Here is a 56,267-nt window from a genome sequence, read left to right as displayed (position 1 = left end):
CCTTCAGACCGAGGAGCCGCGCGCCGGCCATCCGCGCCGCGACGCCGCCCATATTGGCGCCGACCCGCGCGTAGCGGGCGGCGCGGGCGGAGAAGCGGTTGGCCTCGGTGTCGGACGCGGACATGCGGGGGATCTCGCGGGGGAACTCGGAAGGCGTTGCCACGCGCTGAGATAAGCCGCCGGCGCCGCCGCGCTAGGGCGGCGGGCGGGAAGGTCGCACCGCGGCCCTCAGGATTGGCGGAGCGCCGCGCGCAGGACGCGGATCATCTCCTCGACCGCCCCGTCGCGGTCGTCGCTGCGCACCGCGTAGTTCACGGAGGCGTCCAGATGGTCGCTGATGAGCTGGAGCGCGGCCTCGCGCACGGCGGCCGTGATGGCGTTCATCTGCTGGACCTCGTCCAGGCAGTAGCGGTCCTCCTGGACCATCGCCTGCAGGCCGCGGACTTGGCCCTCGATGCGCTTCAGCCGCTGGAGGACCGGACGCTTCTCCTCGTCGGTCCGGCGGATCTGGAGGCGTCCGTCCTGATAGGTGTAGTCCATGACGATCTGACCCGGTTCGTCCCCATGCCCGCTCGCGAGGGAAGCGCGGCAAGGCCGATCACATGTCGCAAGGACGACCGCCGTTCCATCTCAACGAGAAATCGGATTGGACAGCCGTGTCCACCCGGTCAAGGACTTTCGGAGGCGCTGCCCAAGTATTTGCGCCGCCGTGCCCCACCGGAGACGGCCCGGCCGAGCCGTTCCGCCTAATCCGAACGGCCCCGTCGGGCCGGCCGTTCACGAACCGCGCGCGCCGTATCCCGCCGGATCGGCGGGACGTCTCGCGCGCGGCGCTGCGGTCGGGCGCCGCGACATCCGGAAGCTTGAACGCCCGCTCAGGCCTCCATCCCTTCGAGCTCGGCGATCATGCCCTCGATCATCGAGAGGCCGATCTGCCAGAAGGCGGGATCGCGCGCATCGAGGCCGAACGGGGCCAGGAGCTCGCCGTAGGGCTTCGTCCCGCCCGCCGACAGGAGGGCGAAGTAGCGCTCGACGAAGCCGGTCTCGGCGCGCTGGTAGACCCCGTAGAGCGAGTTCACCAGGCAGTCGCCGAACGCGTAGGCGTAGACGTAGAACGGCGAGTGGATGAAGTGGGGGATGTAGGCCCAGAACGGCTCGTAGCCCTCGTCGAGACGGATCGCCGGGCCCAGGCTCTCGGCCTGGACCGACATCCACAGCCCGCAGATCTGCTCGCTCGTCAACTCGCCCTCGCGGCGGGCGAGGTGAAGCCGCCGCTCGAAGACGTAGAAGGCGACTTGGCGGACCACCGTGTTGATCATGTCCTCGACCTTGGCGGCCAGCAGCGCCCGGCGCTGGGCCGGCTCGGTGGTGGCGTCGAGGACGCGCCGGAAGGTCAGCATCTCGCCGAAGACGCTCGCCGTCTCGGCGAGCGTCAGGGGCGTCGGCGCCATCAGCGCGCCGTTTCCCGCCGCCAGGACCTGGTGCACGCCGTGCCCGAGTTCGTGGGCCAGCGTCATCACGTCCCGCGGCTTGCCCTGGTAGTTCACCAGCACGTAGGGATGCGCGGAGGGGACCGTCGGATGCGCGAACGCCCCGGGCGCCTTGCCGGGCCGCACCGGCGCGTCGATCCAGCCGCCGTCGAAGAAGCCGCGGGCGATCTCCGCCATGCGCGGCGAGAAGGCGCGATAGGCCGACAGGACAGTCTCGCGGGCCTCCGCCCACGGGATGGTGCGCTGCTCGACCCGGGGCAGCGGCGCGTTGCGGTCCCAGTAGGCGAGGCTGTCGCGGTCGAACCAGCGCGCCTTCAGGCGGTAGTAGCGGTGCGACAGCCGCGGATAGGCCGCCGTCACCGCCTCGACCAGGGCGGCCACGACCTCGGGCTCGACCCGGTTGGCGAGGTGGCGCGAATCCGCCACGTCGCCGAAGCGCCGCCAGCGGTCGGAGATCTCCTTGTCCTTCGCCAGCGTGTTGGTGATCAGGGTGAAGACCCGCAGATTCGCCCGGAAGACGCCGCTCAGCGCCTCGGCCGCGTCCCGCCGCACGGTCTCGTCCGCGTCCTGAAGGCGGTTCAGGGTCGGTTCGAGGGTCAGGCTCTCGCCGCGCAGCGGGAAGCGCAGCGACGCGATGGTCTCGTCGAACAGGCGGTTCCAGGCGGCCCGCCCGGTGACCGATTTCTCCAGCAGGAGCTTCTCGAGGTCGTCGGCGAGCTGGTGGGGCTTCTCGCGCCGGATGTCCTCCAGCCAGGGCCGGTAGCGCGCCAGCGGCGGCACGGCGGCGGCCGCATCGATGGCGGCATCGTCCGCCCGGTTGATCTCGAGGGTGAAGAACAGGAGGTCGCTCGACGCCGCCGTCAGGCGCTCCTGGGTGTCCCCGTAGAACTTGGCGCGGGCCGGATCCGTCGTGTCGCCCGAATAGACGAGGCCGGCATAGGACATCAGCCGGCCCATCAGGTCCTCGATGGCCTCGTAGGCGGCGACCGCCGTGCCGAGGCGGTCCGAGGCGCCCTCGCCCGCGGCGATCTCGGCGATGCGCCCGCGATAGGTCTCGGCGAAGCTCCGGCACTCGGCCTCGGCGCGGGCGAGGTCGGCCGCGAAGGCCGGGTCGTCGATTCCGGCGTAGAGGTCGGTCAGGTCCCACTCGGGCAGGGGACCGAGATCGACGGCGCGGGCCGTGGCCTGGGCCGTGCTCGATGATCCGTCCGACGGCGCCGCGGCTCGGGTCGACATGGAATCGCGTCCTTCCGGGAATGGCAATCGGGCGAGATATCGGCAGGGAGGCCGCCGCGATCAACCGAGGCGGCGCGGCGCGGCCGGAATCGCCGTCCCGCGCCGCCGGGCGTGTCGCCGCGGCAACGGCGTGGGGCCGCCGCCGCTTGGCGTTAAGCGCGACTTTACAGTTGTGGGCAACGATCCGCCTCGAAACGACACAGCCACGCGATTCGAGGACGCGGGCCCGGGGGCGAGCGTCCGGCTCACCCACGGCGCCGTTCGCCCTCGCCCGCCGAAAGGACCCGGATGCCCACCACGGTGCTCATCGTCGACGACGATCCGGTCCAGCGGCGCCTCGCGGAGGCGATGGTGCGCCGCCTCGGATTCGAGCCGGTGATGGCGGAGGGGGGCGAGGCCGCCCTGGCGGCCCTGCGCAACCCGGATCGCGAGATCGACGTGGTGCTCCTCGACCTCGTGATGCCGGGCGGCCTCGACGGGCTCGGCGTCCTGGCCGAGATGCGCAAGGCGGGCGTCGACGTGCCGGTGATCGTGCAGACCGCCAACGGCTCGATCGACGCCGTGGTCACGGCGATGCGGGCGGGCGCGATCGACTTCGTGGTCAAGCCCGCGGGCGCCGAGCGCCTGCAGGTCTCGATCAAGAACGCCCTGCAGGTCGACCAGCTCCAGGACGAGATCCGGCGCATGCGCCGGAGGGCCTCCGGCGCGCTGACCTTCAAGGACCTCTCCTCCAAGAGCCCCGACATGGGCCGCGTCATCCGGCTGGCGGAGCGGGCGGCGAAATCGACCATTCCGGTGCTGATCGAGGGCGAGTCCGGCGTCGGCAAGGAGGTGCTGGCCCGCGCCATCCAGGGCTCGGGCGAGCGGCGCGGCAAGCCGTTCGTGACCGTGAATTGCGGCGCGATCCCCGACAACCTGGTCGAATCGACCCTGTTCGGGCACGAGAAGGGCTCGTTCACGGGCGCCACGGAGCGGCACGTCGGCAAGTTCGTCGAGGCCTCGGGCGGCACGCTGTTCCTCGACGAGATCGGGGAACTGCCCCTCGACGCGCAGGTGAAGCTGCTGCGGGCCCTGCAGGAGGGCGAGGTCGATCCGGTGGGCGGGCGCAAGAGCGTGCGCGTCGACATCCGGCTCGTCTCCGCGACGAACCGCTCGCTCCTCGACCTCGTGAAGCAGGGCCGCTTCCGCGAGGACCTCTACTACCGCCTCAACGTCTTCCCGATGACCCTGCCGCCGCTGCGGGCGCGGCGCGAGGACATCCCCGACCTCGCCCGCTCCTTCTGCGCGCGCTTCGCGGCCGAGGAGGGCAAGCGGGTCCGCAGCATCACCGCGGAGGCGATGGCGCTGCTCACGCGCTACGAGTGGCCGGGGAACGTCCGCCAGCTCGAGAACGCCCTGTTCCGCGCCGTGGTGCTGGCGGACGGCGACGAACTCACCGTGGCGGAGTTCCCCCAGATCGCCGCGCAGGTCGAGGGCTTCGACGTGCGCATCCCCGCCGCCCCGAGCCTGCCCGAAGGGGTCGCCGCGGTGCCGGCGCTGCGCGAGATCGTCCGGGTGGAGGTGCGCGACCCCCACGCCATCTCGCTCGTCGCGGAGGAGACCGGCGAGATGAAGACCATGGACGGGCTCGAAGGCGAGATCATCCGCTACGCGCTGCAATTCTATCGCGGCCGGATGTCGGAAGTGTCGCGCCGCCTCGGCATCGGCCGCTCCACCCTCTACCGCAAGCTCAAGGACCTCGGGATCGACGAGGACAAGTCCGAGGACGCCGCCTGAGGGGCCCGGTTCGCGCCGGGATGCGCCCTTCGCCCGGCCGGATTATGATCCAGGGCGAGCCATCCTGCGGCCCGGATTGTTCCATATCCGGAGCGAGTGGCATGTGTGCGATGGCACGCCCTGTCCAGGTCCGTGCGTTAGCTTAAGTGTCGGTTGAGTGACGTCGCGCGCGGCCATGGGTCGGTGCGATCCAGGAGATGACCATGCTCCCCAGGCGCAAGGCCGCCGCGGTCGTCGCGGTGCTGATGGCAGGCGCCGCGAGCCTCGCGGGCGCGCGGGCGCAGGACGTCCATGCCCCCGTCGCCGCGCCGGCCGAGACGCCGGCAGCGCCCGAGGGCCCCGGCCCGGACGCCCCGCGCGCGGCCGTGCCCGAGGCGACGACTCCGCCCTCGGCGCCCGCACCCGTGGCGGAAGCCCCGAAACCTCCGCCGCCCGAGGACCCGGTGGCGGCGGCGATCGCCGCCAAGCTCGCGGATCCCGCCCTCGGGCTGCCGCGCCGGTTCGGCCGCAAGGAGCGGGAGGCGCTGCAGGCCTTCTACGCGCTCGGCGCCTTCAAGCCGGTCTGGATCGCGGACGGCGCCTGGACCGAGGCGGCGAGAGCCGTCGCGGCCCGCCTCGGCGCCGCCGGCGAGGACGGCCTCGATCCCGTCGATTACCCGGTCCCGGTGCTCGGCGCCCCGACCCGCGCACCGGCCGACCTCGCGGATGCGGAGCTGCGGCTCTCGGCCGCCGCGGCGCTCTACGCCCGCGACGCGCGCGGGGGGCGCATCGACCTCTCGCACATCTCGCGGCTGATCACGCCCAAGCTCGACCTGCCCTCGGCCGACGCGGTGCTGCCCCGGCTGGCGGCGGCGGGATCGGGCGCGAACCCGCTGCTGCAGGGCTACAATCCGGGCCAGCCGGGCTACCTCGCGCTCAAGGCCGCCCTCGCGGCGATCCGGGCGCGGGAGCCCGCGGGCGCGCCGATGGTGCGCCTGCCCAAGGGCCCGGTGCTGAAGCCGGGGATGCACGACGCCCGCGTGCCGCTGATCCGCGCCCGCTTCGGCCTCGCCGCGGCGGACGATGCCAACGCCTACGACGCCTCGGTGGCGGGGGCGGTCGAGCGGTTCCAGCGCGAGCGTGGCCTCGCGGCGACCGGCATCCTCGATCCGCGCACCGTGGCGGCCCTCGCCGGCCCCGGCCCCGGGCGCCAGGAGGCCGACATCCTGGCCAATATGGAGCGGTGGCGCTGGCTCCCGGCCGATCTCGGCCGCAAGTACGTCTGGGTGAACATCCCCGAGCTGAAGGTCCGGGTGGTGGAGGGGACGCGGGTCGTCCACGAGGCGCGGGTGATCGTGGGCAAGCCCGACTCGCCGACGCCGATCTTCTCCGGCGAGATGACCTACGCGGTGGTCAATCCGTCCTGGAACGTGCCGCCCTCCATCCTCAAGAACGAGTTCCTGCCCCGCCTCGCCCGCGACCCGAACTACGCGGCGCGCCTCGGCTACGAGGTCGTGCGGCGCGGCAACAGCATCGCGGTCCGCCAGCCGCCGGGCGAGCGCAACGCGCTGGGCTTCATCAAGTTCATGTTCCCCAACAACCACGCGGTCTACCTGCACGACACGCCCAACCGCACCCTCTTCGCCCGCAGCAGCCGGGCGCTGAGCCATGGCTGCGTGCGCGTCGACGACCCGTTCCGCTTCGCCGAGGACGTGCTCGGCCCCGCCTGGCCCACCGAGCGCCTGAAGAAGCTGATCGGCAAGGGCGAGCGCACCGTGATGCTGCCCGAGAAGCTGCCGGTCCACCTCGCCTACCTGACGCTCGTCGCCGACGGATCGGGCGGCCTGCGCTCGCTCGACGACCTCTACGGCATCAACGCCCGCGTGAAGGTGGCGCTCGGCCTCTCGTCGGAGGCGCTGCCGCCGGTCCCGGAGGCCTCCGGGCGGGCGAAGGAGCGGGCCCGCGGGCCGGCCCCGGCCCGGGAGCCGCGCCCGCTGCAGGAGACGCGCCCGGTCCGCGAGGCGCGCCCGGCGCGGCCGGCGCCCCACCTCGCCGCCCCGGCGCCGCGGCGCCCCCGCCCCTACGCCACGGTGGCTCCCGTGCAGCCGCTCCCGGACGCGTTCGACGCGCCGCCCCCGCCGATGCGCACGGGCTGGTGGTAGACGGCCGCGGCCTCGCGTCGCGCACGGCAGAATTTCGCCACGGTTAAGCCTTACCGGTTCCGGCCCAATCGCGCAGCGCGCCGGTAACCGTCCGTTGACGGTTCTCGGTAACGCTGCGTTCACCATGGCGGCCGCGGCGCGGCCAGGGCGGGGGCGGAGACGAACGTGCGAGCGCTGCTGCGCAAGGGCCGCCGGATCGCGGCTTTTCTCCGTCCCGTCGGGTCCGGCCGCGCCGCGTCCGCCCACCCGGGTCCCTGCCGCACCGCCTGCGTGGCGGCCACCGTGCTCCTCGGCCTCATCGCGGAGACCCGCGGCACCCAGGACGCGGCGGCGAACGGGGATACCCGCACGCTCACCATCCTGCACGAGCACACCAAGGAGAGCGCGACCATCACCTTCAAGCGGGATGGGCGCTACGACCGCGCGGCCCTGGAGCAGCTGAACTGGCTTCTGCGCGACTGGCGCATCGACCAGCCGACCCGGATGGACCCGCGCCTGTTCGACGTGGTCTGGGAGGCGCACCGCGCCGTCGGCTCGCAGGACGCCATTCACGTGGTCTCGGCCTACCGCTCGCCGCAGACCAACGCGGCTCTGCGCCGCCGCTCCCGCGCCGTCGCCGAGCACAGCCAGCACATGCTCGGCAAGGCGATGGACTTCTTCCTCACCGACGTCACCGTGGATCAGGTCCGCGAGATCGGCATGCAGATGCAGCGGGGCGGCGTCGGCTGGTACCCGCACGCCTTCACGCCCTTCGTGCATCTCGACGTCGGCTCCGTGCGCGCCTGGCCGCGCATGCCCTACGAGCAGCTCGCCCGCCTGTTCCCAGACGGCCGCACCGTCCACCTCTCCCGCGAGGGACGGCAGCTCGCGGGCTACGAGGAGGCGAAGAGCGAGATCCTGGCCCGCGGCGGCTCCGTCCTGGGCTACAGCCAAGCGGTCGCGGCGGTCGACGAGGAGGACAGCCCGAGCCTCATCGGACAGTTCTTCGGCATGCTGTTCGGGGGAGCGAAGCCCGACCCCACTCCCGCCGCGAAGTCCGCCGCTCCCCCGCCGGCCCCGGCGCGGATGCGTCCGGTGGCGCTCGCCGCCGCGGGCGGGGACGATGCCGGGACCCGCGCGGCCCTCGCCTACGCGCCGACGCCCGATCCACGCGCCGCGCTGCTGCGCGACCCCGCGCCGGCCCCGGCCGTGCCCGCGCCGTCGCCCGTGGCGGAGGCGCCCGTTCGGGCCGCCGAGGCCGCGGCCCCGCTGCCTCCCCGCCGGCCGGTCGAGTTCGCCGCCCTGGCGGAGGCGCTGGTCGCGGTGCCGCTGCCGCCCGCCCGGCCGGCCTCGATCCAGGTCGCCTCGGCGGATCCGGCGGCGCTGCCCCCCCTGTTCCCGGCCGCGCGGCCCGCCCGCTCGCCCGCCGCCGAGGCAGCCTTCGGCGATGGCCGGGCGCAGCTGCGCGCCCTGTTCACCGCCGTCGCCGACCCGGCCGCGCCGGCCCGCGGCGCGCGGGTGACCGAGGCACGCGCCGCCCGCGGCCTCGCGCCGCCCGCCGGCCTGGTCGGTGCGCCTCCGGCGCCCGCCATCGCCACCCGCTTCCAGTCCTCCGGACCGGAGGCCGGCGCCGCCGGCCGGTTCTCGGGCTCGGCGCTCCCGCCGGGCTCGCGCTGAGGCCCGATGCGCGCGCCAGACCGCCGACAGAGCCGCGGCGCGCCCCTCCGGTGACCGCCGCCTCCACCCTCCCCGCCGCGACCGCCCGGAACGTCACCCTCGCGTATCGGGGCCAGCCGGTCCTCGACGGGCTCGACCTGAGCCTCGCGCCCAGCGAGATCCTCGCCCTGCTCGGACCGAACGGCGCCGGCAAGACCAGCCTGATGCGGCTCCTCGCCGGCCGGCTGGCGCCGGGCCGGGGCAGCGTGCGGGTGCTGGGCGGCGACCCGGCCGGCGACCGCGCGGTGCGCCGGGCGATCGGCTGGGTACCGCAGGAGATCGCCCTTTATCCCCGGCTCAGCGTGCGGGAGAACCTCGACGTCTTCGCGCGGCTCGCGGGACTCGGGCGGACGGCGCGCGCCCGGGCGGTCGCCGGCGCGATCGACCAGACCGGCCTCGCCGAGGTGGCGGGGCGCCTCGTCGGCCTACTCTCGGGCGGCTACCAGCGCCGGACCAACATCGCGGCGGCCCTCCTCGGCGGGCCGAGGCTGATCCTCCTCGACGAGCCGACCCAGGGCGTCGACCGGGTCGCCCGCGCGGCGATCCACGGCGTGCTGGACCGGCTGCGCCGCGACGGGGCCGCGATCCTGATCGCCACGCATGATTTCGCCGAGGCCGAGCGGCTCGCGGACCGGGTCGCCTTCCTGCGCGACGGGCGCATCCGCCTGGAGGGCCGGCTCGACGCCCTGCTCGCCACCCTGCGCGCAGGCCCGCCGGAGCACGAGGCCCTGCTCGCCGATCCCGCCGGACCGGCCGCCGCGGCGGCCCTGCGGGCGGCGGGCTTCCATCCGGCCGGGGCGCTCACCTGGCGGGCCGCCGACGCGGTGGCGGGCGGGCGGGAGGGCGCGGCCCTCCTCGCCTATCTGCGCCGCAAGGGCGCCCCCGTGCGGGAGATCCGGGTGCGGGAACCCGGCCTCGAAGCGCTCTACCTCGACGTGGTCGGCGGGCTGCCCGCCGGGCCGGAGGGCTGAGGATGATCACCGCCGCCTTCCGGGTGATGCTGCTCACGCTCCTGCGCGACCGCGCCGCCCTGGTCATGGCCTTCCTGCTGCCGACCGTGATCTTCTGCGTCTTCGCGGCGATCTTCTCGGGCGCGGTCGGGGACCGGGTGCGCATCCATCTCGGCCTCGCCGACCACGCGCGCACGCCCACCACGGAGCGCCTCGTCGCCGCGCTCGGCGCCGACCCAGCGCTGCGGGTGAGCCTCGTCCCCGGGGATGCGGTTGCGGCGGTGCGCCGGGGCGAGGTCGACGTGGCCCTGGTGCTGCGCGGCGACCTCGCGGCGGGCGCGTCCGGCACCGCGACGCCGGCACCGCTCCTCCTCGTCGAGAACCCGGCCCGGGCGCTGGCGACCCCGATCGCCCTCGGACAGGTCCAGCGCGTGCTCAACGAGGCGCTGCCCGACGTGGTGCTGTCGCGGGTGGTCGCGGACGTGGAGCGCACGGGCAAGATCGGCCCGGACGAGCGGGCCTTTCTCGACCAGACCTTCGCGGAGAGCCGGGAGAAGCGCGAGGCCTTCTCCTTCGCCGCCCTGATCGAGCGGGCCTCGACGGCGACCGGGAGCGGCAACGAGCGGGTCGGCTACTACGCGGGGGCGATCGCCGCCGTGTTCCTGCTCTTCGCGGCGATGCAGGGGGCGCTCTCCCTCTTGGACGAGCGTCAGTCGGGGATCGCCGACCGGCTCGCCGCGGGCCCCGGCGGCCTGCCGGTGGTGGTCCTGGGCAAGTTCCTGTTCCTGGTGGCGCAGGGTCTCGGCCAGGGCGCGCTGATCTTCGGCGCGGCCTCGCTCCTCTACGGAGTGTCGATCGGGCCGCGCTTCCTGCCCTGGCTCGTCACGGGGCTGCTCGTCTCCGGCATGGCGGCGGGCCTCGGTCTCGCGGCCTGCGCGGCGGCGCGCACGCGCCAGCAGGCGCACCTCGTCTCGACCTTCGGGGTGCTGCTGCTGTCGGCGGTCGGGGGCAGCATGGTGCCGCGCTTCCTGATGCCGCCCTGGCTCCAGGCGCTCGGCTGGTTCACCCCCAATGCCTGGGCCATCGAGGCCTACCAGACCGCCCTGTCGGAGGGCGCCGCGGCGGCCTGGCCCGCCTGGGGCGTGCTCGCCGCGATCGGGACGGCGGGGCTCGGGGCGGCGGTGGCGCTGGTGGCGCGGCGAATGGCGTGAGGGCCGCGGCCGCTTTCGGCCACGCGCGCCCGCGCGCTATTGCGGCCTCTGGATGTGCCAGAGCAGGATCTGGCAGACGTTCTTCCACGCGTCCGACGACCCTTTCCAATCCTGTTCGTTCTCGTACTTGATCGCCATGGACCGCCATTGCGTGACGTCCGTCGGACGGTGCTTCAGCGTCTCATAATCATGCCCGGTCAGCCGCGCGTACTCGTCCCAGAGCCTGATCAGTCGGCTCGCCGACCAGTCCATCCAGGGCTTGTCCGGGCCGCTGAAGTGAAAGATCGCATTCCTGTCGAGCCGCGCCACCGTGTCCGCGACGTGATGCAGTTCGATGTCGTTGAACTGCACGTTCCAGCGTTCATCGATGATGAGTTTTCGGCCTTCGGCGAATTTATTGATCAGACATTGGTCGACCCAGGTCACGGATTTTTCGTAACGCTGGTAGTACTCGATGATCGTCGCCGTCGGACGGTGCTGGCGAAGGCTCTCGAGATCCAACAGCATCACGCCGCTGTTCACGTAGGGCTCGCCCGGGGCCAAGCTCATCTGCGTCGTGTGGGCGCCCTTCCGGTCGACACAGGCGCCCACCCACTTTCCTTCGAGATCCGTGCCGTACAAATCGGCCAAGCCGCACGTCACGACCAAATCACAGTCCAGATAGATCAGCTTTTTCTCGGGAATGAGCTCCGGAATCAGAAGTCTGTAGTAATTTGCTGGCGAAAAATGCATGTACTCATCGATACGCCAGTTGGAAAAACTGTCCGGATTAATGATAACAGGCACAATTTCGCAGTTGAAACGCCGATCAAGATTCAATATCTCTGCAGGAAAATGCTCGATCCCGGCCGGAAAAAGGCAGTAGATGCGGTAGCGGGCATCGGCATGGCAGAGTGCCGAGGTGATCGCCACCGCGGCGTAGGCTGCGAACTTCTGATCGAAGCAGAACGCGATCGGCACCACCGCCGGATCCGACGCCGTCCCGGCGGATCTGCTCATGGTCGAGAGGCCCGAGGGCCACGACGGGGATGAACCCGAATCCATGGGAGAAAACCTTTCAGAAACCATGGGCCGCGGGTGCCATCGGCGCCCGCAGCGGCCGCTCGTGCGGCGCTTCCCCGGAGATCCGTCGGGCCATCGCGCTGACCACCCGCCCACCCGTCGCGCCGCATCAGCGCGTAGGACCCCAATCCGGGGCCTGCCGGCTCAGGCCTCCGGCCGCTTGACCCACCAGAACGTGCCGACCACCTGCAACTCGCCGTTCCAGCGCGCAGCGAGGCTCTCGGCCTCCTTCATCACGTCCGGCCATTGCGGTGTGTAATCGTGGCCGCAGACGTAGCCGCCGGGAACCACGAACTGGCTCCAAAAGTCGATGTTCTGCCGCAAGATCGGATTCTCGTGAACCGCGTCGTCGAAGAAGATCCTGATCGGCAGCGTCCATCTCGCGAACACGTCCGGGCTGTACCCTCTGATACCGATCACATTCTTGCAATCGGCCGTATGCTTGTCGAAGATATGCTTCCCGAATTCGCCGATCCCAAATGGCTTTTCCACGAGATTGACGATCCAAGGCTGCCGCTCCCAGGGATCGATACAGAAGACCTGAACCGTCTCCTTCGCGTTGTGTGACCAGTGCCAGGCCGAGAGCCCGCAGAGGCTCCCGACCTCGACGATGATGCCGTGATCCGGGACCTCCTGCGCGAGGGCGCAGAGCGCCTCGAGCTCCGCCCTCTCCATCTGCCCGGGGATGGTCGGATTGAGCTTGATCGGAGCGAGGCCGCGGGAGGCGTCGGCGGCGTCCGCCCGGTGCGCGGCAACATCTCGAGGCGCCGACCACTGGCACGCCAGGTATTCGAACATGCTCGCGAGCCGCCCTGCCTGTTCACCCGTGATCTGGTGCGCGCTCCCGACCTCTGCGGAATTTCCGAAGTCCGAGGACAGCGAGCGAGCGATATCGACGGCGTCTTGACGGGTCGCCAGCATTTCCTTGACCTTCCGAACAAACGGTGAATGACGATCGTGTCTGACTGGTGAAATCGTTCACTGAGTGCCGCGCGTTGTCGGGGCGTCCACCTGGCGATCATGCCGGCCTTGCGGGCGGGTGGATCGGCCGGTCTGGACGGGACCGCCTTCCGTGACGGTCCGGAACCGAGACGAGGGCCGGCCGCGGGGTCGCGCCCGGCCCGGGCGGCGGGATGACCGGCGACACCGGACGGGACGGGGACCGCGCCGCCGATCCGAGGACATCCGAGACGTGGTCGCTCACTTGGCTGCGATGAGGGAATCCCCGTGTCACCGTGCTGGACGGCGGCTCAATGGTGGCTGAGGAGACTGTGACGCAGCGTGGTTAACAGGACGTGACTGACCGAGAGATGCGCCGCCGCGCCCGGATCGCGGTAATTCTCCCGATCCGGATATCACCCGATCCGACTGAAGCTCTGCCCCTCCTCGGCCATCATCGACAGTCGACGTCGTCGTGCGGACGCCTTCGGATCAACGGAGTGGGGTGAGCTGGTGCCCGGAGATCTATACGGCCTGCGTCCGGTTCGCGCGGCCGGCGCGCTGGCGAGGCGGGGCGGACCGACCGCCCGCGCGGGTCCGCCAGCGGCACCCCGGCCCTGCTGGCTCCGCGCAGCGCCGGAGCGCGAAGCCCTCGCCGGGGCAGAGAGCGATCTCCGAAGGCCCCGTCGGCGATCCGAGGCCCCGCGGGACGCGCCTCCCCGCGCGGACGATCACTCCTTTCCCGGCGCGGCGAACCCGAGGGTCTCGACCGGCGGCTCGTCGACCTCCTTCAGGATCCACGGCTCGCGCAGGGCCGCGTCGCGCCATTCCCGGAACGCGGGCAATCCGAGCACGGCGTCCATGTAGGCGCGGATCTCCGGATCGACGGCGACCGCGTAGGTGTCGAAGCGGGTGACCACGGGCGCGAACATCGCGTCCGCCGCACCGAAGGCGCCGAACAGGAAGGGGCCGCCCTGCCCGAAGCGGGCGCGGGCGTCGCGCCAGATCGCCTGGATCCGGCCGATATCGGCGGCGACCGCCGCGCCGCGGTCGCGGGCGGCGTAGCGCCGGCCCAGGTTCATCGGCAGCGCGGACCGGAGCGCCGCGAAGCCGGCATGCATCTCGGCGGAGATCGCCCGCGCGAGGGCGCGGGCCGCCCGGTCGGAGGGCCACACCCCGGCCTCGGGCCAGGTCTCGGCGGCGTAGTCGAGGATCGCGAGCGACTCCCAGACGGTGACGCCGCCGTCGATCAGCACCGGCACGCGGCCCGCCGGCGAGTGGGCGAGGATGCGCTCGCGGGTGTCCTCGCGATCGAGGGGGATCAGCACCTCCTCGAACGCAATCCCGGCCTGCCGCAGCATCAGCCAGGGCCGCAGGGACCAGGACGAGTAGCGCTTGTTGGCGATCACGAGGGTGGGCATGGCCAAGCTCCTTGCCGGGTGGCATCGCACGCCGCGCGGTTGCCCTCCAACGACGTTCGGTGATGGGGCGGATCACGCCGGCTTATGCCTCCCCATCGGCCCCGAGACCGCGCCTCGATCAGCAAGACGTCACGCGCCGGAACAACGATCGCCCGGGCGCTGCGACGACTGCGCGACCCGGTGTAGCGTTGACCGACCCCGCGGTCGGTCTAGCTTTTCCTCTCACGGAGGGCGTCATCGCGCGGCGCATCTCCGGGAGGAACGTCCCGATGGGCTCTGGGTCGACGGTCGCCGTGGTCGGTGGGGGATTGGGCGGGCTGGCGGCGGCCTGCGTGGCGGCGGCGCGCGGTCACCACGTCACCCTCTACGACAAGAACGCCTGGATCGGCGGCAAGGCCGCGGTGCTGCACGAGGGCGGCTTCCGCTTCGACATGGGCCCGACGATCCTCACGGTGCCGCGGGTGCTGGAGCGCATCTTCGCGGAGGCCGGGCGCTCGGTCCACGACTACATGGACCTGCGCCGCCTCGACCCGCAATGGCGCTGCTTCTTCGACGACGGCAGCCGCATCGACCTCGTCGAGGACGTCGCCCGCATGGCGGAGTCCATGGACCGCTTCGCGCCGGGGGCCGGCGCGGGCGAGGGCTATCGGCGGTTCCTCGGCGTCTCGGAGCACCTGCACGGCATCTCGGAGCGGTTCTTCTTCTGGAAGCCCGTCGAGGACCTGTTCGACACGATCAACATCCGGGCGAACATGAACCCCGGCACACTGCGCGACGTGCTCTCCCTTCGCATGCACGCCTCGGTCGCCAGCACCATCCGCGGCAAGGTGCGCGACGCGCGCCTCGCCCAGATGCTCGACCACTTCGTGCAGTATGTCGGGTCCTCGCCCTACGGGGCGCCGGCCGTGCTCTGCGCCATCGCCCACATGCAGACCGCCGAGGGGGTCTGGTACCCGATGGGCGGCACCCGGGCGGTGGCCGAGGGCCTGATGAGGCTCGCCGGCGAACTCGGCGCCGTGCTCAAGCCCGACAGCGAGGTCGAGGGGCTCGCGGTCGAGGGCGGTGCGGTGCGGGGCCTGCGCACCCGCGACGGGCTCGTCCCCTACGAGCGCGTCATCTCGAACATGGATTCCGTGCGCACCTATCGGGAACTCGTCGGGGGCGAGGTCGGGCGCAGCTACGAGAAGAAGAGCTTCGAGCCGGCCTGCTCGGGCGTCGTCCTGTATCTCGGCCTGAACAGGCGCTACGAGCACCTCGCCCACCACGACTTCGTGTTCTCGCGCGACCCCGAGGAGGAGTTCGACGCGATCTACCGCCGGGGCGAGCCGGCGCCGGACCCGACCGCCTACCTCGCCGCGCCGAGCAGCACCGACCCGTCGGTGGCGCCGGAGGGCGGCGAGGCGCTCTACGTCCTCGTGCACACGCCCTATCTGCGCCCGCACCACGACTGGTCCCAGATGCTGCCGGCCTACCGGCGGGTGATCCTCGACAAGCTCAAGCGCACGGCCGGGCTCACGGACATCGAGGACCGCATCGTGGTGGAGCGGCACCTCACGCCGGCCGACATCCACTCCCGCTACAAGGTGCTGAACGGGGCGATCTACGGCCTCGCCTCGCACGGGCGAATCATGGGGGCGTTCAAGCCCGGCAACCGCTCGCGGGAGGTGCGCGGCCTCTACCTCGCGGGCGGCGCCGCCCATCCGGGCCCCGGCATGCCGATGGTGATGATGTCGGGCTGGATCGCCGCCGACGCCATGGATCAGGATTCCCGGGATCAGGACAGCCGCGGCGAGGCCCTGCGGACCGCGTCGTGAGCGGCTGCCCTCCGGCCGATCCCACGCGGCGGCGCTCCGCCCTCGCCTGGCGCTTCATGGCGGGCTACTTCGCCCGCTACCTGCGACGCCACTTCAACGCCCTGCGGGTGAGCCGCTGGGGCCTGCCGGACCTCGGCGGGCATCCGGGGCCGGTGGTCGCCTACTGCAACCACCCGGCGTGGTGGGACGCGGCGGTGATCATCCTCCTGACGGACCGCTTCTTCCCCGACCGGGAGGGCTACGCGCCGATCGACGCGGAGATGCTGGAGAAGTACGGGATCTTCGCGCGGATCGGCGCCTTCGGGGTCGATCTGGCCTCGCGCCGGGGCGCGGCGGCGTTCCTGGCGGCGGCGCGGCTGATCCTGGCGCGGCCCGACCGGGTGTTGTGGATCACCGCGCAGGGCCGCTTCAGCGACGTGCGCGAGCGGCCGCTCGGCCTGCGGCCCGGCGTGGCGCATCTCGCGGAGATCGCGCCCGACGCCGTGTTCGTGCCCCTCGCCCTCGAATACGCCTTCTGGTCCGAGCGGGGCGGCGAGGCCTTCGCGGCGTTCGGCGCGCCCGTGGCGGCGCGGGACCTGCTCGCCCTGACGCGCGGGGAGCGGCTGGCGCGGCTCGAATCCGACTTGACGGCGCTCCTCGATCGGCTCAGCGCCGACGTGACGCGCCGCGATCCCGCGCGCTTCCTCGCGCTCGCCGAGGGAGCCCGCGGGGTCGGCGGCGTCTACGACATCGGGCGCCGGCTCGCCGCCGCGCTCGCCGGGCGGCGCTTCGAGCCCGGGCACGGCAAAGGATGACGACCGCGTGACCCTCCTGGCCCTGGTCCTCGCGCTGATCCCCGCGGCGCTGGCGCTCGGCAACCTCCTGGCGCTGCGGACGCCCGCGCCGGAGCCCCGCTTCGATCTGGTCTCGATCCTGATCCCGGCGCGCAACGAGGCCGCGAACCTCCCGGCCACCATCGCGGCCGCCCTGGCGAGCCTCGACGTCCCGGTGGAGGTGATCGTCGCCGACGACCACTCGACGGACGGGACGGACGGCATCGTCGAGGCGCTGGCGGCCGGCGAGCCGCGGCTGCGCCTCCTGCGCCTGCCGCCACTCCCGCCGGGCTGGACGGGCAAGAACCACGCCTGCCAGCGCCTCGCGGAGGCGGCGCGGGGCCGTTTCCTGCTCTTCATCGACGCGGATGTGCGGCTGGAGCCCCTGGCCGCCTCGGCCCTGGCGGCCCATGCGCGGCGGCGGCGGATCGCCCTCGTGAGCGGGGTGCCCCGGCAGGTCACCGCCAGCCTCGGCGAGGGGCTGACGGTGCCGATGATCGACTTCCTGCTTCTCGGCTACCTGCCGATCCCGCTGGCGCGCCGGATCGGCCATCCGGCGCTGGGGGCGGCCTGCGGGCAGCTCGTCCTGTTCGATGCCGAGGCGTATCGGGCGGCGGGCGGGCACGCGGCCATCCGCGCGAGCCTGCACGACGGCGTGCAGCTGCCGCGGGTCTTCCGCCGGGCCGGCTGGCGCACCGACCTCGTCGACGGCGCGCCGCTCGCCACCTGCCGCATGTATGCGAGCTTCGCCCAGGCCTGGGCGGGTTTCTCGAAGAACGCCCAGGAGGGCATGGCGACCCCCCGCGCCCTCCCGGTCTGGACGCTGCTGCTGTTCGGGGGCCAGGTGCTGCCCTGGCTGCTGCTGGCGGGCGACCGGCGCGCCCTGCTGCCGATCCTCGTCTCGCTCGGCACGCGCCTCGCGGTGACGCTGAAGGCCCGGGAGGCATGGTGGACCGTGCCGCTGCATCCCGTGGCGGTGCTGGTAACGCTCGCCCTGCAGTGGAACGCCCTGCTGCGGCCGCGACAGGCGGGCGTGGCGACCTGGAAGGGCCGGACCTACCCGGTCGCCTGATGGCGGCCGGCCCCGACGGTGAGGAGGAGAGGCCCATGAAGGAGATCCGGCAGCTCGACGGGGCGGGGCTCGCCGCGCATTACCGCGCCGGCAGCCTGTCGCCGCGGGAGGCGGTGTCCGACGCCCTGGCGCGGATCGCCGCGCAGGATCCGGCCGTGAACGCCTTCATCCTGGTGGATGCCGAGGCGGCGCTGGCGCGGGCGACGGAGTCGGAGGCGCGCTGGCGGGCCGGCACGCCGCTCGGCCCCCTCGACGGCATGCCGGTGACCATCAAGGACAACATCGCCTGGGCCGGGCACCCGATGCGCCGCGGCTCGCGCACCTCCGCGACCGCGCCGCTCACCGAGAACGCCCCGGCGGTCGACCGCCTGCTGGAGGCGGGCGCGATCCCCCTCGGCAAGACGACGATGCCGGAATTCGGCTGGAAGGGCCTCGGCGATTCGACGCTCACCGGCCCGACCCGCAATCCCTGGGACCTGTCGCGCACCACCGGCGGCTCCTCGGCGGGGGCCGCCGCCGCGGCCGCGCTCGATCTCGGGATCGCCCATCTCGGCACCGATGGCGCGGGCTCGATCCGGATCCCGGCCGCCTTCTGCGGCGTGTTCGGTCTCAAGCCGACCTACGGCCGCGTTCCCGCCTACCCGCCCTCCCCGTTCGGGCCCGTGGCGCATCTGGGGCCGCTCGCCCGCCGCGTGGGCGACGCGGCCCTGATGCTGCGGGCGATCGCCCGGCCCGACAACCGCGACATGCTGGCCGACCTTGCAGAACCGCCGGATTTCTCGGGCGCCCTGGAGGAGGGCGTGCGGGGCCTGCGCGTCGCCTGGAGCCCGCGTCTCGGCTTCGCCGCGCGGGTCGACCCGGAGGTGGCGGAACTGGCGGCGCGAGGCGCGGCGGCCTTCGCGGATCTCGGGGCGATCGTGGAAGAGGCGAATCCGGGCTTCGCCGACCCGGTCGAGACGCTGAACGGGATCTGGCTCGTCGGCGCCTGGAGCGTGCTGCGCGGCATCCCGGAGGCGGAGCGCGAGGCGATCGAGCCGGCCCTGCGCGAGGCCGCCCTGCGCGGGAGCCGGATCGCGGCGCCGGACTTCCTCGCCGCGCTCAACGCGCGGGCCGCCATCTTCACGGCGATGGCGCGGTTCCACGCCCGCTACGACCTGCTGCTCACGCCCGCCGTGGCGGTGCCGGCGCTCCCGGTCGGGCACCTGACCCCGCCGGACGGGTCCTACGGCGACGACTGGCTGACCTGGACGCCGTTCTCCTACCCGTTCAACCTCACCGGGCAGCCGGCGGCGAGCGTGCCCTGCGGCCTCACCGCGGCCGGTCTCCCTGTCGGGCTGCAGATCGTGGGACCGATGCGCAGCGATGCCCGCGTGCTGGCGGCGGCGCGGGCCTTCGAGGCGGCCAGGCCCTGGCCGGTGCTGGACGGACCGCGTTCCGCCGCTCCGTGAGCGCGGCGCCCGGCCGAAGGCGATCAGGGCGCCAGCTCCGCCGGCGCCTCCCCGAGCAGCGCCATCCCGCCCAGCCGGCCCAGCTCGTCGGAGCACTTGGCACTCTTGCCGTAGCATCCGAAGGCGACGGCGATCCGCTCCGAGACCGGGCCGATGCAGGGCAGGCCCGTGGTTCCGAAGCTGGTCATGCACGGCACGACGCGGCGTTCCTCGAAGGTGAGGTCGCGGATCCTGTCGAGGATCTGCTCCTGGAGCCCGTCGGCGACCGAAACCGAGCCGCCCGAGCGGAACCAGTCCTTGATGTCCGCCTCGCTCTCCAGCGGGAGATCGACGGGGTCGCCCCCAGCTTCAGCCAGCTGTGCCCGTCCGGGTAGGGAATCGGCGGCAGGATGTAGGGATCGCGGCCCATAGGTCCGAGGCAGCGCATCGACGGCATGCCGGCGAGGCGCCGCACCTCCCCGGCCCCGAGGCGGAACAGGGCCACGGTCCGCGCATACACCATGACATCGAAGGATCGCCCGAGCAGCGACGGCGCGTGGCCTCCCGCCGCCACGAGGACGCGGTCGGCCTCGACGCTGCCGGAGCGCGTGCGGATGGTCACGCCCGTCCCGCTCTCCGAGAGCCCCAGGGCGGGCTCGTCGATGATCCGCGCCCCCGCCCGCTCCGCGGCAATCGTCTGCGCCCGGACGAGGCGGCGCGGGCTGATATGCCCGGCCCGGCGCGGCTCGAACGTGCCCGCCATCCCATCGGTCGATCGCAGGAACGGAAATCGTTCGGCGAGCCCCGACGCGTCGTAGCGCTCGCACGGGATCCCGGCCGCGGCGCAGACCTCCCCCACGGCCGTCACGTCGGCACGGTCCGCGGGGCCGACATGGAGCGCGCCGACCTCGCGATAGAAGCCCACGCCGCTCTCCTGGGCGATCTCCCCGTAGCGCGCGATGGCGGCCACGTTGGCCTTCAGCCAGAACGGATGGGAATCGAACTGCCGCGCGATGCGGCCCTCATCGTAGTGACTGCCGAACACGCCGTCGTGGCGGGAGATGTCGGCGGGCTCGTCGGGACCGACTAGCGCGACGGCGTGACCGCGCTTGCTCAGGTGCCGCGCGGCGGCCGACCCGACGAGACCGCGCCCGATCACCGCGACTCTGAGGGGCCGGGGGTGGCTCATGATCGTCTCCTGCATCGGACCTGCGGGGGGCAGCGCCCGCGGGGGCACACCGGCTCGGCCCATCGTCCTGAGGTCTCGTTCGGCCTGGATCGGGCCGCGCTGACGCAACGGCAGAATAGCTCGGCCGGATGGGGCGTCCAGCGATCGGCCGGTCGATGGAAGACGAGCGTGCCACTCCTCAGCCCTGCCCCGCTTCCGCTCAGGTGCCGCGCGCACCCGTCTTTCCAGGCGGTTCATCAGCTGAGCGGATGTGGAAGACACATCCCTCCTCATGCTGAGGTGCGACCGCAGGGAGCCTCGAAGCACTCCGGAACATTTCGTCCGAGGCGATGGCGTCTTGGATCTGCGTTCTGGGGTGCTTCGAGGCTCCCTGCGGTCGCACCTCAGCATGAGGAGAAGGATTTTCTGCCACGGAGCGGGGATCTACGCTTTGCCTCATGACCGCCGAGCGGGACGAGAACTGCCGCCCCCCGGGACAAAGGCGTCGATGCGCCTCGCGACGTCATGCACGCGATCGCCCGGCATTTCTCCGGAGAGCCGCGCTGCGCAGGGCGCCCGCTCACCAGCCCATCGTCCCCGGGCCGCCCTTGAACGGGCCGACCACGGAGCGGGTGATCCAGCCGCCGTAGAAGCCGCCTGGCTGAGGGGTGACCTGCTCGTCCCCGACGAAGCAAGCGTCCATCGGACCGGCGTAGAAGGCCACGTAACGGGCGATCGGCGCGAAGGCCGGGGTCGGGTCCGGATAGGCCCAGGCGGCGCCCGCCGCGATGCGCCCGCCTGCCGCAACGTCGTACAGGAGCGCACGGCCCTTCCACTCGCAGACGCTCGCCGGGCGTGCGGGTCCGAGAACGCCGGCCAGGATCGCGTCGGGCGGGACGTAGTAGGTCGGTGGATGGCTCGTCTCGAGCACGCGGAAGCCGGCGCGGGTCTCGGCGATGGTGATCCCGCCCAGGACGACCGCGAGGCGCTCCGCCACGGGCTCCAGCCGCGGCGGGCGCGGGTAATCCCAGACGCTCTCCTGACCCGGAGCGGGGGCGATCGGCTGCGGACGCATGCGAGGTTCCTCCCGGCGAGAGGATGCGGCAGCCGCCGATCCCGCGCCCCGCGGCACGATGCCCGCCGGGCCCTCGGGTTTCAGGCCGGCCCGTCCGCGGCGCGGCGGGTCGTCAGCAGCACCGCCTCGCCGCCGCGGCGCTCCTCCAGCCCCCGCGGCGTGCTGCGGTAATGCGTCAGGGTCCGGTCCGCGTGGGAGAGCCGCCAGGACAGGGCCTTCTGCGCGTAGTCGCGAACCAAAGCCGCGCAGGCCGGGTCGTCCGCGAGATTGCGGAACTGGCCCGGATCGGCGGCGAGATCGAAGAAAAGCGGCGGCAGCGCGGCGAAGTGCACGTATTTGTAGCGCGAATCCTGCACCACGCAGAGGCTCGACCGGTCCATGTCGAGCCCGAGCGCCGCCTCCGGCCGCGAATAGTGTACGTCGCGGAAATCGTACTCGTAGTGGAGTTCGCTCCGCCAATCGGCCGGGCGCTCCCCCGCGACGAAGGGCAGGAGCGAGCGGCCGTCGCAGGCGCGCGGGATCTCGCCGCCGAGCCAGTCGAGGATCGTCGGCATCACGTCGACGCTCTCCGTGAAGGCGTGCTCGACCGCGCCCGCCCGGTCCGTCCGGGCCGGATCCTTGATCACCAGCGGGATGCGGAAGCTCTCGTCGTGGAAGCCGATCTTGCCGAGGAGGTGGTGGTCGCCGAGCTGCTCGCCGTGGTCGCTCGTGAACACCACGAGCGTGTCCTCCCACTGTCCCGTCTCGTCGAGATAGGCGAAGACCCGGCCCAGGCAGTCGTCGATCTCGGTGATCAGGCCGCAATAGGTCGCCCGCATCTGCCGGATCTCGCCCTCGTCGAGGGTGGAGCCGCTCCCCTCCGCTCCGTAGAAGAAGGAGCCGCGGCGGATCGAGTCGATGTAGAACCTGAGGAGCGGGTGCAGCGCCGCCTCGGCCTCCGGGCTCTCGGCGCGCAACGGCGCCGGCATGTCCTCCGGCCGGTACACGGCGTGGTAGGGCGCGGGGGCCACGAAGGGCGGGTGCGGCCGGTAATAGCCGAGATGCAGGAAGAACGGCTTGCCCGCCCGGCCCTTCAGGTAGGTCAACGCCCGTTCGGTGAAGAAGGCGCTGTCGGAGAGGTCCCGCGGGATGCGCGCCGGCCGGTCCGTGGCGCCCGGCACCGCGTCCACGCCGTCCGGCAGCCAGATATCCTCGCGCCGCGGCGGCAGGGGAAAGCCGTTCTGCTCCACCCAGCCGAAATACCCGTCCATGTTTGGCTCGAAGGCCCCGACGGAGCGGAAACCGTCCATCAGGTCGCCCAGCACCAGGAAGCGCGGGTCGTTCGGGCTGGTGCCGCGCGGGTCGGGCGCCGTCGTGGTGTAGCCGATCAGCGCCGGATCGTAGCCGATGCCCCGCAACGCCTTGCCGAGATTGAAGTGCCGGCCGTCGAGCGGGACGGTGTTCTGCACCGCCCGGTGGTTCATGAGGTAGAGGCCGGTGAGCAGGCTCGCCCGCGCCGGGCCGCAGGGCACGCAGGCCGTCACGTGCTCCGCGAAGGTGACGCCCTCGCCGCAGAGGCGGTCGAGATTCGGCGTGCGCAGGTGGGGCACGCGCCCCCGCGCCCGCAGGAGATGCGGCACGTGGTCGGCGCGCCACTGATCGACCACGATGAGGAGCACGTTTCGCCGCCGCATGGACCATCCTCCGCGATGGAGGCCGCCATAAGGCCCCGCGGCGATGCTTCGATGACGCTCCGCACCATTGCGTTTCGGGCCGCCCTGCCGATCTATGCGCGCGTCCGCCGCCGGCCCTCCCGCCGCGGCGGCCAGGATGCGTCGCCGCCTCGGAGGGCCGTTCCCGTGACCGACACCGCCCACGCGCTGTTCCTCGATTTCGACGGCACCCTCGTCGACATCGCCCCGAGGCCCGACGCCGTGGTGGTGCCGCCGGCCCTGCCCCACGCCCTGGCGCGGCTGCGGGCGCGGCTCGGCGGGGCGCTGGCCATCGTGACCGGCCGGCCGATCGCCACCATCGACGGGTTCCTGGCGCCCGAGCGCTTCGACGTCGGCGGTCTGCACGGGGTCGAGCTGCGCCGCGGGGACCGGGCGACGGGCGGCGATCCCGCCGCGCATCCCGCCCTGCGGGACGGGGTCGCGCGGCTGCAGCGGGCGACGGCGGACCTCGACGCGGTCCTGATCGAGGACAAGGGCTGCTCGGTCGCCGTGCACTGGCGCCTCGCCGCACCGGCGGCGGCCGAAGCGGCGCAGCAGGCCGTCCGGCGGATCGCGGCCGACCTCGGCGAGGCCTACCGGCTGCAGTTGGGCAAGGCGGTGGGCGAGATCCTGCCGGCGAGCGCCACCAAGGGCCACGCGATCCGCAGCTTCCAGGAGGCACCGCCCTACGCGGGCCGCCGCGCGCTCTTCCTCGGCGACGACCTCACCGACGAGAAGGCCTTCGCCACCGTGAACGCGGATGGCGGGATCAGCGTCCGGGTCGGCGGCGGCGAGACGATCGCGCAGCGCCGCCTCGCGACGCCCGAGGAGGTGCGCGACCTGATCCTGCGCTGGGCGCACGGGGAGCCGGTCGATCCCGAGGCGCTGCCGCGGGCCTGACCGCCCGCCCCCTCTCGGCTTCCGGCGGCCGGCGTGCTAACCCGGCCCCCCAGACGCGAGACGAGGTCACCATTCTGACGATGCGCCTCACTTCCTTCCTTCGTGCCGGAGCCGTGTTGATCGCCATGAGTACTGCCGCCTCCTCCGCCGACTTCGCGACCACGCCGTCGGGCCTCAAGTACAAGGACGACGTCGTCGGCACCGGCGCCCAGCCGCAGGCCGGCCAGAAGGTCAGCGTCCACTACACCGGCTGGCTCGACGACAAGGGCAAGAAGGGCAAGAAGTTCGACAGCTCGGTCGATCGCGGCCAGCCGCTCGACTTCGCGGTCGGCACCGGCCAGGTGATCAAGGGCTGGGACGAGGGCCTCTCGACCATGAAGGTCGGCGGCAAGCGCACCCTCGTCATCCCGCCGGACCTCGGCTACGGGGCGCGCGGCGCCGGCGGGGTGATCCCGCCGAACGCCACGCTGATCTTCGACGTGGAGCTGCTCGGCGTCCGCTGAGGACTCGATAGAAGCCGGCCCGCTCGGCGGTCAGAGAGCGCGCCGGTCTCCATCAAACTCCCCTTTTCCGGACGACTGAAGCGTCAGCGGAAGGAGGTCCGGAAACCAGCGCAAGACGCTGCGAAGCGCCGTATGTCAGCAACGTTGCTGAGATCCGGAGCCGCTTCGCGGCAGTTCATCATCTGGATTCCGGATCTCCTTCCGCTGTCGCTTCAGTCGTCCGGAAAAGGGGAGCCTGAACGGAGGCGAGCGGATCCCGAATCACACCTCCAGCCACTCCCGCCGCACGGCCTCCGCCGCCATCAGGGCGGCGGGGGTGCCCTCGAAGACCACGCGGCCGTGGCCCATGACGTAGAGCCGCTGCGAGAGCCTGAGGGCGATGGTCAGTTTCTGCTCGACGAGCAGGACGGCGACGCCGCGGGCGGCGATCTCCGCGATGAGGTCGCCGACGCGCGCCACCATCTGGGGCGAGAGCCCCTCGGTCGGCTCGTCGATCATCACGAGGTCAGGGTTGCCCATCAGGGTGCGGCAGATGGTGAGCATCTGCTGCTCGCCCCCCGAGAGCACGCCGCCGAGCGTGTCGATGCGCTCCTGCAGCCGCGGGAACAGACGGAAGATGTCGTCGAGGGTCCAGCGGGCGCCCGAGCCGGCCTTCTCGCCGAGCGCGAGGTTCTGGCGCACCGTGAGCTTGGGGAAGATCGCCCTCTCCTCCGGCACGTAGCCGAGGCCGCGGCGGGCGACGAGGTGGGGCTTGAGGCCCGCGATCGGCCGGCCCTTGAAGCGGATCGTGCCGTGGGGCCGCACGTCCCCCATCACCGCCTTGAGGGTCGTCGAGCGGCCGACGCCGTTGCGGCCGAGGATCGAGACGATCTCGCCCGCGCCGACCGTGAAGTTCACCCCCTGCAGGATGTGGCTCTTGCCGTAATAGGCGTGCAGGTCCTCGACCTCCAGGAGGGCCGGGGCGGGCGCCGGCATCGCGACGGCGGCGCTCATGCGGCGGCGACTCCCAGATAGGCTTCCTGGACGGCGCGGTTCTCACGGATCCGCGCGGGCGTGTCGGTGGCGATGAGGCGGCCGTAGACCAGCACCGAGACCCGGTCGGCGAGGCCGAACACCACCGCCATGTCATGCTCGACCATCAGCAGGGTGCGCCCGACCGTGACCTCGCGGATCAGCGCGGTGGCGTGCTCGCTCTCGCTGTGGCTCATGCCGGCCATCGGCTCGTCGAGGAGGATGACCCGGGCGTCGCTCGCGAGGCTGACGCCGATCTCCAGCGCCCGCTGCTCCGCGTAGGCCAGCATTCCGGCCGGCATCGCGGCCCGGTGCCCGAGGCGGATGCTGTCGAGGATCTCGGCGGTGCGCTCGGCGATGCCCGGCAGGCGCTCGACGCTGCGCCAGAACCAGGGGCCGACGCCCCGCGCCCGCAGCACCGCGCAGCGCACGTTCTCCCAGACGCTCAGCTTCGGGAAGATGTTGGTGACCTGGAAGCTGCGCGCGAGGCCGCGCCGGTTGATCGCGGCGGGCCGCGCCCCGGTGATGTCCTCCCCCTCCAGGCGGATCGTGCCGCTCGTGGGCGCGAGGCGCCCGCTGATCAGGTTGAACAGGGTCGACTTCCCGGCGCCGTTCGGCCCGATGATCGCGTGGCGCTCGCCCGCCGGCACGGCGAGGTCGACGCCGGCGATGATCTGCGTCGCCCCGAAGGACTTGGTGATGCCCGTGAGGGCGAGGGCCGGCACGGTCATCGGGACGACGTCTCCTGGGCGTCCGGGGACGCGGCGTGCCAGGCCGCGGCGACGCGGGGCGCGGCGAAGCGCAGGCCGAGGATCCCGCCGATCAGCGCCGCGCCCGCCACCAGCCACGGCAGCGGCGTCGCGAGGTCGAGGGAGAGGCCGAACAGCACCAGGACGCTCCCCTCCCCGGCCTTCACCAGGGCGTGGAAGCTCATCTCGATGAGGGCGATCAGCCCGAGCCCGAGGAGCAGGGCCGGCGGCAGCGCCAGCGCGTAGGCCGGCAGCAGCCGATGGGCGGTTCCGGCCCGGATCAGGGGGCCGTGCATCAGCGCGAGGCCCGCCAGCCCCCCGGGCGCGAACATCACGATGGCGATGAACAAGAGCCCGAAATAGAGCTGCCAGACCTCGGTCAGGTCGGAGAGCGAGACCTGCAGCAGCGTGACGACGATCGCGCCGATCACCGGCCCGACGAAGTGGCCGACTCCGCCGATGAAGGCGGCGAGCAGCACCGCGCCCGACTGGTTGAGGCCGAGATACGAGACGTTGACGATCTCGAAGTTGATCGCCGCCAGCGCGCCCGCGACGCCCGCGAAGCCGGCCGAGAGGCAGAAGGCGACGAGCCGGATGGTCTGCGGCTCGTAGCCGATGAACTCGACCCGCTCCGGATTCTCGCGCACGGCGTTGCACAGGCGCCCCAGCGGCGTCCGTGTGATGCCGTACATCAGCAGCGCGCAGAGCAGGCACCAGCCGGCGATCAGGTAGTAGACCTGGATCTGCGGGCCGAAATTCAGGTCGAACAGGCGCAGGAGCTTGGTGCGGTTGGTGGTGACGCCCTCCTCGCCGCCGAAGACGCTTCCCAGGATATGCGAGCCCGAGGCGACGAGTTCGGCGAGGCCGAGCGAGATCATCGCGAAGACGGTGCCGGCGCGGCGCGTCGAGACGGAGCCGAACAAGAGGCCGAAGGCGAGGCCCGTGACGGCGCCGACGAGGGGCATCGCCGGCAGCGGCACCGGCAGGCGGGCGGCCGTGACGGCGTTCATGGCATGCACGGTCGCGAAGGCGCCGAGCCCGTAATAGACCGCGTGTCCGAAGGACAGGAGCCCGGTCTGCCCGAGCAGCATGTTGTAGGACAGGGCGAACACGATGCCGATGCCCATCAGGCTCAGCATCGTGAGCGCGGCGCCGCCGGTGAAGACGTGCGGCGCGGCGACGAGGATCGCCGCGCCGGCGAGCCAGGGCAGGATCCGGGCCGCGAGGCCGGACGCCCGGGGCGGCACCGTGCGGGCCGGCGCGGCGGCGGTCCAGTCGGAGGCGGGCGCCCGTTCGGCGAGGTCCGTCATGCTTCGCGGTTCCCGAGGAGCCCGGTCGGCCGGACGATCAGCACGACCACGAGCAGGAGGTAGGGGATCACCGGCCCGACCTGGGCGATCGTCACCGTCCAGAGGTCGCCGAGCACCCCGCCCTGCGGGGCGAAGCTCACGCCCATCGCCTGGGCGAGGCTCGCCACGGACACGTCGAGGGAGACCGCGAAGGTCTGGATCAGCCCGATCAGCAGGGAGGCCAGGAAGGCGCCAGTGAGCGAGCCGAGCCCGCCCACCACCACCACCACGAACAGGATCGGACCGAGGAGGCCCGCCATGTTGGCCTGCGTGACCAGGGACGGACCGGCGATGACGCCCGCCACCGCCGCGAGCCCGGTGCCGATGCCGAAGACCAGCATGAACACCTTGGCGACGTCGTGCCCGAGCATCCCCACCATGTTCGGGTGGGTCAGCGCCGCCTGGATGATCAGACCGACCCGGGTGCGGGTCAGCACGAGCAGCAGGCCGGCGAAGATCGCCACCGCCACGACGAGCATGAACAGCTTGTAGGCGGGGTAGTTGGTGTCGAAGACCGTGAAGGCGGGGAAGTCCAGGATGGCCGGCACCCGGTAGTCGACCGGCAGCTTGCCCCAGACCATCTGCACCACCTCCTCGATCACGTAGGCGAGGCCGAAGGTGAAGAGCAGCTCCGGGACGTGGCCGTGGCGGTGGACGGGGCGCAGGCCGTAGCGCTCGATCAGCGCGCCGATGCCGCCCACCAGGACGGGGGCGACCACGAGCCCGACCCAGAACCCGGTGAAGCGGCTGATCTGATAGCCGAAGAACGCGCCGAGCATGTAGAAGCTCGCATGCGCGAAGTTCAGGACGCCCATCATGCTGAAGATGAGCGTCAGCCCGCTCGCCATCAGGAACAGCAGCATGCCGTAGAGCAGGCCGTTCAGCGTCGACACGATCAGGAGTTCGAGCAACGGGCGGTCTCCGGTGAGGGCGGTTCGTTGCGAGTCGTCATCGTGTGGTCCGGCGGTGAGGCGTCAGGCGCCCTCCTCTCCCGAACGACTGTCCCGGCTGGGGAAGGCGATCCGGGAACCAGCGCACGGGCTCGCCGCGAAGCGGCTCCGCATGCCGGCAACGGTGCTGGGAAGCGGTCGCCTCGCGGTATGCTGTGCTGGTTTTCCGGGTCGCATGCGCCCGGAGGCGGGGCGGGTGCGCCGCGCCTTCGTCCTCAGCTCGGCCGGTCCATCTTGCAGGTGGTCGGCAGCAGCGTGTCCTTGGCCGAGATCTCGCCCGCGGCCTTCCAGCCCCAGCCGGTATTCTCGCTGTCGAACTGCTTGCCAGCGTCGATCGGCCCGAATTGCGAGATGTAGATCGGCTGGAACAGCTGGTGGTCGTCAGGCCGCATGAAGCTGTCCTGGCCGTAGAGCGTGTCGTTGTGGATCGACTCCATCATCTTCGCGATGGCCTTGGGGTCGGTCGACTTCGCCTCGGACGCGGCCTTGGCCAAAGCGGTCATCAGATTGACGACGCGCGGATAGGTCAGTTCCTGCCCGTTCCGCGCCCGGTAGGCCTTCTCGAAATCGTGGCCCGGCGGATAGGGGATGTTGGCGTAGCCCTCCGCCACCTGAAACACCCGGTCGCTCAGGTTCGCCTGCTTGATCGCGGTCGGCGCCCCGGCGCCGCCGCCGTAATAGGTGTAGAAATTCGCCTGGAGCCCGGCATCGGCCGCCGCCTTGAACAGCAGCGACATGTCCTGACCCCAGTTGCCGGTGATCACCGTGTCGGCGCCGGAGGCCTTCACCTTCGCGACGTAGGGCGAGAAGTCGTTGACCTTCTGCAGCGGTGCGACCTCGTCGCCGACGATCTGGATGTCGGGCCGTTTGGCCTTCAGCATCGTCCGGGCGGCGCTGCGCACCGCCTGCCCGAACGAGTAATCCTGATTGATCAGGTAGACCTTCTTGATCTCCGGTTTGTCCTTGATGAAATTCGTCAAGGCATTCATCTTGATGTCGGAATTGGCATCGAAGCGAAAATGCCAATAGCTGCATTTGGCATTGGTCAGAACCGGATCGACCGCGGCATAGTTGAGATAGATGATCTCCTTGCCGGGATTGCGGTCGTTGTACTTGTTGACGAAATCGACGATCGCCGAGGCGACGCTGGAGCCGTTCCCTTGCACCACCACGCGTGCGCCGGAATCGATGGCCTTCTGCAGCTGGACGAGGCTCTCTTGCGGGTTGAGCTTGTTGTCGTAGCCCTGCACTTCGAGCTTCAGGTCCGCATTCTTGGCGTTGTTCTGCTCCGCCATATACTGGAAGGTCTTGAGTCCGGCCTCGCCGGTGCTGGCGCCGCCACCCGACAGGGGATCGATGAAGGCGATCTTGAGGGTGGCGGGCGCCGCCGCGGCCGCCCCGGCTCCGAGCGCGAGGATCCCTGCCAGCACCGTGCCGGCCAGCCCCGCGCGTGCGATCGATCTCGACACCGTTTCCTCCTCCGGATGACCTGTTCATTGCGTGCGGGCGCGCCGTGTTCGGCGTCGCCGCCGGATCGCCGGCGCGGTCGCGCGGCCGGTCCGCCGCCTTTCGGCGGGCGCACCGCCCGAACGCCCGAACCCTGCCCGCAGGTCCCGGGCCGGTCAAGCGGCGAAATAGCGATCCGCATCGCGAAACGACTTGCCGCGAGGCGGGCCGGGAGGCAGGGTCCCGGCGAGGCCGCGCGCGGCCGGGACGGAGTGGCGTCGGGATGGCAGAGGCGCTGGCGACGAGTGGAGGAACGCCGCGCGGCCGCGCGGCGGCGTGGCGCGATCCCGCCCTCGGCGACGGGGAGGAGGGCGACCGCCAGTTCGTGACGGCGCTCGCGCGCGGCCTGCAGGTGCTGCGCGCCTTCCGGGACGCGGCCGAGCTGCTCGGCAACCGCGAGATCGCGGAGCGCACGGGCCTGCCGAAGCCGACCGTGTCGCGGCTCACCCACACGCTGCTGACGCTCGGCTACCTCGTCCACGGCGAGGACGGGGAGCGCTACGGCCTGGGACCGTCCGTCCTCGCGCTCTCGGCCGCCTTCCTGCGCCAGAACTCCTTCCCGCAGCTGGCGAAGCGCTACCTGCAGGACCTCGCCACCGCGGTCCAGGCCCACGTCGCCCTCGGCCTCCTCGACGGGCTCCACAGCGTCTACATCCAGCTCTGGCGCGGCGTCGGGCAGACCATCACGATCTCGCGGGACGTCGGCTTCCACCTGCCGATCGCCCGCAGCGCCATGGGGATGGCGACGCTGGCGGGCCTGGACGAGGCCGAGCGCGCGCCCCTGATCGCGCGGCTGCGGGCGGAGGCGGGAAGCGACTGGCCGCGCCTGGAGGCGACGATCGCCCGCTGCGACGCGGAGGTGGCCGAGCACGGCTTCTGCGTCGGCATCGGCATCTGGCATCCGGAGATCAACGCGGTGGCGGCGCCGGTGCACAGCCCCGGCGCGCGGGGCATCTTCGCGGTGAACGTGAGCGGCCCGGCCTTCCTGATGACCGAGACGGTGCTGCGGCGCCAGACCGGCCCCAAGCTCCTGGAGACGATCGGGCAGATGCGGGCGCTCGGGATCGTCGATTAGCTCGGGCGACGAGGGGTGGGGTGGAGCCTCCTGCCGCATCGCGTGTAGACCCGGCGTGAAACAACCGGAGGAATCGATGTCATCCGCCAGCGCCCCCGCCCGCCCCGGCCTCGACACCAGCAAGGTCGCCTACCAGCTGCCCCAGCCCGGCGGCATGATCCCGGACATCTTCGTCGGCGGCGGGTTCTCCCTCGACGGCGACGAGCGGGACTGGGTGCCGCAATCGGCCGACGTCGCCTTCAAGCCGCTCGTGCTCTGCGTGAGCCAGGGCTACTACGTGAACATCCTGCGGGTGCGCGCCGCCGGCGTGCTGTCCCGCCATCGGCACAGCGGCCCGGTCCACGCCTTCACGCTGCGCGGGCGCTGGCGCTACCTCGAACACGATTGGGAAGCCGGTCCCGGCGACTACGCGTTCGAGCCGCCGGGCGAGACCCACACCCTCGTGGTGCCCGACGACGTGATCGAGATGGCGACGCTGTTCCACGTCACCGGCGGCTACACCTACGTCGATCCCTACGGCCAGGCCCTCGGTTACGAGGACGTGTTCACCAAGCTCGACACGGCCCGGCGCCACTACGAGCGCATCGGGCTCGGCGCCGCCCACGCGGACCGCCTCGTGCGCTGAGGACCGCCTGGACAGGCCACGCCGCAGCTGCCAGTGTGGTGCGAAATACGATTTCGCAGGGCGGAAACACGGATGATCAGCGCCGACCTGAGCGGCAAGTGCGTCCTGGTGACGGGGGGCGCGTCCGGGATCGGCCTCGCGGCCGTGACGCTGTTCGCCCGGTGCGGCGCGGCGGTCGCCCTCAACCACCTTCCGGCGGACGGGCGCGGCCCGGAGGCGGCCTCCCGCCTCGCCGCGGAGGGGCTGCGCGTCACGGCGATCGCCGCCAACGTGGCGGAGCCCGGCGGGGCGGAGGCGCTGGTCGGACGGGCGATCGAGGCCCTCGGCGGTCTCGACGTCCTCATCAACAATGCCGGGACGCCCGGGACCACCACGCCGATCCCCTTCGCCGATCTCGACGCGATGACGGACGAGTTCTGGCAGACCATCCTGGCGACGAACCTGATCGGCCCCTATCGCTGCGCGCGGGCGGCCGCTCCGGCCCTGCGGGCGCGGCGCGGGGCGATCGTGAACACGGCGTCGGTCGCCGGGCTCGGGCGCCGCGGCTCCAGCATCGCCTACTCGGCGAGCAAGGCGGGGCTCGTCAACCTCACCCGCAGCCTCGCGCGGGCGCTCGCCCCGGAGGTGCGGGTCAACGCCGTCGCGCCCGGCCTCGTCGAGACGCCCTGGACGGAGGCGTGGCCGCCCGAGCGCAAGCAGGCCACCGTCGCGCGCACCCTTCTGGCCCGCCTCGCCAAGCCCGAGGACATCGCCGAGGCGATGCTCTTCCTGGCGGCCGGGGCCGCCTACATGACCGGCGAGACCCTGGTGGTCGACGGCGGCAGCGACTGAGTGTCTCTCACAAAACTCCCGATCGCCGTCGTCGCTCACCGTGGCGCTTCCAATGCGGCGGGAGTTTTGTGAGGTGCACTGAGTCCTCGGGAGACCGCCATGACCCCCTCCCCCCTCGCGGGAAAGACCGTCATCACCTGCGCCCTGACGGGCTCGTTCGACACGCCGTCGAAGAACCCCGCCGTGCCGGTCACGCCGGAGGCCATCGCCCGTTCGGCGCTCGACGCGGCCGCGGCCGGGGCGGCCGTCGTCCACATCCACGTGCGCGATCCGGGGACGGCGAAGCCCAGCATGGACCTCGCCCTCTACCGCGAGGTGGTCGAGCGCATCCGGGAGCGCAACGACTCCGTCATCCTCAACCTGACCACCGGGGCGGGCGGGCGCTTCATCCCGGGCGCCGACGACCCGGCCGTGGCCGGTCCGGGCACCAGCCTCGCGACGCCCGAGGCGCGCACCCGGCACGTCACGGCCCTGCGCCCGGAGATCTGCACCCTCGACGTGGCGACGATGAATTTCGGCGAGCACACCTTCCTGAACACGCCCGGCCACCTGCGCGAGATGGCCGCGCTGATCGGGCGGGCGGGGGCACGGCCGGAGATCGAGGTCTTCGATCTCGGGCAGATCGAACTCGCCAAGCACCTCATCGCCGAAGGACACCTCGCCCGGCCGCCGCTGTTCCAGATCTGCCTCGGCATCCCGTGGGGCGCCCCGGCGACGCCCGAGACCCTGCTGCAGATGCGCGACCGGCTGCCGCCGGACGCGGTCTGGTCGGCCTTCGGCATCGCGCGCGCCGAGTTCCCGATGGTCGCGCTGGCGGCGACGGCCGGCGGGCACGTGCGGGTCGGCCTGGAGGACAACCTCTACCTGTCCCGCGGGCAACTCGCCCCGAGCAACGCCGCGCTGGTCGAGAAGGCGGTGACGCTCCTCGCCCTCCTCGATCGCAGCCCGGCCAGTCCGGACGAAGCGCGCGTGCTGTTCGGACTCGCCCCGCGCACCCACGCGGACGCGTAGCGCACGCCCCGGAGTGGGGCGCGAACCGCCGGAAGCGGCGCCGCTACCGCTCGGAGGCGGCCTCGTCGCCGATGGCGCCGACGGCCTCGACCAGGGCCACGAGGCGCCTGCGCACCGTGGGGTCGGCGACCTTCTGGAACGCGCGGACGAGCTGGAGATCCTGGCTGGTCCAGAATACGTCAGCCGAGAGCGACGCCGCCGGTTCGACGTTCTCGTCGTGGCCGTTGTCGACGCGCGGCGCGCCCTCGTAGAAGAACCCCACTGGCACGCCGAGCATCTCGGCGATCTGCTGCAGCCGACTGGCGCTGATGCGGTTGGCCCCCTTCTCGTACTTCTGGATCTGCTGGAAGGTCACGCCCAGGGCGTCCCCCAGCTTCTCCTGACTGACGCCCATGAGAAGCCGCCGCACGCGCACCCGGTGCCCGACGTGACGGTCGATCGGATCCGGTGCTTTCTTCAAGTCCTACTCCACCCCGCAAGGATGGCCTAAGGGTGCGATCTCCCGCGTCGCACGCCCAGGGCCATGAGGGCAGATCCTAGAAGCAGAGCCACGAAAATCATATCGCCAAATCGCCCGTAAAGCGTCCTTTCCCCTAGGTTCCTCGGAAGCTTTCGGTCGAGCACGCCCTCGGCGCCGACCGGCAGCATCCCGGTCACCCGCCCATACGGATCCACGACGGCGGAAATGCCGGTGTTGGCTGCACGGACAAGAGGCATGCCTTCCTCTACGGCACGCAGACGCGCCTGTGCGAAATGCTGGCGAGGCCCCGGCGTGTCGCCGAACCAACCGTCGTTGGTGAGGTTCAGGATCAGTCCCGGCCGCGACGCGCCGCTCGGGACGACCTCGCCCGGGAAGATCACTTCGTAGCAGATCGAGGCGGCCGCGGCCGGCAGGCCCGGCACCGCGAGGGGCCGGCGGGCGCCCTCGGCCGCCGTGAAGCCCCCCGGCACGGAGACGAACTGCTTCAGGCCGAGGGTGCGCAGGAGGCGGTCGATCGGCCCCGGCAGGTACTCGCCGAAGGGCACGAGGTGATGCTTGTCGTAGGGCACCCCGAGGAAACCCTCGGCCCCGATCACCACGATGCCGTTGTAGAAGTGCAGGCGCTCCCCCGGCAGCGGCTCGTCCGCCCGGGCGGCCCCGGTCACCAGGACCTTTCCGGGCGGCAGCGCGGCGGTGATCTGGGCCAGCGCCCGGGGTTCGCGCTGGATCAGGAACGGGAACGCCGATTCCGGCCAGATCACGTGCGTGACGTCGGACAACCCGGCCGAGTCCGGGCCGGTCGCGCTGGCGCTCAGCCCGAGATAGCGCTGCAGGATGCCCTCGCGGTTGCGGGGGTTGAAGCGGGCATCCTGCGGGATGTCCGGCTGGACGAGGCGCAGGCGCACGCCCGGCACGTCCGGCATCGGCCCGGCGGGGATGCGCCCCGCGCCCGCTCCCGCGAGCACGGCCAGGAGGGTGAGGGCGATGAGGCTCGGCGCCCAGCGCGCGCGCGCCGTCGCACCGGTCGCGAGCGTCGCGGGCGCGGCCGCGATCCCGACGGCCAGGAGCGTGAGGCCGTAGAGCCCGAGGAGCGAGGCGGACTGCATCAGCCAGAGGTTCTGGCCGAGCGCCATGCCGAGCGTGTTCCACGGGAAGCCCGTGAAGAGGTGGCCGCGCAGCCACTCGCTCGCCGAGAGTCCCGCGGCGAGGGCGAGGATCCGCCCCGCGCCCGGCGACCACAGCAGGCGGGCGAGCGCGAATCCGACCGCGAAGAACAGGCCGAGCACGGCCGGCAGACCGAGCACGCCGAGGGGCATGAGGGCGGCGAACTCGTCCGCGTCGACCAGGAAGGCGGCGCCGAGCCACCACAGCCCGGCGACGAAGTAGCCGAATCCCCAGGCCCAGCCGATGGCCGCCGCGCTCCGGAGGGTGCCGACCACCCGCCCGGAGCGGCTGCGCCCGGTCGCGGCGCCGTCGAGGAGCCAGACCGCCGGGACCAGGGCGACGGCGAGGGCCGGCAGCAGCCCGAACGGGGGCATGGCGAGCGCCCCGCAGGCGCCGGCGGCCCAGGCGATCGCGAGCCGCCGCCAGCCTCCGGTCAGGGCGATGCGGCCCGCGAGGTGGCGCAGGCGCGAGGGGGCTGCCGCGGGCAGCGGGTCGGGTCCGTCGGGCCGCATCGTGTCCTTCCGCGTTCGCAGGTCCTTGAGCCGCGGAAGGCGGCGGATTTCGGGTTCAGGCGCCCGCGTCGGCGGGCGCGGCACTGCCGTTCAGGGCGTGGGGCGGCGGAAGGGCCAGCGGCGCGGGCGTGGCGGCGAGCTTGGCCGGGCCGTGATGCAGGCGCAGGCGCTTGATCCGGCGTGGATCGGCATCGAGCACCTCGACCTCGAAGTCCCCCGGCACGGCGATCACCTCGCCCCGCGACGGAACCCGCCCGGTGATGGTCACGACGAGGCCGCCGATCGTGTCGACATCCTCGGCCATCTCGCCGACGGCACCCGCGATGTCGAAGCCCGTCGCCTCCGCCACGTCGTCGAGGCTGGCACGGGCATCGGCCACGTAGATCTCGGCCTCGCCGTCGACCCGCAGCACCCGGTGCCCCTCGGCCACGTCGTGCTCGTCCTCGATGTCGCCCACCACCACCTCGATCAGGTCCTCGATCGAGATCAGCCCGTCGGTGCCGCCATACTCGTCGATGACGAGGGCCATGTGGGTGCGGCTCGCCTGCATGCGGGCGAGGAGGTCGATGGCCGGCATCGTCGGCGGGACGTAGAGGACGGGGCGCAGGATGCGGGTCGAGGCCAGCGTCGCGCCGAGATCGACCTCGCAGAGATTCGGTGAGCGCGCCAGGTGCGGGCGGCGGGCGCGGCCGTCGCCCTGGATCACCGGCGGCGGCTCGGCGGCGGGCTTGGCGCGGGCGGGGCCGGCCTCGGCGCGGGCCGCGAGGTGGTCGACGAAGTCGCGGATGTGGACCATGCCGCGGGGGTCGTCGAGGGTGTCGCCGTAGACCGGCAGGCGCGAATGGCCGGCGGTGCGAAAGACCTTCAGGAGTTCGCCCAGCGAGATGTCGGCCGGGACCGCGACGACGTCGGAGCGGGGCACCATCACGTCGTCGACGCGCACCCGGTGCAGGCTGAGCACGTTGCGCAGCATCGCGCGCTCGACGGCCGAGAAGGCGTGATCGCCGGACTGCGCCTCCGCGAGCGCGTCGGTGATCTCGTCGCGCTGCGTCTCGCGCGGCTTCAGGTGGAAGATGGTGAGGAGACGGTCATACCATGGCTCGCGCGCCGAACTGTCCTCGTCCGGGGTGGCCTGGGCGGTCGCGGCGGCGCCACGACTTCGATCGTTGCTCATGTCTCTCTATTCTAGGGATTGCAGCGCCGCGGTTCATTCCGCGGGGTCGCCGTAGGGATCGGGAACGCCGAGCCGCGCGAGCGCGGCGACCTCGAGCGCTTCCATCGCCTCGGCCTGCGCCTCGCCGGTCTCATGATCCTGTCCCAGGAGGTGCAGTGTGCCATGAACCAGCAGGTGCGCGAGGTGGTGACCGAGGGGCTTCGACTGCTCCCCACTCTCGCGCAGCATTGTGTCATACGCAAGAACGACGTCGCCGAGGGGTCGGGGCACCCCGCCATGGGCGTGGCCGGCCGGGAAGGAGAGCACGTTGGTGGGCTTGTCCTTGCCCCGCCAGGTGCGGTTGAGCTCCTGCACGGCCGCGTCGTCCGTGAGCACGACGCTGACCTCGACGGGCTCGGCCTGCGGCAGGATCGCGAGGGCCGCCTCGACCGCGCGGCGCACGAAGGCGCCGAGGTCCGGCACAGCCTCGTCCCAGCGCTCGTCCTCGAGGACGACGTCGATCTCATTCTCGCCGCTCACGTCCGCCGTCCCGCTCACGGCAGCGGCCCGCGGCGCGGGGCCGGGCGGCTGTCGGCCTCGACGCCGGTGGCGCGGGCCTCCGCCTCGTAGGCGCTGACGATCCGCCGCACGAGGTCGTGGCGGACCACGTCCACGTCCCGGAAGGTGACGCGCCCGACGCCCTCGACGCCGTCGAGGATCCGCACCGCCTCGACGAGGCCCGATTTCTGGCCCGGGAGCAGGTCGATCTGGCTCGGATCGCCGGTGACGATCATGCGCGAATTCTCGCCGAGACGGGTGAGGAACATCTTCATCTGCATCGAGGTGGTGTTCTGGGCCTCGTCCAGCAGCACCACCGCGTTGGTGAGGGTGCGCCCGCGCATGAAGGCGAGCGGCGCGATCTCGATCATCCCGGTCTGGAGGCCGCGGTCGACGTGGCGCGCCTCCATGAAGTCGTAGAGGGCGTCGTAGATCGGGCGCAGGTAGGGATCGACCTTCTCGCGCATGTCGCCGGGCAGGAAGCCGAGCCGCTCGCCCGCCTCCACCGCCGGGCGCGACAGGATCAGGCGCTCCGCGTGGCCCTGCTCCAGGAGCGAGACCGCGTAGCCGACCGCGAGCCAGGTCTTTCCGGTGCCCGCGGGCCCCTCCGCGAAGACGAGCTCGTTGGCGCGCAGGGCCTTGATGTAGGCGTCCTGCGCGGCGTTGCGGGCCCGCACGCCGCCGCGGCGGCGGGTGGCGATCTGGTCGAACTGCGCGCGCTCGCCGTTGGTCTGCGCCTCGCTCGCCGGGAACAGCGAGCCCTGGAGGGAGGCCTCCCGAATCACCCCGTCGACGTCGCCGAGGGTGAGCGGCGCCCCACCCCCGTCGCGCACCCGCGCGTAGAGGGTCTCCAGCACGATCCGGGCGCGCTCGGCCGCCTCGGGCGAGCCCTTGACCACCACGTGGTTGCCGAGCGCGGTGGCGACGATCCCCAGGCGCCGCTCCAGATGGGCGACGTTCTGGTCGTACTGGCCGAAGACGAGGCTCGCGAGGCGGTTGTCGTCGAAGGTGAGGGCGATCTCGGCCGCCTCGCTCAGGCCCGCGACGGGCCGCGCGGAGGAGGCTTCCCGCGCCCGGCCCGGTCTCGCGCTGTTGTCCCTCGACGAAGAATCACCCGGTCGCACATCCGTCCCCTACGCTGCGGCGGCCGATGCCGCCTCCACACGCTCGCCGAACAGGCTGTTCGGCCCGGCGCGGGTGATCCGCACCGGCAGGACCGTGCCGATCACGGCCGGGTCCGCCTCGATCTGCACCGCCTGGAGGTAGGGCGACTTGCCCGCGACCTGCCCGGGATGGCGCCCCGGCTTCTCGAACAGCACGTCCACGACGCGGCCGACCGTGGCGGCGTTGAAGGCCTTGGCCTGGGAGTCGATGAGCGCCTGCAGCTCGGCGAGGCGCTCGCGCTTGACCGCCTCGGGCACCGCGTCGTCGCTCTCGGCGGCGGGCGTTCCGGGGCGCGGGCTGTACTTGAACGAGAAGGCGCCCGCGAAGCCGACCTCCGCCACGAGCCGCATCGTCGCGGCGTGGTCGGCGTCGGTCTCACCCGGGAAGCCGACGATGAAGTCCGACGACAGGGCAATGTCCGGCCGCGCCGCGCGGATCCGGTCGACGAGCCGCCGGTAGGTGTCCGCGTCGTGCTTGCGGTTCATGGCCGCGAGGACGCGGTCCGAGCCCGACTGCACGGGCAGGTGCAGGTAGGGCATCACGGGCGGGCAGTCGCGATGGGCGGCGATCAGGTCGTCGTCCATGTCCCGCGGGTGGCTGGTGGTGTAGCGCAGGCGGGCGAGGCCCGGCATCTCGGCGAGGCGGCGCATCAGGCGCCCGAGGCTCCAGACCGCCCCGTCCGGCCCCTCGCCGTGATAGGCGTTGACGTTCTGGCCGATCAGCGTGAGTTCGCGCGCGCCGCCCGCCAGGAGCCGCCCGGCCTCTTCCAGGATCGTCCCGACCGGTCGGGAGACCTCGGCGCCGCGGGTGTAGGGCACCACGCAGAAGGCGCAGAACTTGTCGCAGCCCTCCTGCACGGTGAGGAAGGCCGAGGCCCCGGCGACGCGGCGGGGCGGAAGGTGGGAGAACTTGTCGTCGAGCGGGAACTCCGTGTCGACGACCTTGCCCGCCTTCGCCCGGCGCAGCAGGTCCGGCAGGCGGTGATAGCTCTGGGGCCCCACCACCACGTCGACCGCCGGCGCCCGGTGGATGATCTCGCGCCCCTCCGCCTGGGCGACGCAGCCCGCCACCACGATGGTGGTCTCGCGCCCCTCCAGGGCCCGTTCGCCCTTCAGGTCGCGCACCCGGCCGAGTTCGGAATAGACCTTCTCGGCCGCCTTCTCGCGGATGTGGCAGGTGTTGAGGACGACGACGTCCGCCTCCTCCATCGCCTCCGTCTCAGCGAATCCCTCCCGGCCCAGGAGGTCGGCCATCCGGGCCGCGTCGTAGACGTTCATCTGACAGCCGTAGGATTTGATGAACGCCTTCTTCAACGAATCGGCCTTCCACGGTGGGGATTCGGGGATGAGGCCGATGATGTAAGGGCTCGGCGCCCGAAATGGAACGGGCCCCGTCGCGGGGCCCGTGTCGCCGTGGATGTCCGGCCGCGCCTCAGTAGCCGCGCGCCTTCGGGGAGGTCGGGTCGAGGTAGTCGATATCCGAGAGATCGACCGTGACCGCCGAGCGGCGGGCGCCGATGAACGGGCCGTTGGTGATCGGGTCGGGCAGCACGCCCGCGCCGCCCCAGCGCTCGCGGTTGGAGATGTAGGGCGGCGAGTTCAGGTACGAGGCGGTGATGAAGTGCGGGTTGGTGGCCGGGTTGGCGTAGGCGCCGGCATTCGGCTCGACCACGTTGCCCGCGTCGAGCCAGCTGCGCGGACGCACGCGGATCGCGATGCCCTGGCTGCCGCGGGTGCTGCGGATGACGTAGGAATCCTGGGCCTCCGACGCGGCGGTGCCGGCGGCGAGGGCGGAGAGCGAGAGGAGGCCGATCAGGGCCAGGCGGGGCATGCGCATGCGGAACCTCGTGGTGGTGCCGCAACCGTAGCGGCAGGGTCATAAGGAAAGGTCAGCGGCTTGCGTCAGGATGACGTCCGAGCGCGGCCGTAGTTCCCGGCTCCTGCAACGCTTGGGCCGATTGTCGCACTTTCGCCGCATTCCGCCGATCGCGACCCTTTCGTGGCGTGATTGCGGCGGCGGGTGCGACGCCGGGCGCGGCGGCGGAGGCCGCGATCGATGCCGACGCCGGGGGCGCGCAGACGGGCCGCGCGGGCCGGGTCAGGAGATCGACGATCGCGGCCGGCATCAGCACGCCCGGCCGCGCGGTGAGCCGGTCGAGGGCGCAGCCGATCGCGGCGGGCTCCGGCGGCTGGCCGAGCGGCGCGCAGAGCCAGCCGTCGAGGCGCAGGCTGTTGTCGAGGAGCCGGAACGCGGCGCAGGACCGGGTCCCCTCCGGCCCGGACAGGGTGGCCTCGGCGGTCTCCACCGCACCGAAGCGGCTCTCGACCTGCCCGCGCTCGCCCGTGCGCAGGACCGCGAGCCCGTCGGGGTCGGCGGCGCGGCGGGCGAGCGTCACGAACAGGCTCGCGTCGGGGTCGGGCGCCTCCGCGAGCGTGATCCGCAGGAACGGCCGGCCGATATCCCCGAAGGCGCCCGACGCGAGGCTGTCTTCGCGCAGGCCGAGGCTCGGCCGGCGCCGGGCGCTCGCGCGCACCTCCTCGTCGCCGTCGAGGCGGTAGCGGTCGGCGGCCACCGCCTCCCAGGGCGGGGCCGCCGCCAGCGCGGCGGCCGCCTCCGCGCGCTGCGCCTCGCGCTGCTCGCTCGCCAGGATGCTCAGGAGAGCGATCACCGCCGCCGCGCCGATGCAGCGGCGCAGCAGCGGCCAGGCCGTGCGCGGGCGCGCCCGCTCCAAAGCGCGCGGCTCCAAGGCGCGCGGCAGCAGCGGCTCGGCGGGACCGAGGTCGAGGGCCAGCACCCGCCCGGCCCGGGTCAGGGCCGCATCGTCGAAATCCCGCAGGGGCACGGAGCCTCCGAACGCCGTCGTTTCGCGGCCCGTCCGGACCGCCTCCCCATGCAAGCGCATCCTCCTCGCCATCCGGTTGGCGGAGCGCAGCCATCCACGACGACCCGCGCGCAGGGTGAACGGATCGTTGCCGGATGACGGTCGGGCCGATCTGTCGCAGGGACGCGGGCGCGGGACTTGACAGATCGGACGCTGCGCGCTGTTGCTGGCGTCGGCCGTGCATCCCATTGTCCGGGGCACCGTCCGAGGACGAAGACCGCGCCATGCGCACCGAGTCGATCACGACGAAAACGAAAGCCCTGACGGCGGTCACCGCCGGCTAGCGCCTCGCGTCGTCCTCGGATCCCTCCCCGTCCGCGGCGGACGGAGGCCGGGCTTCCCCGTGCAGCCCGCTCGACGATCTCCGGGGAGGATCCTTTCGCCGAACTGGAGCAATGAGATGGGTTACAAGGTCGCCGTCGTGGGAGCCACCGGCAATGTGGGCCGGGAGATGCTCGACATCCTGGCGGAGCGCGCCTTCCCGGCCGACACGGTCGTGGCGCTGGCCTCCCGCCGCAGCCTCGGGCAGGAGGTGTCCTTCGGCGACAGGACGCTGAAGGTCCAGGCCCTCGACCAGTACGACTTCTCCGACACGGACATCTGCCTGATGTCGGCGGGCGGCGAGACCTCGAAGGAATGGTCGCCGCGCATCGGCCAGCAGGGCTGCGTGGTGATCGATAACTCCTCGGCCTTCCGGTACGATTCCGACGTGCCGCTCATCGTGCCGGAGGTGAACGCCGACGCGGTGGTCGGCTTCCGGAAGAAGAACATCATCGCCAACCCGAACTGCTCGACGGCGCAGCTCGTCGTGGCGTTGAAGCCCCTGCACGAGGCCGCCACGATCAAGCGCGTGGTGGTCGCGACCTACCAGTCGGTCTCCGGCGCCGGCAAGGAGGCGATGGACGAGCTCTTCAACCAGACCCGGGCCGTGTTCACGGCCGGCGAGGTCAAGGTGCAGAAGTTCACCAAGCGCATCGCCTTCAACGTCATCCCGCACATCGACGTCTTCATGGAGGACGGCTCCACCAAGGAAGAGTGGAAGATGGTGGCCGAGACCAAGAAGATGCTGGATCCCAAGATCAAGCTGACGGCGACCTGCGTGCGGGTGCCGGTCTTCATCGGCCATTCGGAGGCCGTGAACGTGGAGTTCGAGCGGCCGATCAGCGCCGAGGAGGCGACGCAGATCCTGCGCTCGGCGCCGGGCGTGCTCGTCGACGACAAGCGCGAGAACGGCGGCTACATCACGCCCCACGAGGCGGCCGGCGAGGACGCGACCTACGTGTCGCGCATCCGCGAGGACATCACGGTCGAGAACGGCCTGTCCTTCTGGTGCGTCTCCGACAACCTGCGCAAGGGCGCGGCGCTCAACACCGTCCAGATCGCCGAGGTGCTGATCAACCGCAAGCTGATCAGCCCCAAGCAGAAGGCGGCGTAGGTCAGGCCGCCGATCACCCTCCCCCCTCTGCGGGGGAGGGTGGCCTGCAAAGCAGGCCGGGAGAGGGGAACCACGTTTCAGGATGTGGCGCCCCGCACCACGGTGCAGACACGTCCTGAAGCGGGGCTCCCCTCTCCCGCCCGGCTCCGCCGGGCACCCTCCCCCGCAAAGGGGGGAGGGTTGAGGCGCGCCGCGCCATCATCCCCAGACACCGAGGCCTGGACACCCGATGCCCTCGACCGTGCTTTCCGTCCGTGACGACATCCTCGCCGTTCTGGAGCGTCTCGGCGTGCCGACCGCCTTCGCGGAGACCGGGCTTCCCGTCCGCTCGCCCATCGACGGGCTGACGATCGGTCACCTGCCTGAAACCCCGGACGCCGAGACGGCGATCGCGGGCGCGGCCGAGGCCTTCCTCGCCTGGCGCCGCGTCCCCGCCCCCCGACGGGGCGAGCTGGTGCGGCTCCTCGGCGAGGAGTTGCGCGCCGCCAAGGCGGATCTCGGCCGGCTCGTGACCCTGGAGGCGGGCAAGATCCTGTCCGAGGGCCTCGGCGAGGTCCAGGAGATGATCGACATCTGCGACTTCGCGGTCGGCCTCTCCCGCCAGCTCCACGGCCTCACCATCGCGACCGAGCGGCCCGACCATCGCATGATGGAGGTCTGGCACCCGCTCGGACCCTGCGGCGTGATCACGGCCTTCAACTTCCCGGTGGCGGTCTGGTCCTGGAACGCCGCCCTCGCCCTCGTCTGCGGCGACCCGGTGATCTGGAAGCCCTCGGAGAAGACCCCGCTCACGGCGCTCGCCGTCCAGGCCATCGCCGGGCGGGCCCTCGCGCGGTTCGGCGCCGAGGCGCCCGCGGGCCTGCTGCAGGTGCTGATCGGCGGGCGCGACCTCGGCGCCGCGCTCGTCGCCGATCCCCGGATCCCGCTCGTCTCGGCCACGGGCTCGACCGCGATGGGGCGCATCGTGGCCCCGGCTCTCGCCGCCCGCTTCGCCCGGGCGATCCTCGAACTCGGCGGCAACAACGCCGCGATCGTCGCGCCCTCCGCGGATCTCGACCTCGCGCTGCGGGCGGTCGCCTTCGCGGCGATGGGCACGGCGGGGCAGCGCTGCACCAGCCTGCGGCGCCTCTTCGTGCACGAGAGCGTCGCCGAGGTGTTCCTGCCGCGGCTGCGCGCCGCCTACGCGTCCGTGCGCATCGGCGATCCGCGCGACCCGGCGACTCTGGTCGGCCCGCTGATCGACGCGGCGGCGGCCGAGGGCATGGCGCGCGCCCTCGACGAGGCGCGCGCACTCGGGGCGACCGTGCAGGGCGGCGAACGCCTGACCGACATCCGCGGCGAGGCGGCGGCCTATGTCCGGCCGGCGCTGGTCGAGATGGGCGCGCAGGCGGGGCCGATGCTGCGCGAGACCTTCGCGCCGATCCTCTACGTCGTGCCCTACCGCGACCTCGACGCGGCGATCGCGGCGCAGAACGCCGTCGCGGCGGGCCTGTCCTCTTCGATCTTCACCCGCGATCTCGGCGAGGCGGAGACGTTCCTGTCCGCCTCCGGCTCGGATTGCGGCATCGCCAACGTGAATATCGGTCCCTCGGGCGCCGAGATCGGCGGGGCCTTCGGGGGCGAGAAGGAGACCGGCGGCGGCCGCGAGGCGGGTTCGGATGCCTGGAAGGCCTACATGCGCCGGGCCACGAACACGATCAATTACGGCCGCACCCTGCCGCTGGCGCAGGGGGTGAGCTTCGAGTTGTGAAGGCGCAGGGGCCGCCCTTTGCGACAAGACTGCCCGGGCAGAACGCGAGGCACGTCTCCCCTCTCCCGAGTGGGAGAGAGGCCGTGGGTGAGGGTGGCTCGGGTTCAGGATTGGTCTGAACCGTTGAGCAAGCAGCGGCACAGTTCAGATTTCTTGCTGCACCCGAGCCACCCTCACCCCTACCCCTCTCCCACTCGGGAGATGGGATCCTGCGCGAGCTAGAATAGCTTATTTTACTGCTGAATTCGTGCCTTCCAAAGGCCAAATCCCATTTTATACCAGCGGTCGTTTCAAATGACCGCTGGTATGAAAGGCTCACGCGGCCGGCATCGCCCGCTCGACCAGCCGCGCCCAGAGCGACACGCCGAAGGGCGTCGCCGCGTCGTTGAAGTCGTAGGACGCGTTGTGCAGGCCCGGCCCGTCGCCGGTGCCGAGGAAGATGTAGGCTCCCGGCCGCGCCTCCAGCATGTAGGAGAAGTCCTCCGCCCCCATCATCGGCTCGACGGCTCGGTTCACGCCCTCCTCGCCCGCCACCTCGGCGGCGATGTCGGCGAGGAAGGCCGCCTGGTCCGGATGGTTGGCGGTGACCGGGTAGCCGCGGCTGTAGCTCGTCCGCGCCGTCGCCCCGAACGCCCCCGCCACGCCGGAGGCGATCGCGCCGATCCGCTCCTCGCACAGCACGCGCACGGACTCGGTCAGGCTGCGCACCGTGCCGTTGAGTACGGCGGTCTGGGGCAGAACGTTGACCGCGTCTCCCGCCCGCATCATCGTCACCGACACCACGCCGGCATCGACCGGATTGGCGTTGCGCGCCACGATCGACTGCAGGGCCGTGATGATGTGGGCGGAGACCAGCACCGTGTCGATGCAGTCCTGCGGCGCCGCCGCGTGGCCGCCCCGCCCCTCGACCGTGATCGTGAAGCGGTCGACCGCCGCCATGATCGGACCCGGCCGGATCGCGAAGCGCCCGAGCGGCACGCCCGGCTTGTTGTGCAGCCCGTAGACCTCCTGGATGCCGAAGCGCTCCATGAGCCCGTCCTTGACCATCGCGTCGCCGCCCGCGCCGCCCTCCTCGGCCGGCTGGAAGATCAGCACGGCGGTGCCGTCGAAGTTGCGGGTCTCGGCGAGGTACTTGGCGGCGCCGAGCAGGATCGCCGTATGGCCGTCATGGCCGCAGGCATGCATGCGGCCCGGCACCGACGAGCGGTAGGGCAGGTCCGTCGCCTCCTCGATCGGGAGCGCGTCCATGTCGGCGCGGATGCCGATGGTCCGCCCCGACCCCGTGCCGCGGCCCCGGATCACCCCCACCACGCCGGTGCGGCCGATGCCCGTCACCACCTCGTCGCAGCCGAAGGCCCGCAGCTTCTCCGCCACGATGCCGGCCGTGCGGTCCACGGCGAACAGGATCTCGGGATTCCGGTGGAAGTCGTGCCGCCACGCCGTGATCTCGTCGGTGAGGGCGGCGACGCGGTTGATGACGGGCATGGGGGTCTCAAGGGTGTGAGGGTTCAAGCGGTTGACCGCCAGCAAGCCGCGGACCAAGCCCGGGGTCAACTCAGGGCCTGCACGCGCCGGATGCATGGGTCGCCGGCAAGACAGGCCGTCGGCGATCGGGGCTAACGGCCCTGGACCCCGCCGGCCGCCCCGGTCTACCTCTGCGGCGACGGCCCGACGGGCGCTGGCGACGGGAATGCGGGATGAGCGAGACGGTGGAGATCCGCAGCGGCGAGACCCTGGCGCGGATCGCGCTCGCCGGGGCCGAGCCGGTGTCCTGGCAGGTCGCGGGCCGCGAGTACCTGTGGGGCGGCGACCCGGAGCACTGGAACCGGCACGCGCCCTGGCTCTTCCCGGTGGTCGGCGCCTCGGCGGGGGGCGAGATCGCCGTGGCGGGCCGCCGCTACCCGATGGCCCAGCACGGCTTCGCCCGCGACAGCCGCTTCGCCCTGGTCGAACGCGCGGCGGACAGCGTCACGCTCCGCCTCACGGAGAGCCCCGACACGCTGGCGCGCTACCCCTTTCCGTTCCGGCTCGACATCACGGCGCGGGTGAGACCGTCCGAACTCGCCTTCACCTGCGCGGTGACCAATACCGGGACGACGCCCCTGCCCTACGGCCTCGGCTTCCACCCGGCCTTCCCCTGGCCCTTCGCGGGCGGGGAGCGCCGGGCGGGCGGCGGCTACGCGGTGCGGTTCGAGGCCGCCGAGCGGCCCTCGGTGCCGGAGGTCGGACCCGGCGGGCTGCTGGTGCGCCAGGAGCGTCCGGTCCCCCTGGACGGCGACACCCTGCCCCTCGACCCGGCGATGTTCACCGAGGCGCTGGTCTTCCTCCAGGCGCGCAGCCGCTGGATGCGGTTCGTCGCGCCCTCCGGCGCCGCGATCCGGCTCGAGGCGGAGGATTTCCCGCACCTCGCCGTGTGGACGAAGCCGACCGCGCCCTTCCTCTCCCTCGAATGCTGGACCGGCCACGCGGATTGGGCGGGCTTCGCGGGCGACCTCGCCGCGCGCGATTCGCAGCGCCTCCTCGCGCCGGGTGCGGGGGCGCGCCACGGGGTGGTGCTCGCCGTCGAGTCCGCCTGAGCGTCAACGGGACGTCAACCGCGACCGGGTCTGCTGGGACGCCGCCCTCCGGGCGGTCGCCCGACGGAGCCCGACCGTGCTGCAGACCACGCCCCCCGACCTCCTCGTCCCGGGCACCGCCGCGTTGCGCGAGGCGGTCGCGGCGTGGCTCGCGGTGCTGGAGCGGGAGCGGCGCTTCTCGCCGCGGACCGTCGAGGCCTATGGCCGCGACCTGCGCCAGTTCCTCGCCCACCTCGCGCGCAGCGGGGCGAACCCCGACATCGCCGCCCTCGTCGCGCTGAAGCCGCGGGACATCCGGGCCTTCATGGCGGCGCGGCGGGCCGAGGAGATCGGCGGGCGCAGCCTGATGCGGGCGCTGGCGGGCCTGCGCTCCTTTTCCCGCTACCTGGAGCGGGAGGGGCACGGCACGGTCTCGGCGCTCTCGGCGGTGCGCTCGCCCAAGATGGAGCGGCGCCTGCCCCGGCCGCTCCCCGTCGCGGCGGCGGTGGCGATGGCGAGCCCCGACATCCGCGCCGGCGAGGACCGGCCGGACTGGGTGCTCGCCCGCGACGCCGCCGTGCTCGCGCTGCTCTACGGGGCGGGCCTGCGCATCGGTGAGGCGCTTTCGATCCTGCGAAAGGACGCGCCGGTCGGGGGCGTCGATTCGCTCACCATCCTGGGCAAGGGGCAGAAGACCCGCATGGTGCCGGTGATCGCGCCGGTCCAGGCCGCGGTCGCCGCGTACATCGCCGCCTGCCCCCACCCGCTCCCGCCGGACGGCCCGCTCTTCCTCGGGCAGAAGGGCGGGCCGCTCTCGCCCCGGATCGTCCAGCTCGCGGTGGCCTCCTTGCGCGGCGCGCTCAGCCTGCCCGACAGCGCCACACCCCACGCCCTGCGCCACTCCTTCGCCACCCACCTGCTGGCCCGCCAGGGCGACCTACGGGCGATCCAGGACCTCCTCGGCCACGCCTCCCTGGCGACGACGCAAGTCTACACCAAGGTGGATTCCGCCCGCCTGATGAGCGCCTTCGAGAAGGCGCATCCGCGGGCGGGACGGGGGTGACGGATCCTTACCCGGACCGTACGCGCCGCCGGGTCTCCGCCGCGAATCGGCCGGGCGTGACGCCCAGCTGTGCCCGGAAATGGCGGATCAGGTGGCTCTGGTCCGCGAAGCCGACCGCCTGAGCGACCTCCGCGGCGCCGATTCCGGCCGCGAGCCGGCGCCGGGCCTCGGTGACGCGCAGCTGGACCACGAAGGCGTGGGCGGTCATCCCGGTCGCGGCCCGGAAGCAGCGCATGAAGTGGAAGGGGCTGAACCCCGCCGCCGCCGCGAGGTCCGCGATCTCCAGCGCCGGATCGGCGAAGCGGGCGCGGGCGAGATCCATCGCGCGCCGCATCGCCCTCGGCTCGGCCCCGGCCGGACGCGTGGCCGCACCGGGCCGCGCGTAGCGCTCCAGCACCGCCGCCATCGCGGCCCCGAAGGCCTGCTGGCGGGCGAGGGGCTCGCCCGCGGCGGTCTGCACGGTGGCGTGGAGGGCGGCCAGCCGGCGCGCGAGCCCCGGATCCTCCTGCGCGGGGGCGGCGACGAAGCCCGGCGGTCGGGCACCGAACAGGTCCTCGGCGAACCGGTCCAGCGTGCCGGTATCCGGGTAGAAGGCGCGGTAGGCCCAGCCCGTCTCGCCCGCGGCCTCCCCCGTATGCGTCTCGCCGGCGGGGATGACGAGCACGCTGCCCGGGACGGCGAGCCCGCTGCGTCCGCCGATCCGGTGGCGCTGGGCGCCCTCGGTGAAGACCGCGATCACCACCTCCTCGTGGAAATGCGGTCCGTAGCGGTGCGCCACGCAGCGGCCGGCCAGGAGGTCGACGCCGCCCTCGCCCAGGGCGAGGTCGCGCCACAGCCGGATCTCGTCGCCCGTGTCCCGCGCAGCCATGGCGGACCGTTACCGCAGGATCGTCCAATCCGCGACCGCCGCGATCGGGCAGACCTTCGGGCGGGCAGCGACGGAGGCGCGCGATGGCGGACACGGTGAGGCAGGGGGGCCGGATGCGGACGATCGGCGTCCTCGGCGGTTCGAGCGACCAAGCGACGGCCGAGTATTACCGGATGATGAACCGGGCCGTGAACGAGCGGCTGGGCGGCTGGAACACCGCCCAGGTCATCATCAACTCGGTCAATTTCGCGGAGATCGAGCGGTTCGTGCGGACCGGCGCCTGGGAGGAATGCGGCGCCTATCTGTCGGTTCGGGCGCGGGGGCTCGAGCGGGCGGGCGCCGAGATGCTGCTCTGCGTCTCGAACACGCTCCACCGGGTCGCGGACGCGTTCACGGCGGGTCTCGGCATCCCGTTCCTCCACATCGTCGATCCCACCGCCGCGGCGATCCGGGCGGCGGGCCTGCGCCGCGTCGCCCTGCTCGGGACCAAGCCGACGATGGCGGCGGGTTTCCTGAAGGACCGCTACGCGCAGCGTTTCGGGATCGAGGTCTTCGCGCCGGAGGAGGACGAGCAGGTCGCGATCGACCGGATCATCTTCGACGAACTCGTCCGGCGGGACCTGCGGCCCGACTCGAAATCGGCCTACCTCACCATCGTCGACCGGCTGCGGGCGCGCGGCGCCGAGGGCGTGATCCTGGGCTGCACGGAGATCTTCCTCCTCATCGATCAGCCCGACCGGCCGGACATCCCGATGTTCAACACCACGGCCCTCCACGTCGCGGCGGCCGTCGAGGCGGCGCTCGCTCCGGACAAGGAGGGATGACGGCCGTCAGCGGCGCGCCGGCACCAGCAGCACGAGCTTGCAATCCGGCCGCTCGGACGGGCTGAAGCTGTGCTGCACGAAGGCGACCGGACCGTCCTCCGGATGGCGGAAGCGGCGCAATCCGCCGCTGCGGTCGCGGACGTCCTGCTCCTCCCAGATCGCCGCGAAGAGCGGGCTCTCGCGCCGCAGGTTGGCCACCAGCGCGCGGGCGCGGGGATCGGCGAGGCTGAGCCCGTAATCGGCCCGGAACTCGGCGATCACTCGGCGGGCGCGGTCCTCCCAGTCCGGGATCAGGTCCCGCGCCGCCGGGGCGAGGAGCACGAAGCGCAGGAGGTTCGGCTCCTCCCCGCCGAGCCACGCCCGCAGCAGCCGGAACGCGGCCTCGTTCCAGCACAGGGCGGTCCAGAGCCGGTCGACCCCGTAGGCCGGGTGGTCGAGGGCGGCGACCGCGGCGCGAAGCGCGGCGGGTGCGTCCTCGGCCGGCGCGGGACCGGGCGCCCGCGGGTCGCGGCGCCCCGCGAGGTCGAACAAGTAGGCGCGCTCCGCCCGGGTCAGGCCGAGCGCCGCGGCGAGGCGGTCGAGGGCCTCGGCCGAGACCTGGACGTCCCGCCCCTGCTCGATCCAGGCGCACCACGTGGCGCTGATCCCGGCCCGTGCGGCAAGCTCCTCCCGACGCAAACCGGGCGTGCGCCGCCGGCCGGTCGCGTGGTCCGGGCGCAGCCGCTCCCGGTGCGAGCGCAGGAAGGCACCGAGGTCGCGGCGCTGGTCGGGTCCGAGCATGGCAGGGCTTATACCAGGATAAGTGCTCAGCTTGTACCAGGCTCGGATTGCGGCAGGATGGCGGGAGCGAGGAGGATCGAGATGAGCGGATCGCACGAGACCCTGGTGACGGCGCAGTTCGGCCCGCGGGCCGCGGCCTATGTGGAGAGCGCGGTGCACGCCGCGGGCGAGGATCTGGCGGCGCTGGACGCGATCGCCGCCCGGGCCGCTCCGCGCCGCGCCCTCGATCTCGGCTGCGGCGGCGGGCACGTGGCCTACCGGCTGGCGCCGCATGCGGGGACGGTCACGGCCTGCGACCTCTCGGGCGAGATGCTGGCGGCGGTGGCGGCGACCGCCGCTGCGCGCGAGTTGTCGAACATCGAGACCGTCGAGGCCCCGGCCGAGCGGCTGCCCTTCGCGGATGGGACGTTCGATTTCGTGGCGACCCGCTTCTCGGCCCATCACTGGCGCGACGTGGAGGGCGGCCTGCGCGAGGCGCGGCGGGTCGCGGCGCGCGGGGCGCCGATGATCGTCATCGACGGCCTGTCGCCGGGGGACCCGCTCCTCGACACCCATCTGCAGGCGGTGGAGTTGCTGCGCGATCCCTCGCACGTGCGCGACTACAGCCTGTCGGAATGGGGCGGGGCGCTCGCCCGCTGCGGCTTCGTGATCGAGGCCTGCCAGAGATGGCAGCTGCGGATGGATTTCGCCTCCTGGATCGCCCGGATGCGGACGCCGGAGGCGCATGTGCGGGCGATCCGCGCCCTCCAGGCGCTGGCCTCGGAGCCGGTCAAGGCGCATTTCGCCATCGAGCCGGACGGGTCCTTCCAGCTCGACGTGCTGATGGTGGAGGCGCGGGCGGCGTGAGGGCCGCGCGAACCCGCCCTCGCCCCTCTCCGGGGGAGGGTTCCCGCGTCCCTCGAATTTCCGCAAATCAGCGCCTCGCTCACCGCCCCGGCAGAGCCTCCGCCAGCGCCGTGATCGCCCGCGCCACCGCGACGGCACCCGGGTCGGGATGCCCGGTGAGGTCGGCCGCGGCGAGGTAGCTCGACCGGCCGGTGCCCGCCCGGGTCATCCCGGCGGTCGCGGCGGCGCCCGCCTCGGCCGCTTCGGCGGCCGCGCGGAGCCCCTCCGCCCGCAGCGCCGCCGCGGCCGGGATCAGCGCGTCGAGGAGGGTCCGGTCGCCCTCTTTCGCGCCGCCGTGCAGCTGCAGCCGCGCGATCCCTTCCATCACCGCCTCCGGCCAGCCGTCGCCCCGGCCGAGCGCCGCGCCCGCCGCCGCGAAGAAGATCGACATCAGCACGCCGCTCGACCCGCCGACCACCCGGGCCAGCCGCTCCGAGAGGGCGAGGCAGAGCGCGGCGGGATCGGCCTGCGGCAGCCGGTCGAGATCCGCCAGAACCGCGCGGGCGGCACCCGCGAAGGTCGTGCCGGTGTCGCCGTCACCCACCCTGGCGTCGAGCGCGTTCAGCGCGTCCTCCGCGGCGATCAGGGCCCGGCAGACCGCCGCGATGGCGCCCGCCACGGCCGGATCGGACGAGGCCGGCACCGAGGCGGAGGGCGTCAATCCGGCGGGCAGCGGATGCAGCACCGGAGGAACGACCTCCCGGGCGCGCGGCCAGGCGGCAACCGGGGTGTCGGCGCGCAGCGCGGCCTCGAGACGGGGATCGAGCACGGCGAAGGTGAGCGACGCACCGTGCATGTCGAGCGCGGTCATGGCCGGAGCCGGTCCGAGGAGGAGCCGCACGCGCCGCCCGAGCGGCGTGTCGAGGACGGCCCTGGTCAGCACCTGCATTTCCAGCGCCGTCGTGGCGCCGAGATTGTTGACCAGGAGCGCCAGCCGCTCGGCCTCCGCCACCTTTCCGTGGAAGCGCGCGGTCATCAGGGCGGCGAGGTCCCGGGCCGGCGGCAGGGCGATGCGCTCGATCCCGGGCTCGCCGTGGATGCCGAGCCCGAGCTCCGCCTCCCCCGCCGCCAGGCGCTGCTCGGGCTCCCGCCCGGGGATCGTGCAGGTGGAGAGCGCGATGCCGAGGGACTGCACCGACTCCGCTGCCTGCCGGGCGGCGGCCGCGACCTCGGCGAGCGGGCGCCCCTGCGCGGCCGCGAAACCCGCCGCCTTGTGGACGAGGAGCGTCCCGGCGATGCCGCGGGGCTGGGCCGCATCGGGCAGGGCGATATCGTCGGCGACGGTCACGGTCTCGACCACGTGGCCCATCGCCCGCGCCCGCTCCGCCGCGAGGCCGAAATTGAGCCGATCGCCCGCGTAGTTCTTGATGACGAGAAGGCAGCCGGCCGGCCCGGTCACGGCGAGGATCGCGGCCAGCACCGCGTCGACCGAGGGCGAGGCGAAGACGTCGCCGCACACCGCCGCCGTGAGGAGCCCCGGCCCGACCAACCCGGCATGGGCCGGTTCATGCCCGGAGCCGCCGCCCGATACGACCGCGACCGCCTCGCGCTCCCAGTCGGCGCGGAGCACCACCCGGATCGCCGGATCGCCGTCGAGGCGGGCGAGCCGCCCCTCGCCGCCGGCGATCAAGCCGTCGACGGCGTCGTTGACCAGGCCCGCCCGGTCGTTGAGGAAATGGGCCATGCTCGTCAGCCTCCCCGGCAGCGCGTTGCCGCCACGATAGACCGGCTCAGCCGCCCGTCACCTCCGCGCAGGCGAAGCCGCCGAGGTCGAGGGCGTGGCCGGCCACGTCGCGCTTGGCGGCGAGGTAGCGGGCGTTCTCGGGCGTGACGCGGCCGAGCGCCCGCTGCTCGCCCACCACCGTCAGCCCGGCCGCGGAGAGCGCCGCGATCTTCTCCGGGTTGTTGCTCAGCACGCGGACGGCCTCGACGCCCAGGCAGCGCAGCATCGCGGCGGCGAAGTCGAAGCGGCGCTGGTCGAGGCCGAAGCCGAGGATCTCGTCCGCCGCGTAGGTGTCGTGGCCCTGCGCCTGCAGGCCGTAGGCGCGGATCTTGTTCGCGAGCCCGTTCCCCCGGCCCTCCTGGTCGAGGTACAGGATGATGCCGCCGCCATTCTGCGCCATCCACTTGGCGGTGCCGCGGAGCTGGTCGCCGCAATCGCATTTCAGCGAGCCGAACAGGTCGCCGGTCAGGCAAGCGGAATGGACGCGCACCGCGACGGGCGAGGCGGGATCCGGCCGGCCGACGATGATGGCGACCTGGTCGCGCAGGCCCTCGCCGCCGCGGAAGACCACGAACTCGGTCTCCGGTGACCCGTCGAGGGGCACGGGTGCGCGGCTGACGATCCGCAGGGACGCCGCCTGGCGGGTGCGGAAGACCTCGACCGCACCGGGCTCGACCGAGAGGACGTGGTCGGGCAAAGCGGGCACCGGAACCACGAGGACGGCCGGAACGACCTGCGCGAGCCGCGCGAGTTCGAGCCCGACCGCGTCCGTCCGCACCGCGCAGGCGACCGGCGCGTCGATGCGCCCGTCGACCTTGAGGGCGAGCGTCGCGATCCGCTCCGGATCGATCGTCGGCATGGCCACCGATCCGGCATCGAAGCGACTCGCGAGCCCGATGCGGCGCAGCCGCGGCGCCGGCAGGACCAGCCGGGCGCCCTGACCGAAGGCCTGGAGCTCGGCGGCGAGCGCGGGTGACACCGCCTCGGCGGTCACCGCCAGGACGGGCGCCTCGCCCCGGATCCCTACGGGACGCCCGGCGCGCATCTCGGCGATCGCGCGCTCGACCTGCACCTGTTCACGGTCAAGCCGCTCTTCTACATTCATGACGGTCATCGACATCAGCAACTCGTGGACATGCCGCCCGGGACCGAACCGCGTCGGGAGATCGTGATGGAGGCCGGGGTGGGTGACGCAAGAGAGGATCGGTCGTCCGCGCCGTGCCGGCCAGGCGACGGTGCAGACGCTCGGGCAGATGGGGTTCCGGCCGCGCTTTTCGCGCCCCTGGCCGAAGGTTCCCGCGATCAACCTTTCGTGATTGCCCAGCTTGGTCAATCCCTGGACGGCCGAATCGCCACCCTCTCGGGCGATTCGAAATACATCAACGGGGCGGCCGCCCTGGACCATCTCCACCGGCTGCGCGACGCCGTCGACGCCGTGGTGGTGGGGATCGGGACGGTACTGGCCGACGATCCGCTCCTTACCGTGCGCCGCATCCCCGGGCGCAGCCCGGCCCGGGTGATCCTCGATCCGTCCGGTAGAATCCCGCCGCACGCTCAGTGCCTTCAGCCGGACGGCACGCGGCGGATCCTCGTCTGCCGGCCGGGCGCGCCGGTGCCGCCGGGCGCGGAGGCCCTGCGGATCGAGGGGCCGGGGGCTTTCCCGCCGCGCGCGGTGGTGGCGTCCCTCGGCCGGCTCGGCTTCGCCCGGATCCTGATCGAGGGGGGCGCGCGGACGATCTCGGCCTTCATCGACGCCGGCGCGATCGACCGGCTGCACGTGATGGTGGCCCCGCTGCTGCTCGGCTCGGGCCGCACCGGGCTCGACCTGCAGCCGATCGTCGCCCTGCGCGAGGCGAGACGTCCGGCGACGCGGAGCTACCTTCTCCCGGACGGGGACGTCCTGTTCGACTGCGACCTGCGCCGCTGCGCGCATCCTTGAGGAGGAGCCGATGACGCCGAGCGAGTACTCGTCCGTCCAGAAGCTGCTGCACTGGCTGATCGCCATCCTGATCTTCGGCCTCGTGCCGGTGGCGATCGTGATGACGTCGATCGGGGAGGGCCCGCTGCAGGACCGCCTGTTCGACCTCCACAAGTCCTTCGGGCTGACCGTGCTGGCGCTAGTCCTGGCGCGGATCCTGGTGCGGGCCTCGCGCGGGGCGCCGGGCCTCGTCGACGGCCTTCCGGCCTGGCAGCGGGCGGCCGCGCGGGCCTCCCACCTCGCGCTCTACGGGCTGATCCTGCTGGTGCCGGTCCTCGGCTGGGCCGGCACCTCGGCCTGCTGCGCGCCGGTGGAGTGGTTCGGGCTCGTCCCGGTGACGCTGCCGATCTCGGGGGGCATGCCGGTCGGGGAGAAGATCCTGAACGTGCACGTGGTGGCGGCCTTCCTGCTGACCGCGCTGGTGCTGGTCCACGGGGCGGCAGCCCTGCATCACCATTTCGCGCGGCGGGATCCGACGCTGCGGCGGATGCTGCCCGAGTAGGGCAAGACGGTCGTCGAACCCTCCGCCTGTGCGGCAGCGATGTCCGGGGACAATACGAGGCACGTCTCCCCTCTCCCGAGTGGGCTTGTTCATTCACACTTCGCCGCATGAGGCGCGGGTTTCCCCTCTCCCCGCGTGCGGGGAGAGGGCTGCGGATCCCTTGTCGGGTCCGCAGCGAGCCCGAAGGGCGAGGGTGAGCGGGCAGTGCCGGATGTGGCTCCTCCGGAACCGCCCCCTTGTATCTGGAAGCCGGCCCTTTTGGATGATGTGATGAGGGCTGCGCGGGGACCGGCGGCCGCCGGTCCCCGCGCGTGGCGGACGGCTCCCGCGCCCCCTCTGGCTGCAACCGCTGGTGAGCTTTGGGACCGTCGCCACTGTCACGCACGACCGGACAGTCGCCTGATCGCCCATCGCACGCACAAGGCAGGTTACCGTGACCCAGATCATCTGTGGAGTGGACGTCGCCGCAAAGACCCTCGACGTCCGCATCGTTCCGGGTGG

At 72.5% G+C, this 56,267-nt stretch carries 51 protein-coding genes (1 of these 51 running past the window's edge); 23 read left to right on the top strand and 28 right to left on the bottom strand.

Features of this window, described 5'->3' with window-relative positions; genetic code table 11:
• The 3 genes from ACW9J6_RS28625 to ACW9J6_RS28615 all read right to left on the bottom strand — a co-directional run.
• On the bottom strand, positions 1-124 hold the 5' portion of the coding sequence (locus tag ACW9J6_RS28625; RefSeq protein ID WP_457119746.1) for an ABC1 kinase family protein. The gene continues 1,244 nt to the left of window position 1, outside the view; the window shows 124 of its 1,368 coding nt (coding positions 1-124); its start codon is at positions 122-124; its stop codon lies off the left edge, out of view.
• A 104-nt stretch (positions 125-228) separates the two neighbouring features.
• Positions 229-540 (bottom strand): metal-sensitive transcriptional regulator, encoded by a 312-nt coding sequence (locus ACW9J6_RS28620; protein WP_457119745.1) that lies wholly within the window; start codon positions 538-540, stop codon positions 229-231.
• 335 nt (positions 541-875) lie between these two features.
• On the bottom strand, positions 876-2,726 hold the full coding sequence (locus ACW9J6_RS28615; protein WP_457119744.1) for a M3 family oligoendopeptidase: 1,851 nt from the start codon (positions 2,724-2,726) through the stop codon (positions 876-878).
• 288 nt (positions 2,727-3,014) lie between these two features.
• On the opposite strand from ACW9J6_RS28615, the gene ACW9J6_RS28610 reads away from it, so the two are divergent.
• The 5 genes from ACW9J6_RS28610 to ACW9J6_RS28590 all read left to right on the top strand — a co-directional run bounded on the left by ACW9J6_RS28610 (position 3,015) and on the right by ACW9J6_RS28590 (position 10,499).
• On the top strand, positions 3,015-4,502 hold the full coding sequence (locus ACW9J6_RS28610; RefSeq protein ID WP_457119743.1) for a sigma-54-dependent transcriptional regulator: 1,488 nt from the start codon (positions 3,015-3,017) through the stop codon (positions 4,500-4,502).
• A gap of 203 nt (positions 4,503-4,705) precedes the next feature.
• Entirely contained in the window at positions 4,706-6,643 is a 1,938-nt protein-coding gene (locus ACW9J6_RS28605; RefSeq protein WP_457119742.1) for a L,D-transpeptidase family protein, read from the top strand.
• Between the two features lie 165 nt (positions 6,644-6,808).
• Complete coding sequence (locus tag ACW9J6_RS28600) at positions 6,809-8,299, top strand: DUF882 domain-containing protein (protein WP_457119741.1); 1,491 nt, start codon at positions 6,809-6,811, stop codon at positions 8,297-8,299.
• A gap of 50 nt (positions 8,300-8,349) precedes the next feature.
• Positions 8,350-9,309 carry an ABC transporter ATP-binding protein gene (locus tag ACW9J6_RS28595; RefSeq protein WP_457119740.1) on the top strand — a complete coding sequence of 320 codons (960 nt, stop codon included), beginning with the start codon at positions 8,350-8,352 and terminating at the stop codon, positions 9,307-9,309.
• 2 nt (positions 9,310-9,311) lie between these two features.
• Positions 9,312-10,499, top strand: coding sequence for an ABC transporter permease (locus tag ACW9J6_RS28590; RefSeq protein WP_457119739.1), 1,188 nt, complete (start codon positions 9,312-9,314; stop codon positions 10,497-10,499).
• Between the two features lie 36 nt (positions 10,500-10,535).
• Here ACW9J6_RS28590 and ACW9J6_RS28585 read toward each other — a convergent pair whose 3' ends face one another.
• The 3 genes from ACW9J6_RS28585 to ACW9J6_RS28575 form a co-directional block, all read right to left on the bottom strand.
• Positions 10,536-11,498, bottom strand: coding sequence for a glycosyltransferase family 8 protein (locus ACW9J6_RS28585; protein WP_457119738.1), 963 nt, complete (start codon positions 11,496-11,498; stop codon positions 10,536-10,538).
• Positions 11,499-11,705: 207 nt separating this feature from the next.
• A complete protein-coding gene (locus ACW9J6_RS28580) occupies positions 11,706-12,482 on the bottom strand; it encodes a class I SAM-dependent methyltransferase (protein ID WP_457119737.1) in 777 nt (258 codons plus the stop codon).
• A 749-nt stretch (positions 12,483-13,231) separates the two neighbouring features.
• Complete coding sequence (locus ACW9J6_RS28575) at positions 13,232-13,921, bottom strand: glutathione S-transferase family protein (RefSeq protein ID WP_457119736.1); 690 nt, start codon at positions 13,919-13,921, stop codon at positions 13,232-13,234.
• A 269-nt stretch (positions 13,922-14,190) separates the two neighbouring features.
• Between ACW9J6_RS28575 and ACW9J6_RS28570 the strand changes: the two genes are divergently transcribed.
• From ACW9J6_RS28570 to ACW9J6_RS28555, 4 genes are read left to right on the top strand one after another with little or no spacing between them, the layout of a single operon-like run.
• Entirely contained in the window at positions 14,191-15,735 is a 1,545-nt protein-coding gene (locus tag ACW9J6_RS28570) for a phytoene desaturase family protein (RefSeq protein WP_457119735.1), read from the top strand.
• A gap of 56 nt (positions 15,736-15,791) precedes the next feature.
• Positions 15,792-16,529: a lysophospholipid acyltransferase family protein gene (locus ACW9J6_RS28565; RefSeq protein WP_457119788.1), complete on the top strand. Its 738-nt coding sequence runs from the start codon at positions 15,792-15,794 to the stop codon at positions 16,527-16,529.
• A 7-nt stretch (positions 16,530-16,536) separates the two neighbouring features.
• Positions 16,537-17,619, top strand: a complete 1,083-nt coding sequence (locus ACW9J6_RS28560) for a glycosyltransferase (protein WP_457119734.1) — start codon at positions 16,537-16,539, stop codon at positions 17,617-17,619.
• Positions 17,620-17,654: 35 nt separating this feature from the next.
• Positions 17,655-19,067: an amidase gene (locus ACW9J6_RS28555; RefSeq protein ID WP_457119733.1), complete on the top strand. Its 1,413-nt coding sequence runs from the start codon at positions 17,655-17,657 to the stop codon at positions 19,065-19,067.
• A gap of 23 nt (positions 19,068-19,090) precedes the next feature.
• On the opposite strand, the gene ACW9J6_RS28550 is transcribed toward ACW9J6_RS28555, so the two are convergent.
• The 4 genes from ACW9J6_RS28550 to pehA form a co-directional block, all read right to left on the bottom strand.
• Positions 19,091-19,255: a hypothetical protein gene (locus ACW9J6_RS28550; RefSeq protein ID WP_457119732.1), complete on the bottom strand. Its 165-nt coding sequence runs from the start codon at positions 19,253-19,255 to the stop codon at positions 19,091-19,093.
• Positions 19,252-20,235, bottom strand: a complete 984-nt coding sequence (locus ACW9J6_RS28545; protein WP_457119731.1) for an NAD(P)/FAD-dependent oxidoreductase — start codon at positions 20,233-20,235, stop codon at positions 19,252-19,254. The genes ACW9J6_RS28550 and ACW9J6_RS28545 overlap by 4 nt, the downstream gene beginning before the upstream one ends.
• Before the next feature lie 559 nt (positions 20,236-20,794).
• A complete protein-coding gene (locus tag ACW9J6_RS28540) occupies positions 20,795-21,289 on the bottom strand; it encodes a DUF427 domain-containing protein (protein ID WP_457119730.1) in 495 nt (164 codons plus the stop codon).
• 80 nt (positions 21,290-21,369) lie between these two features.
• The gene (gene pehA / locus ACW9J6_RS28535; protein ID WP_457119729.1) at positions 21,370-22,962 is read right to left on the bottom strand and encodes a phosphoric/sulfuric ester hydrolase PehA; all 1,593 of its coding nucleotides are present in this window, start codon (positions 22,960-22,962) and stop codon (positions 21,370-21,372) included.
• A gap of 165 nt (positions 22,963-23,127) precedes the next feature.
• Here pehA and otsB point away from each other — a divergent pair, with 165 nt between their 5' ends.
• Both otsB and ACW9J6_RS28525 read left to right on the top strand, forming a co-directional pair.
• On the top strand, positions 23,128-23,880 hold the full coding sequence (otsB, locus tag ACW9J6_RS28530) for a trehalose-phosphatase (RefSeq protein ID WP_457119728.1): 753 nt from the start codon (positions 23,128-23,130) through the stop codon (positions 23,878-23,880).
• Between the two features lie 80 nt (positions 23,881-23,960).
• Positions 23,961-24,383 (top strand): FKBP-type peptidyl-prolyl cis-trans isomerase, encoded by a 423-nt coding sequence (locus tag ACW9J6_RS28525; protein ID WP_457119727.1) that lies wholly within the window; start codon positions 23,961-23,963, stop codon positions 24,381-24,383.
• 261 nt (positions 24,384-24,644) lie between these two features.
• Here ACW9J6_RS28525 and ACW9J6_RS28520 read toward each other — a convergent pair whose 3' ends face one another.
• From ACW9J6_RS28520 to ACW9J6_RS28500, 5 genes are all read right to left on the bottom strand, one after another.
• Entirely contained in the window at positions 24,645-25,376 is a 732-nt protein-coding gene (locus ACW9J6_RS28520) for an ABC transporter ATP-binding protein (RefSeq protein ID WP_457119726.1), read from the bottom strand.
• On the bottom strand, positions 25,373-26,125 hold the full coding sequence (locus tag ACW9J6_RS28515) for an ABC transporter ATP-binding protein (protein WP_457119725.1): 753 nt from the start codon (positions 26,123-26,125) through the stop codon (positions 25,373-25,375). The genes ACW9J6_RS28520 and ACW9J6_RS28515 overlap by 4 nt, the downstream gene beginning before the upstream one ends.
• Positions 26,122-27,453: a branched-chain amino acid ABC transporter permease gene (locus ACW9J6_RS28510; protein WP_457119724.1), complete on the bottom strand. Its 1,332-nt coding sequence runs from the start codon at positions 27,451-27,453 to the stop codon at positions 26,122-26,124. The genes ACW9J6_RS28515 and ACW9J6_RS28510 overlap by 4 nt, the downstream gene beginning before the upstream one ends.
• On the bottom strand, positions 27,450-28,403 hold the full coding sequence (locus tag ACW9J6_RS28505; RefSeq protein ID WP_457119723.1) for a branched-chain amino acid ABC transporter permease: 954 nt from the start codon (positions 28,401-28,403) through the stop codon (positions 27,450-27,452). Before ACW9J6_RS28505 ends, ACW9J6_RS28510 begins: the two co-directional genes overlap by 4 nt.
• A gap of 254 nt (positions 28,404-28,657) precedes the next feature.
• Positions 28,658-29,911, bottom strand: coding sequence for a branched-chain amino acid ABC transporter substrate-binding protein (locus ACW9J6_RS28500; RefSeq protein WP_457119722.1), 1,254 nt, complete (start codon positions 29,909-29,911; stop codon positions 28,658-28,660).
• A gap of 260 nt (positions 29,912-30,171) precedes the next feature.
• Between ACW9J6_RS28500 and ACW9J6_RS28495 the strand changes: the two genes are divergently transcribed.
• The 4 genes from ACW9J6_RS28495 to ACW9J6_RS28480 all read left to right on the top strand — a co-directional run bounded on the left by ACW9J6_RS28495 (position 30,172) and on the right by ACW9J6_RS28480 (position 33,490).
• The gene (locus ACW9J6_RS28495; protein ID WP_457119721.1) at positions 30,172-31,023 is read left to right on the top strand and encodes an IclR family transcriptional regulator; all 852 of its coding nucleotides are present in this window, start codon (positions 30,172-30,174) and stop codon (positions 31,021-31,023) included.
• A gap of 76 nt (positions 31,024-31,099) precedes the next feature.
• On the top strand, positions 31,100-31,648 hold the full coding sequence (locus ACW9J6_RS28490) for a 2,4'-dihydroxyacetophenone dioxygenase family protein (RefSeq protein WP_457119720.1): 549 nt from the start codon (positions 31,100-31,102) through the stop codon (positions 31,646-31,648).
• A 72-nt stretch (positions 31,649-31,720) separates the two neighbouring features.
• Positions 31,721-32,479 carry an SDR family NAD(P)-dependent oxidoreductase gene (locus ACW9J6_RS28485; protein ID WP_457119719.1) on the top strand — a complete coding sequence of 253 codons (759 nt, stop codon included), beginning with the start codon at positions 31,721-31,723 and terminating at the stop codon, positions 32,477-32,479.
• 99 nt (positions 32,480-32,578) lie between these two features.
• Positions 32,579-33,490 carry a 3-keto-5-aminohexanoate cleavage protein gene (locus ACW9J6_RS28480; RefSeq protein WP_457119718.1) on the top strand — a complete coding sequence of 304 codons (912 nt, stop codon included), beginning with the start codon at positions 32,579-32,581 and terminating at the stop codon, positions 33,488-33,490.
• Positions 33,491-33,533: 43 nt separating this feature from the next.
• Here ACW9J6_RS28480 and ACW9J6_RS28475 read toward each other — a convergent pair whose 3' ends face one another.
• From ACW9J6_RS28475 to ACW9J6_RS28440, 8 genes are all read right to left on the bottom strand, one after another.
• On the bottom strand, positions 33,534-33,950 hold the full coding sequence (locus tag ACW9J6_RS28475; protein WP_457119717.1) for a helix-turn-helix domain-containing protein: 417 nt from the start codon (positions 33,948-33,950) through the stop codon (positions 33,534-33,536).
• Between the two features lie 26 nt (positions 33,951-33,976).
• Entirely contained in the window at positions 33,977-35,647 is a 1,671-nt protein-coding gene (gene lnt / locus ACW9J6_RS28470) for an apolipoprotein N-acyltransferase (RefSeq protein ID WP_457119716.1), read from the bottom strand.
• A gap of 55 nt (positions 35,648-35,702) precedes the next feature.
• The gene (locus tag ACW9J6_RS28465; protein ID WP_457119715.1) at positions 35,703-36,821 is read right to left on the bottom strand and encodes a hemolysin family protein; all 1,119 of its coding nucleotides are present in this window, start codon (positions 36,819-36,821) and stop codon (positions 35,703-35,705) included.
• 33 nt (positions 36,822-36,854) lie between these two features.
• Complete coding sequence (gene ybeY / locus ACW9J6_RS28460) at positions 36,855-37,340, bottom strand: rRNA maturation RNase YbeY (protein ID WP_457119714.1); 486 nt, start codon at positions 37,338-37,340, stop codon at positions 36,855-36,857.
• A gap of 14 nt (positions 37,341-37,354) precedes the next feature.
• Positions 37,355-38,395 (bottom strand): PhoH family protein, encoded by a 1,041-nt coding sequence (locus tag ACW9J6_RS28455; RefSeq protein ID WP_457119787.1) that lies wholly within the window; start codon positions 38,393-38,395, stop codon positions 37,355-37,357.
• Between the two features lie 96 nt (positions 38,396-38,491).
• Positions 38,492-39,835: a tRNA (N6-isopentenyl adenosine(37)-C2)-methylthiotransferase MiaB gene (miaB, locus tag ACW9J6_RS28450; protein ID WP_457119713.1), complete on the bottom strand. Its 1,344-nt coding sequence runs from the start codon at positions 39,833-39,835 to the stop codon at positions 38,492-38,494.
• A 118-nt stretch (positions 39,836-39,953) separates the two neighbouring features.
• Positions 39,954-40,358: a hypothetical protein gene (locus tag ACW9J6_RS28445; RefSeq protein WP_457119712.1), complete on the bottom strand. Its 405-nt coding sequence runs from the start codon at positions 40,356-40,358 to the stop codon at positions 39,954-39,956.
• A gap of 52 nt (positions 40,359-40,410) precedes the next feature.
• The gene (locus tag ACW9J6_RS28440) at positions 40,411-41,364 is read right to left on the bottom strand and encodes a hypothetical protein (RefSeq protein WP_457119711.1); all 954 of its coding nucleotides are present in this window, start codon (positions 41,362-41,364) and stop codon (positions 40,411-40,413) included.
• 439 nt (positions 41,365-41,803) lie between these two features.
• Between ACW9J6_RS28440 and ACW9J6_RS28435 the strand changes: the two genes are divergently transcribed.
• Together ACW9J6_RS28435 and amaB are read left to right on the top strand one after the other, a co-directional pair.
• The gene (locus ACW9J6_RS28435) at positions 41,804-42,838 is read left to right on the top strand and encodes an aspartate-semialdehyde dehydrogenase (RefSeq protein ID WP_457119710.1); all 1,035 of its coding nucleotides are present in this window, start codon (positions 41,804-41,806) and stop codon (positions 42,836-42,838) included.
• A 229-nt stretch (positions 42,839-43,067) separates the two neighbouring features.
• Positions 43,068-44,588, top strand: a complete 1,521-nt coding sequence (amaB, locus tag ACW9J6_RS28430; protein WP_457119709.1) for an L-piperidine-6-carboxylate dehydrogenase — start codon at positions 43,068-43,070, stop codon at positions 44,586-44,588.
• A gap of 315 nt (positions 44,589-44,903) precedes the next feature.
• Here amaB and ACW9J6_RS28425 read toward each other — a convergent pair whose 3' ends face one another.
• Entirely contained in the window at positions 44,904-46,073 is a 1,170-nt protein-coding gene (locus ACW9J6_RS28425; protein WP_457119708.1) for a M20 aminoacylase family protein, read from the bottom strand.
• Between the two features lie 212 nt (positions 46,074-46,285).
• Here ACW9J6_RS28425 and ACW9J6_RS28420 point away from each other — a divergent pair, with 212 nt between their 5' ends.
• Together ACW9J6_RS28420 and ACW9J6_RS28415 are read left to right on the top strand one after the other, a co-directional pair.
• Entirely contained in the window at positions 46,286-47,164 is an 879-nt protein-coding gene (locus ACW9J6_RS28420) for an aldose 1-epimerase family protein (protein ID WP_457119707.1), read from the top strand.
• Positions 47,165-47,240: 76 nt separating this feature from the next.
• Positions 47,241-48,206, top strand: coding sequence for a tyrosine recombinase XerC (locus ACW9J6_RS28415; RefSeq protein WP_457119706.1), 966 nt, complete (start codon positions 47,241-47,243; stop codon positions 48,204-48,206).
• Between the two features lie 7 nt (positions 48,207-48,213).
• Here ACW9J6_RS28415 and ACW9J6_RS28410 read toward each other — a convergent pair whose 3' ends face one another.
• On the bottom strand, positions 48,214-49,074 hold the full coding sequence (locus ACW9J6_RS28410) for an AraC family ligand binding domain-containing protein (protein WP_457119705.1): 861 nt from the start codon (positions 49,072-49,074) through the stop codon (positions 48,214-48,216).
• An 83-nt stretch (positions 49,075-49,157) separates the two neighbouring features.
• Between ACW9J6_RS28410 and ACW9J6_RS28405 the strand changes: the two genes are divergently transcribed.
• Entirely contained in the window at positions 49,158-49,898 is a 741-nt protein-coding gene (locus ACW9J6_RS28405; protein WP_457119704.1) for an aspartate/glutamate racemase family protein, read from the top strand.
• Positions 49,899-49,904: 6 nt separating this feature from the next.
• Here ACW9J6_RS28405 and ACW9J6_RS28400 read toward each other — a convergent pair whose 3' ends face one another.
• Positions 49,905-50,678, bottom strand: coding sequence for a helix-turn-helix transcriptional regulator (locus tag ACW9J6_RS28400; RefSeq protein ID WP_457119703.1), 774 nt, complete (start codon positions 50,676-50,678; stop codon positions 49,905-49,907).
• A gap of 81 nt (positions 50,679-50,759) precedes the next feature.
• Here ACW9J6_RS28400 and ACW9J6_RS28395 point away from each other — a divergent pair, with 81 nt between their 5' ends.
• The gene (locus ACW9J6_RS28395) at positions 50,760-51,524 is read left to right on the top strand and encodes a class I SAM-dependent methyltransferase (RefSeq protein ID WP_457119702.1); all 765 of its coding nucleotides are present in this window, start codon (positions 50,760-50,762) and stop codon (positions 51,522-51,524) included.
• A 79-nt stretch (positions 51,525-51,603) separates the two neighbouring features.
• Here ACW9J6_RS28395 and ACW9J6_RS28390 read toward each other — a convergent pair whose 3' ends face one another.
• Entirely contained in the window at positions 51,604-53,247 is a 1,644-nt protein-coding gene (locus tag ACW9J6_RS28390; protein WP_457119701.1) for a dihydroxyacetone kinase subunit DhaK, read from the bottom strand.
• A gap of 46 nt (positions 53,248-53,293) precedes the next feature.
• Entirely contained in the window at positions 53,294-54,406 is a 1,113-nt protein-coding gene (ribA, locus tag ACW9J6_RS28385) for a GTP cyclohydrolase II RibA (RefSeq protein WP_457119700.1), read from the bottom strand.
• A 192-nt stretch (positions 54,407-54,598) separates the two neighbouring features.
• Between ribA and ACW9J6_RS28380 the strand changes: the two genes are divergently transcribed.
• Together ACW9J6_RS28380 and ACW9J6_RS28375 are read left to right on the top strand one after the other, a co-directional pair.
• A complete protein-coding gene (locus ACW9J6_RS28380; RefSeq protein WP_457119699.1) occupies positions 54,599-55,225 on the top strand; it encodes a RibD family protein in 627 nt (208 codons plus the stop codon).
• Between the two features lie 10 nt (positions 55,226-55,235).
• Positions 55,236-55,766: a cytochrome b gene (locus ACW9J6_RS28375; protein WP_457119698.1), complete on the top strand. Its 531-nt coding sequence runs from the start codon at positions 55,236-55,238 to the stop codon at positions 55,764-55,766.
• The last annotated feature ends 501 nt before the right edge of the window (positions 55,767-56,267 follow it).

The organism is Methylobacterium sp. JK268, assembly GCF_054052225.1.
This window is presented reverse-complemented; position numbering and strand designations above follow the sequence as displayed.

Excerpts from the sequence above, each read along its gene's own strand:
- ACW9J6_RS28580 (WP_457119737.1), bottom strand. The coding sequence starts at position 12,482 with ATGCTGGCGACCCGTCAAGACGCCGTCGATATCGCTCGCTCGCTGTCC.
- ACW9J6_RS28550 (WP_457119732.1), bottom strand. The coding sequence starts at position 19,255 with ATGACCAGCTTCGGAACCACGGGCCTGCCCTGCATCGGCCCGGTCTCG.
- pehA (WP_457119729.1), bottom strand. The coding sequence starts at position 22,962 with ATGCGGCGGCGAAACGTGCTCCTCATCGTGGTCGATCAGTGGCGCGCC.
- ACW9J6_RS28425 (WP_457119708.1), bottom strand. The coding sequence starts at position 46,073 with ATGCCCGTCATCAACCGCGTCGCCGCCCTCACCGACGAGATCACGGCG.
- ACW9J6_RS28420 (WP_457119707.1), top strand. The coding sequence starts at position 46,286 with ATGAGCGAGACGGTGGAGATCCGCAGCGGCGAGACCCTGGCGCGGATC.
- ribA (WP_457119700.1), bottom strand. The coding sequence starts at position 54,406 with ATGTCGATGACCGTCATGAATGTAGAAGAGCGGCTTGACCGTGAACAG.
- ACW9J6_RS28435 (WP_457119710.1), top strand. The coding sequence starts at position 41,804 with ATGGGTTACAAGGTCGCCGTCGTGGGAGCCACCGGCAATGTGGGCCGG.
- ACW9J6_RS28520 (WP_457119726.1), bottom strand. The coding sequence starts at position 25,376 with ATGAGCGCCGCCGTCGCGATGCCGGCGCCCGCCCCGGCCCTCCTGGAG.
- ACW9J6_RS28510 (WP_457119724.1), bottom strand. The coding sequence starts at position 27,453 with ATGACGGACCTCGCCGAACGGGCGCCCGCCTCCGACTGGACCGCCGCC.
- ACW9J6_RS28515 (WP_457119725.1), bottom strand. The coding sequence starts at position 26,125 with ATGACCGTGCCGGCCCTCGCCCTCACGGGCATCACCAAGTCCTTCGGG.
- ACW9J6_RS28555 (WP_457119733.1), top strand. The coding sequence starts at position 17,655 with ATGAAGGAGATCCGGCAGCTCGACGGGGCGGGGCTCGCCGCGCATTAC.
- ACW9J6_RS28495 (WP_457119721.1), top strand. The coding sequence starts at position 30,172 with ATGGCAGAGGCGCTGGCGACGAGTGGAGGAACGCCGCGCGGCCGCGCG.
- ACW9J6_RS28465 (WP_457119715.1), bottom strand. The coding sequence starts at position 36,821 with ATGAGCAACGATCGAAGTCGTGGCGCCGCCGCGACCGCCCAGGCCACC.
- ACW9J6_RS28575 (WP_457119736.1), bottom strand. The coding sequence starts at position 13,921 with ATGCCCACCCTCGTGATCGCCAACAAGCGCTACTCGTCCTGGTCCCTG.
- ACW9J6_RS28400 (WP_457119703.1), bottom strand. The coding sequence starts at position 50,678 with ATGCTCGGACCCGACCAGCGCCGCGACCTCGGTGCCTTCCTGCGCTCG.
- lnt (WP_457119716.1), bottom strand. The coding sequence starts at position 35,647 with ATGCGGCCCGACGGACCCGACCCGCTGCCCGCGGCAGCCCCCTCGCGC.
- ACW9J6_RS28565 (WP_457119788.1), top strand. The coding sequence starts at position 15,792 with ATGGCGGGCTACTTCGCCCGCTACCTGCGACGCCACTTCAACGCCCTG.
- ACW9J6_RS28485 (WP_457119719.1), top strand. The coding sequence starts at position 31,721 with ATGATCAGCGCCGACCTGAGCGGCAAGTGCGTCCTGGTGACGGGGGGC.
- ACW9J6_RS28410 (WP_457119705.1), bottom strand. The coding sequence starts at position 49,074 with ATGGCTGCGCGGGACACGGGCGACGAGATCCGGCTGTGGCGCGACCTC.
- ACW9J6_RS28585 (WP_457119738.1), bottom strand. The coding sequence starts at position 11,498 with ATGAGCAGATCCGCCGGGACGGCGTCGGATCCGGCGGTGGTGCCGATC.
- ACW9J6_RS28615 (WP_457119744.1), bottom strand. The coding sequence starts at position 2,726 with ATGTCGACCCGAGCCGCGGCGCCGTCGGACGGATCATCGAGCACGGCC.
- ACW9J6_RS28445 (WP_457119712.1), bottom strand. The coding sequence starts at position 40,358 with ATGCGCATGCCCCGCCTGGCCCTGATCGGCCTCCTCTCGCTCTCCGCC.
- ACW9J6_RS28525 (WP_457119727.1), top strand. The coding sequence starts at position 23,961 with ATGCGCCTCACTTCCTTCCTTCGTGCCGGAGCCGTGTTGATCGCCATG.
- ACW9J6_RS28405 (WP_457119704.1), top strand. The coding sequence starts at position 49,158 with ATGGCGGACACGGTGAGGCAGGGGGGCCGGATGCGGACGATCGGCGTC.
- ACW9J6_RS28545 (WP_457119731.1), bottom strand. The coding sequence starts at position 20,235 with ATGAGCCACCCCCGGCCCCTCAGAGTCGCGGTGATCGGGCGCGGTCTC.
- ACW9J6_RS28490 (WP_457119720.1), top strand. The coding sequence starts at position 31,100 with ATGTCATCCGCCAGCGCCCCCGCCCGCCCCGGCCTCGACACCAGCAAG.
- ACW9J6_RS28620 (WP_457119745.1), bottom strand. The coding sequence starts at position 540 with ATGGACTACACCTATCAGGACGGACGCCTCCAGATCCGCCGGACCGAC.
- ACW9J6_RS28590 (WP_457119739.1), top strand. The coding sequence starts at position 9,312 with ATGATCACCGCCGCCTTCCGGGTGATGCTGCTCACGCTCCTGCGCGAC.
- ACW9J6_RS28570 (WP_457119735.1), top strand. The coding sequence starts at position 14,191 with ATGGGCTCTGGGTCGACGGTCGCCGTGGTCGGTGGGGGATTGGGCGGG.
- ACW9J6_RS28540 (WP_457119730.1), bottom strand. The coding sequence starts at position 21,289 with ATGCGTCCGCAGCCGATCGCCCCCGCTCCGGGTCAGGAGAGCGTCTGG.
- ACW9J6_RS28395 (WP_457119702.1), top strand. The coding sequence starts at position 50,760 with ATGAGCGGATCGCACGAGACCCTGGTGACGGCGCAGTTCGGCCCGCGG.
- ACW9J6_RS28480 (WP_457119718.1), top strand. The coding sequence starts at position 32,579 with ATGACCCCCTCCCCCCTCGCGGGAAAGACCGTCATCACCTGCGCCCTG.
- ACW9J6_RS28375 (WP_457119698.1), top strand. The coding sequence starts at position 55,236 with ATGACGCCGAGCGAGTACTCGTCCGTCCAGAAGCTGCTGCACTGGCTG.
- ACW9J6_RS28610 (WP_457119743.1), top strand. The coding sequence starts at position 3,015 with ATGCCCACCACGGTGCTCATCGTCGACGACGATCCGGTCCAGCGGCGC.
- ACW9J6_RS28605 (WP_457119742.1), top strand. The coding sequence starts at position 4,706 with ATGCTCCCCAGGCGCAAGGCCGCCGCGGTCGTCGCGGTGCTGATGGCA.
- ACW9J6_RS28390 (WP_457119701.1), bottom strand. The coding sequence starts at position 53,247 with ATGGCCCATTTCCTCAACGACCGGGCGGGCCTGGTCAACGACGCCGTC.
- amaB (WP_457119709.1), top strand. The coding sequence starts at position 43,068 with ATGCCCTCGACCGTGCTTTCCGTCCGTGACGACATCCTCGCCGTTCTG.